Annotated in this window: 49 protein-coding genes, 4 tRNA genes and 1 pseudogene (2 of these 54 only partly in view); 39 read left to right on the top strand and 15 right to left on the bottom strand. The window is 64.9% G+C overall.

All coding sequences use genetic code 11. The features are described 5' to 3' along the window. Positions 1–938: the 3' portion of a prephenate dehydratase gene (pheA, locus tag ACNPAA_RS01520; RefSeq protein WP_010673312.1), read on the top strand. The gene continues 235 nt to the left of window position 1, outside the view; 938 of the gene's 1,173 nt are visible here — the last part of the coding sequence; its start codon lies off the left edge, out of view; the stop codon is at positions 936–938. Positions 939–1,521: 583 nt separating this feature from the next. Here the strand turns inward: pheA and ACNPAA_RS01515 are convergent. Together ACNPAA_RS01515 and ACNPAA_RS01510 are read right to left on the bottom strand one after the other, a co-directional pair. Then, positions 1,522–1,947 carry an LPP20 family lipoprotein gene (locus ACNPAA_RS01515; protein ID WP_010673311.1) on the bottom strand — a complete coding sequence of 142 codons (426 nt, stop codon included), beginning with the start codon at positions 1,945–1,947 and terminating at the stop codon, positions 1,522–1,524. Between the two features lie 88 nt (positions 1,948–2,035). Then, entirely contained in the window at positions 2,036–2,656 is a 621-nt protein-coding gene (locus ACNPAA_RS01510) for a FlgO family outer membrane protein (protein WP_010673310.1), read from the bottom strand. 265 nt (positions 2,657–2,921) lie between these two features. Between ACNPAA_RS01510 and ACNPAA_RS01505 the strand changes: the two genes are divergently transcribed. From ACNPAA_RS01505 to ppk2, 3 genes are all read left to right on the top strand, one after another. Continuing rightward, on the top strand, positions 2,922–4,076 hold the full coding sequence (locus ACNPAA_RS01505; protein WP_042074842.1) for a flagellar assembly protein FlgT: 1,155 nt from the start codon (positions 2,922–2,924) through the stop codon (positions 4,074–4,076). A 50-nt stretch (positions 4,077–4,126) separates the two neighbouring features. Further along, a tRNA-Arg gene (locus ACNPAA_RS01500) sits at positions 4,127–4,203 on the top strand. A gap of 271 nt (positions 4,204–4,474) precedes the next feature. Then, positions 4,475–5,299 carry a polyphosphate kinase 2 gene (gene ppk2, locus ACNPAA_RS01495; RefSeq protein ID WP_198497915.1) on the top strand — a complete coding sequence of 275 codons (825 nt, stop codon included), beginning with the start codon at positions 4,475–4,477 and terminating at the stop codon, positions 5,297–5,299. Here ppk2 and ACNPAA_RS01490 read toward each other — a convergent pair. Continuing rightward, on the bottom strand, positions 5,296–6,960 hold the full coding sequence (locus tag ACNPAA_RS01490; RefSeq protein WP_417891533.1) for a SulP family inorganic anion transporter: 1,665 nt from the start codon (positions 6,958–6,960) through the stop codon (positions 5,296–5,298). The genes ppk2 and ACNPAA_RS01490 overlap by 4 nt on opposite strands. A 168-nt stretch (positions 6,961–7,128) precedes the next feature. On the opposite strand from ACNPAA_RS01490, the gene ACNPAA_RS01485 reads away from it, so the two are divergent. Both ACNPAA_RS01485 and ACNPAA_RS01480 read left to right on the top strand, forming a co-directional pair. After that, on the top strand, positions 7,129–8,190 hold the full coding sequence (locus ACNPAA_RS01485; protein ID WP_417891532.1) for a PQQ-dependent sugar dehydrogenase: 1,062 nt from the start codon (positions 7,129–7,131) through the stop codon (positions 8,188–8,190). 16 nt (positions 8,191–8,206) lie between these two features. After that, entirely contained in the window at positions 8,207–8,362 is a 156-nt protein-coding gene (locus ACNPAA_RS01480) for an entericidin A/B family lipoprotein (protein ID WP_417891531.1), read from the top strand. A 41-nt stretch (positions 8,363–8,403) separates the two neighbouring features. Here the strand turns inward: ACNPAA_RS01480 and ACNPAA_RS01475 are convergent, their stop codons facing one another. Continuing rightward, positions 8,404–9,192: a DeoR family transcriptional regulator gene (locus ACNPAA_RS01475; RefSeq protein ID WP_417891530.1), complete on the bottom strand. Its 789-nt coding sequence runs from the start codon at positions 9,190–9,192 to the stop codon at positions 8,404–8,406. A gap of 256 nt (positions 9,193–9,448) precedes the next feature. On the opposite strand from ACNPAA_RS01475, the gene ltnD reads away from it, so the two are divergent. The 10 genes from ltnD (at position 9,449) to ACNPAA_RS01425 (ending at position 21,496) form a co-directional block, all read left to right on the top strand. Next, a complete protein-coding gene (gene ltnD / locus ACNPAA_RS01470; protein WP_417891529.1) occupies positions 9,449–10,357 on the top strand; it encodes an L-threonate dehydrogenase in 909 nt (302 codons plus the stop codon). Then, the gene (gene otnK, locus ACNPAA_RS01465) at positions 10,354–11,607 is read left to right on the top strand and encodes a 3-oxo-tetronate kinase (RefSeq protein WP_417891528.1); all 1,254 of its coding nucleotides are present in this window, start codon (positions 10,354–10,356) and stop codon (positions 11,605–11,607) included. The genes ltnD and otnK overlap by 4 nt, the downstream gene beginning before the upstream one ends. Next, positions 11,600–12,232 carry an aldolase gene (locus ACNPAA_RS01460; protein WP_417891527.1) on the top strand — a complete coding sequence of 211 codons (633 nt, stop codon included), beginning with the start codon at positions 11,600–11,602 and terminating at the stop codon, positions 12,230–12,232. The genes otnK and ACNPAA_RS01460 overlap by 8 nt, the downstream gene beginning before the upstream one ends. After that, positions 12,229–13,002, top strand: coding sequence for a 2-oxo-tetronate isomerase (gene otnI, locus ACNPAA_RS01455; protein ID WP_279956131.1), 774 nt, complete (start codon positions 12,229–12,231; stop codon positions 13,000–13,002). Before ACNPAA_RS01460 ends, otnI begins: the two co-directional genes overlap by 4 nt. A gap of 11 nt (positions 13,003–13,013) precedes the next feature. Beyond that, positions 13,014–13,988: a D-erythronate dehydrogenase gene (gene denD / locus ACNPAA_RS01450; protein WP_323942305.1), complete on the top strand. Its 975-nt coding sequence runs from the start codon at positions 13,014–13,016 to the stop codon at positions 13,986–13,988. Next, complete coding sequence (locus tag ACNPAA_RS01445; protein ID WP_010673294.1) at positions 13,985–15,490, top strand: GntP family permease; 1,506 nt, start codon at positions 13,985–13,987, stop codon at positions 15,488–15,490. Before denD ends, ACNPAA_RS01445 begins: the two co-directional genes overlap by 4 nt. Before the next feature lie 90 nt (positions 15,491–15,580). Further along, the gene (locus tag ACNPAA_RS01440; protein ID WP_039041063.1) at positions 15,581–16,471 is read left to right on the top strand and encodes a DMT family transporter; all 891 of its coding nucleotides are present in this window, start codon (positions 15,581–15,583) and stop codon (positions 16,469–16,471) included. Between the two features lie 59 nt (positions 16,472–16,530). Beyond that, positions 16,531–18,468, top strand: coding sequence for a methyl-accepting chemotaxis protein (locus ACNPAA_RS01435; RefSeq protein ID WP_201894505.1), 1,938 nt, complete (start codon positions 16,531–16,533; stop codon positions 18,466–18,468). Between the two features lie 682 nt (positions 18,469–19,150). Next, a complete protein-coding gene (locus ACNPAA_RS01430) occupies positions 19,151–20,551 on the top strand; it encodes an OprD family outer membrane porin (protein ID WP_113978558.1) in 1,401 nt (466 codons plus the stop codon). A gap of 114 nt (positions 20,552–20,665) precedes the next feature. Continuing rightward, positions 20,666–21,496 carry an SDR family oxidoreductase gene (locus tag ACNPAA_RS01425; RefSeq protein ID WP_125117484.1) on the top strand — a complete coding sequence of 277 codons (831 nt, stop codon included), beginning with the start codon at positions 20,666–20,668 and terminating at the stop codon, positions 21,494–21,496. Between the two features lie 59 nt (positions 21,497–21,555). On the opposite strand, the gene ACNPAA_RS01420 is transcribed toward ACNPAA_RS01425, so the two are convergent. Next, positions 21,556–21,888 carry a DUF1904 family protein gene (locus ACNPAA_RS01420; protein WP_041214640.1) on the bottom strand — a complete coding sequence of 111 codons (333 nt, stop codon included), beginning with the start codon at positions 21,886–21,888 and terminating at the stop codon, positions 21,556–21,558. A 70-nt stretch (positions 21,889–21,958) separates the two neighbouring features. Between ACNPAA_RS01420 and ACNPAA_RS01415 the strand changes: the two genes are divergently transcribed. The 6 genes from ACNPAA_RS01415 (at position 21,959) to ACNPAA_RS01390 (ending at position 27,677) form a co-directional block, all read left to right on the top strand. After that, entirely contained in the window at positions 21,959–22,846 is an 888-nt protein-coding gene (locus ACNPAA_RS01415; protein ID WP_041214639.1) for a TraB/GumN family protein, read from the top strand. A 155-nt stretch (positions 22,847–23,001) separates the two neighbouring features. Further along, the gene (locus ACNPAA_RS01410) at positions 23,002–23,151 is read left to right on the top strand and encodes a DUF3149 domain-containing protein (protein WP_010673287.1); all 150 of its coding nucleotides are present in this window, start codon (positions 23,002–23,004) and stop codon (positions 23,149–23,151) included. Positions 23,152–23,267: 116 nt separating this feature from the next. Further along, a complete protein-coding gene (gene smrA, locus ACNPAA_RS01405; protein ID WP_042074873.1) occupies positions 23,268–23,849 on the top strand; it encodes a DNA endonuclease SmrA in 582 nt (193 codons plus the stop codon). Between the two features lie 106 nt (positions 23,850–23,955). Then, a complete protein-coding gene (locus ACNPAA_RS01400; protein WP_010673285.1) occupies positions 23,956–25,434 on the top strand; it encodes a carboxypeptidase M32 in 1,479 nt (492 codons plus the stop codon). Positions 25,435–25,695: 261 nt separating this feature from the next. Beyond that, positions 25,696–27,204 carry an AlkA N-terminal domain-containing protein gene (locus ACNPAA_RS01395; RefSeq protein ID WP_198497903.1) on the top strand — a complete coding sequence of 503 codons (1,509 nt, stop codon included), beginning with the start codon at positions 25,696–25,698 and terminating at the stop codon, positions 27,202–27,204. After that, positions 27,201–27,677, top strand: a complete 477-nt coding sequence (locus ACNPAA_RS01390) for a methylated-DNA--[protein]-cysteine S-methyltransferase (protein ID WP_198497902.1) — start codon at positions 27,201–27,203, stop codon at positions 27,675–27,677. The genes ACNPAA_RS01395 and ACNPAA_RS01390 overlap by 4 nt, the downstream gene beginning before the upstream one ends. Before the next feature lie 22 nt (positions 27,678–27,699). Here the strand turns inward: ACNPAA_RS01390 and ACNPAA_RS01385 are convergent, their stop codons facing one another. The 6 genes from ACNPAA_RS01385 to ACNPAA_RS01360 all read right to left on the bottom strand — a co-directional run bounded on the left by ACNPAA_RS01385 (position 27,700) and on the right by ACNPAA_RS01360 (position 32,954). Beyond that, positions 27,700–28,365 (bottom strand): class I SAM-dependent methyltransferase, encoded by a 666-nt coding sequence (locus tag ACNPAA_RS01385; protein ID WP_198497901.1) that lies wholly within the window; start codon positions 28,363–28,365, stop codon positions 27,700–27,702. A 106-nt stretch (positions 28,366–28,471) separates the two neighbouring features. Beyond that, positions 28,472–28,729: a DUF1272 domain-containing protein gene (locus ACNPAA_RS01380; protein ID WP_010673281.1), complete on the bottom strand. Its 258-nt coding sequence runs from the start codon at positions 28,727–28,729 to the stop codon at positions 28,472–28,474. A gap of 43 nt (positions 28,730–28,772) precedes the next feature. Then, on the bottom strand, positions 28,773–29,102 hold the full coding sequence (locus ACNPAA_RS01375; RefSeq protein WP_042880515.1) for a DHCW motif cupin fold protein: 330 nt from the start codon (positions 29,100–29,102) through the stop codon (positions 28,773–28,775). Between the two features lie 117 nt (positions 29,103–29,219). Next, the gene (locus ACNPAA_RS01370) at positions 29,220–31,082 is read right to left on the bottom strand and encodes a peptidase U32 family protein (protein ID WP_198497900.1); all 1,863 of its coding nucleotides are present in this window, start codon (positions 31,080–31,082) and stop codon (positions 29,220–29,222) included. 178 nt (positions 31,083–31,260) lie between these two features. Further along, positions 31,261–31,872, bottom strand: coding sequence for a LysE family translocator (locus tag ACNPAA_RS01365; protein ID WP_198497899.1), 612 nt, complete (start codon positions 31,870–31,872; stop codon positions 31,261–31,263). Between the two features lie 128 nt (positions 31,873–32,000). Then, positions 32,001–32,954 carry a LysR family transcriptional regulator gene (locus ACNPAA_RS01360; RefSeq protein WP_417891526.1) on the bottom strand — a complete coding sequence of 318 codons (954 nt, stop codon included), beginning with the start codon at positions 32,952–32,954 and terminating at the stop codon, positions 32,001–32,003. Between the two features lie 200 nt (positions 32,955–33,154). Between ACNPAA_RS01360 and ACNPAA_RS01355 the strand changes: the two genes are divergently transcribed. From ACNPAA_RS01355 to fumC, 12 genes and pseudogenes are all read left to right on the top strand, one after another. Then, positions 33,155–34,243 carry a ketoacyl-ACP synthase III gene (locus tag ACNPAA_RS01355; protein WP_201984486.1) on the top strand — a complete coding sequence of 363 codons (1,089 nt, stop codon included), beginning with the start codon at positions 33,155–33,157 and terminating at the stop codon, positions 34,241–34,243. A gap of 222 nt (positions 34,244–34,465) precedes the next feature. Then, a tRNA-Tyr gene (locus ACNPAA_RS01350) sits at positions 34,466–34,550 on the top strand. 42 nt (positions 34,551–34,592) lie between these two features. Next, positions 34,593–34,677 (top strand) — tRNA-Tyr (locus tag ACNPAA_RS01345). A 31-nt stretch (positions 34,678–34,708) separates the two neighbouring features. Continuing rightward, positions 34,709–34,793, top strand: a tRNA-Tyr gene (locus ACNPAA_RS01340). A gap of 136 nt (positions 34,794–34,929) precedes the next feature. Then, the gene (locus ACNPAA_RS01335; RefSeq protein ID WP_161470726.1) at positions 34,930–35,202 is read left to right on the top strand and encodes a hypothetical protein; all 273 of its coding nucleotides are present in this window, start codon (positions 34,930–34,932) and stop codon (positions 35,200–35,202) included. Positions 35,203–35,303: 101 nt separating this feature from the next. Further along, on the top strand, positions 35,304–36,035 hold the full coding sequence (locus ACNPAA_RS01330) for an EAL domain-containing protein (RefSeq protein WP_069651796.1): 732 nt from the start codon (positions 35,304–35,306) through the stop codon (positions 36,033–36,035). 82 nt (positions 36,036–36,117) lie between these two features. After that, positions 36,118–37,423 (top strand): annotated as a pseudogene (locus ACNPAA_RS01325) (endonuclease/exonuclease/phosphatase family protein). Positions 37,424–37,576: 153 nt separating this feature from the next. After that, entirely contained in the window at positions 37,577–39,271 is a 1,695-nt protein-coding gene (locus ACNPAA_RS01320; protein ID WP_408809269.1) for a LytS/YhcK type 5TM receptor domain-containing protein, read from the top strand. Further along, a complete protein-coding gene (gene btsR, locus ACNPAA_RS01315) occupies positions 39,265–40,002 on the top strand; it encodes a two-component system response regulator BtsR (protein WP_408809271.1) in 738 nt (245 codons plus the stop codon). Before ACNPAA_RS01320 ends, btsR begins: the two co-directional genes overlap by 7 nt. Positions 40,003–40,187: 185 nt before the next feature. Then, positions 40,188–41,996 carry a carbon starvation protein A gene (locus ACNPAA_RS01310; protein WP_417891525.1) on the top strand — a complete coding sequence of 603 codons (1,809 nt, stop codon included), beginning with the start codon at positions 40,188–40,190 and terminating at the stop codon, positions 41,994–41,996. A gap of 216 nt (positions 41,997–42,212) precedes the next feature. Next, positions 42,213–42,977: a dipeptidase PepE gene (gene pepE, locus ACNPAA_RS01305; RefSeq protein WP_417891524.1), complete on the top strand. Its 765-nt coding sequence runs from the start codon at positions 42,213–42,215 to the stop codon at positions 42,975–42,977. Between the two features lie 79 nt (positions 42,978–43,056). Next, positions 43,057–44,448, top strand: a complete 1,392-nt coding sequence (fumC, locus tag ACNPAA_RS01300; RefSeq protein WP_417891523.1) for a class II fumarate hydratase — start codon at positions 43,057–43,059, stop codon at positions 44,446–44,448. A gap of 131 nt (positions 44,449–44,579) precedes the next feature. Here fumC and ACNPAA_RS01295 read toward each other — a convergent pair whose 3' ends face one another. Then, complete coding sequence (locus tag ACNPAA_RS01295; protein ID WP_200164527.1) at positions 44,580–45,017, bottom strand: VOC family protein; 438 nt, start codon at positions 45,015–45,017, stop codon at positions 44,580–44,582. Between the two features lie 398 nt (positions 45,018–45,415). On the opposite strand from ACNPAA_RS01295, the gene putA reads away from it, so the two are divergent. Continuing rightward, on the top strand, positions 45,416–49,363 hold the full coding sequence (gene putA / locus ACNPAA_RS01290; RefSeq protein WP_417891522.1) for a trifunctional transcriptional regulator/proline dehydrogenase/L-glutamate gamma-semialdehyde dehydrogenase: 3,948 nt from the start codon (positions 45,416–45,418) through the stop codon (positions 49,361–49,363). Between the two features lie 157 nt (positions 49,364–49,520). Here the strand turns inward: putA and alr are convergent, their stop codons facing one another. Next, positions 49,521–50,594, bottom strand: a complete 1,074-nt coding sequence (gene alr / locus ACNPAA_RS01285; protein WP_201871804.1) for an alanine racemase — start codon at positions 50,592–50,594, stop codon at positions 49,521–49,523. A gap of 138 nt (positions 50,595–50,732) precedes the next feature. Further along, complete coding sequence (gene dnaB, locus ACNPAA_RS01280) at positions 50,733–52,127, bottom strand: replicative DNA helicase (protein ID WP_039040054.1); 1,395 nt, start codon at positions 52,125–52,127, stop codon at positions 50,733–50,735. A 421-nt stretch (positions 52,128–52,548) separates the two neighbouring features. Between dnaB and ACNPAA_RS01275 the strand changes: the two genes are divergently transcribed. Beyond that, a complete protein-coding gene (locus ACNPAA_RS01275) occupies positions 52,549–53,403 on the top strand; it encodes a Tim44 domain-containing protein (RefSeq protein ID WP_010673257.1) in 855 nt (284 codons plus the stop codon). Positions 53,404–53,596: 193 nt separating this feature from the next. On the opposite strand, the gene ushA is transcribed toward ACNPAA_RS01275, so the two are convergent. Continuing rightward, positions 53,597–55,267, bottom strand: a complete 1,671-nt coding sequence (ushA, locus tag ACNPAA_RS01270) for a bifunctional UDP-sugar hydrolase/5'-nucleotidase UshA (protein WP_201871806.1) — start codon at positions 55,265–55,267, stop codon at positions 53,597–53,599. 248 nt (positions 55,268–55,515) lie between these two features. Between ushA and ACNPAA_RS01265 the strand changes: the two genes are divergently transcribed. From ACNPAA_RS01265 to ACNPAA_RS01255, 3 genes are all read left to right on the top strand, one after another. Beyond that, positions 55,516–55,854 (top strand): DUF2956 domain-containing protein, encoded by a 339-nt coding sequence (locus tag ACNPAA_RS01265; RefSeq protein WP_201871808.1) that lies wholly within the window; start codon positions 55,516–55,518, stop codon positions 55,852–55,854. A 116-nt stretch (positions 55,855–55,970) separates the two neighbouring features. Further along, positions 55,971–56,306 carry a hypothetical protein gene (locus ACNPAA_RS01260; RefSeq protein WP_010673254.1) on the top strand — a complete coding sequence of 112 codons (336 nt, stop codon included), beginning with the start codon at positions 55,971–55,973 and terminating at the stop codon, positions 56,304–56,306. Positions 56,307–56,403: 97 nt separating this feature from the next. Next, positions 56,404–56,652: the beginning of a tetratricopeptide repeat protein gene (locus ACNPAA_RS01255; protein ID WP_109111701.1), read on the top strand. It continues 618 nt past the right edge of the window; the window shows 249 of its 867 coding nt (coding positions 1–249); the start codon lies at positions 56,404–56,406; its stop codon lies beyond the right edge, outside the window.

Here is a 56,652-nt window from a genome sequence, read left to right as displayed (position 1 = left end):
AAGACTCCGTGCTCTCCCAGCAGGCCTACCTGCAGAGCCTGCTCAATCCCCAGCAGCAGGAGCCCATGACCAGCGTCGCCTACCTGGGACCGCGCGGCTCCTACTCGAGCCTGGCCGCCCGCAAGTACCTGGCCCGCTACAAGGATCAGGTGATCGAGGTGAACTGCCAGAACTTCCGCGAGGTGCTGGACACCGTGGAGTCGGGCCGCGCCGCCTTCGGGGTGCTGCCCATCGAGAACACCAGCTCGGGCTCCATCAACGAGGTGTATGACGTGATGCAGCACACCACCCTCTCCATCGTGGGTGAGCTCACCTATCCCATCGAGCACTGCATCCTCACCGCCGTGCCCACTGAGATCGAACGCATCAAGACCTTCTACGCCCATCCCCAGGTGTTCCAGCAGTGCTCCCATTACCTCAGCAAGCTGGAAGGGGCGCGCCACGAAATCTGCGACTCCTCCTCCAGCGCCATGATGAAGGTGAAGGAGCTGGCAAGCCCGGAGGCGGCGGCCATCGGCAGCGCCGCCGGCGGCGAGCTCTATGGCCTCGACGTGCTGGCCGAGCAGCTCGCCAACCAGAAGGAGAACTACAGCCGCTTCATCGTGGTGGCGCGCAAACCCATTGACGTTGCGCCCCAGATCCCGGCCAAGACCACCCTCATCATGTCCACCTCCCAGAAGCCGGGCTCCCTGGTGGAGGCGCTGCTGGTGCTGCGCAGCCACGAGATCAACATGACCAAGCTGGAATCCCGTCCGGTGCAGGGCAACCCCTGGGAGGAGATGTTCTACCTGGATGTCTCCGCCAACCTGCAGACCCCAGCCATGCAGGCCGCCCTGCTGGAGCTGACCAAGATCACCCGCTACATCAAGGTGCTGGGCTGCTACCCGAGCGAAGACGTCAAGCCGACCGCCGTGCCGCCCGTCTTGATGGGAAGCTGATGGGAAGCGGATCCCGCCCCTGCCACACAAAGGCGAGCCCCGGCTCGCCTTTGTGCTCTCTGCGCCCTCCCCGTGAGACACGCCCGATCCCGCCCTTCCCTTCCCTTCCGGCATTAAACCGCCCTCCACCCTCTTCCTCGTGGACCCGGGATCCTGGCGCTGCTGTCTTTCCACTCACTATCAGGCCATCTTCCTCCCGTTGCGGCCTCCTTTTGCCGCCTGCCGGGCCTTTCTATCGTTTGGCTTTATTTAACGACATGGTGATATCGTTAGATTTCCCTAAACAAAAAAGGCCGCCATTCCGGCGCCCGGGCACCTCTTGTTCGGCCTCAGCACCCTTTTTCCTCGCCACAGGCCGGATCCCGTCCGGCCCATCAAGTCCGTTTCTCCTGCCGAAGACCAGCTCCTCCCAAGACGCCAATCCCGGTTATCCTCCCCAGGCCAATGCAGTCCAACGCGCCAACCCCGGTTATTCCCCGCAGATCCGAGCCCCTTCCCGACCAAACAAAAAGGCGAGCCTGCGCTCGCCTTTGTCTGTGCCGTGATGATCGCCGTGCTCATGCCGGCGCCCCCCGGACCCGCCCTAGAACTGGCCCGCCATCAGCTGGTTCAGGTGATAGAGGTTGCGGGTGTCGAGCTCCAGCTCGGTGGCATAGGTGTTGCCACGGGGATAGGTCGCCACCACCCGGGCACCGCGCACCATGCCCGCCACCGACACATCCAGGGAGTTGGAGGTCTGGGTCAGGTCCTTGTAGCTGCTCTGGCCGCGCACCTGCTGGCCGTTGAGCTGCTCCGCCAGCTCCCGGTAGGCGTCCATCTTGGAGGCGCGGATCGCCTGCAACATCTTCTCGGACTGGGAGGGACCGGGCTGGATGTCGATCACCGCATAACCCACCGCCTTGAGCACCGGGAAGTCATCGGGCTTCTCGCCCACGTCATAGTTCACCACCCGGTTGCCACTGCACGCCGTCAGCAACATGGCCATCAGGCAACCCAACAAGATTTTCATCGCTGTTTCCCCGTTTTCCTGTTCACCATACCCGATGTTTCACGGCTCAATGTCAGCCAGCCCGCTTCACGCTTCATGACGCGCCACCTCAAGGGGTCAGGTTGACCAGATGGCCGGACGGGCTCTGGCCCCCCCGCATCAGGTAACCGCGATTGATGGAGGCCCGGCCAAAGGAGTTGCTGGCACCGGACAAATATTGTTTCGGGATCAGGCTCTGGGCCGTGGTCTCCACCATCTTGGTGCGCAGATCGATGATGCGGGCGTTGACCAGGATCCCCTGCTGATTGCGGCTGAAGGTGCCGGTCAGAATGCGGGAGATGGGCAGCCGGGACGAGAGATCCTTGTAGTTGCGGCTCATCACGAAGTCCCCCTGCGGGGTCACCTGGATGTTGCCCGTGGTCTTGAAGTCCACCACCACCTCACCGCGCCGGTTCAGCTCGTAGATGAAGCTCTCCTCGATCTGCTGCCCCATCCAGTTGGTGTCCTTCAGGGTGTCGAGATCGACAAAGGAGGCGACCGCAATGGGCTCGGTCAGGGTGGTGAGGGACTTGCGCTCCATCAGCTGATCCGTCATGCGGGCCACCAGCCAGTTGAGCTCCATCCCCTTCGCCGCCTGGCGAGGGTCTCCCAGCTCCCGATTGATGGGGTCGGCCGACCCGCAACCGACCAATGCCAGCGCCACCGCCAGCACCGTGATAACTCTCTTCATGGATACCTTTCCTGCATCTGCACCTGACCTGTTATCGGTCGCAAACGCCAACACTTGAGCCGGGAATGCACCCAGGATCCCCCGACGATCCGCACAGGGGCCGGCCACGCCGGACGGCACCAGCCGGCGCAACGAGGATCCCCGGCCCCGGGGACAAGGCATGGATCTTGCTTTTATTTGGCTGCCCGGTGTGGATCGGGTCAGTGTCCAGGCCCCTGGCCAGCCTTGCCGGCGGCCACGGGGTCACCCATTCAAGGTGTCCGTCATGAAAGTTTCGCTGCTGTTAACCCTGCTGCTGGCCAGCCTGTCGGCCCGGGCCGAACTTATCGAGGCCCAGGGCAGTGCCGCCATCCTGGGGGGTGACGAGGTCTATGCCCGCGAGCAGGCAACCCGGGATGCGCTGCGCCAGGCCCTGCTGGCCAGCGGGGCGTCCGTCTCCAGCATCCAGCGCCTGGAAAATGGCAGCCTGCGCTCGGAGCAGATCCAGATCCGTTCCGGCGGCGACATCCGTCAGTACCGCCTCAAGCGCGAAGAGGTGCGCAACGGCCGCATGTACATCACGCTGGTAGCCGACATCCAGGCCGAGCGCCAGATCTGCCAGACCCAGCACTACGCCAAGGATTTGACGCTGGTACGCCTGCGCATGCGCTACCCGGATCAGGCGAGCACCGGCGCCCTGGACGACATGCCCGCCGATCTCTCCCGCCGCCTGTTCGAGACCCTGGCGGCAGCCCCCCAGGGGGTGGTCGCCCGCCAGTGGCTGGACGAGAACCTGCGCATCGATCCGCTCCACCTGCAGCAGGGGGATCGCAGCGCCCTCGAGGAGATCAAGGCCCTGAGCCTGCGCACCGACAGCCAGTACCTGGTGCTCGGCAGCATCGACGATCTCTCCCTTGAGCCTCAGGGCAACGCCCTGACCAGCTGGTATGAGGATCCCGTGCGCAATTTTCGCATGCAGCTCTACCTGTTTGACGGCATCAACGGCACCCTGCTCGGTCGCAAGGAGTACCAGGGGCGCGCCAACTGGACCTTCTCCAAGCGGGAACAGGTGGGCAGCAGCGGCGGCCGGTTCTGGCAGTCGAGTTATGGCCAGGAGGTGGGCTACCAGTTGAAGGAGGCGGCCCAGGACATCGTCGCCGAGCTTGCCTGCGCCCCCGTCACCGCCCGGATCGTGGCCCAGCACGAGCGCGGTCCCCACATCAATCTGGGCCGTCGCAACGGCGTCAAGCTCGGGGATCAGTTCCGCGTCCAGCACAGCGCCGACTTCGTCGACCCCTACGGCAAGTCCAGGGTGATGCGCAATCCCGCCGACGGCCTGTTCGAGGTGGTGCAGGTGTTCGAGGACGGCGCTGTCATCAGCAGTCAGAACAAATATTCGCCATTCAATGTCCAAATCGGTGATTTGGCCGTATTGGAATAGGAATCAAGGGTTTAAAAGCACAATGCTTCTTGTATAATGCCCGCCACAAGGTTCCCGTAGCTCAGCAGGATAGAGCGGTCCCCTCCTAAGGGACAGGCCACTGGTTCGACTCCAGTCGGGAACGCCATACAAAACAAGGGGTTGGCATCGCAAGATGCCAACCCCTTGGTCGTTCTTGGCCCCTCCATCGTCCCCCGCCAGCGCTGTGCGCAGTGCGGCCCCAGCCCCGGGGGACGGTGACAACCGGGGCAAGGGCTCGCCGTCCACCTGCCCATCCATGATCCCGATCACCCTCTGCCCTCGCCGCCAATGGCGAGCCGGCGCCGTCATCTACGCTTGAAGGGCGCCGTCCGGGATGACGGCCACTCTCCATCCGTTTGAGACACAAGAAGGACATCATGGGCAGCAAAAAAAAATCCAGGGCTGAACAGCCGGTCGTGGTCGAGGAGCAGAAGCCCCTCGGCAACAAGGAGTACGAGAAGGAGCTGCGCCGCCTGCACGTGGAGCTGGTGAAGCTGCAGCAGTGGGTGGTGCACAAGGGGCTCAAGGTCTGCATCGTGTTCGAGGGGCGCGACGGGGCCGGCAAGGGGGGCACCATCAAGGCGATCACCGAGCGGGTCAGCCCCCGGGTCTTTCGCGTCGTCGCGCTGCCCGCCCCCACGGAGCGGGAGAAGAGCCAGCTCTACTTCCAGCGCTACATCCCCCACCTGCCGGCGGCGGGCGAGATCGTCATCTTCGATCGCAGCTGGTACAACAGGGCCGGCGTGGAGCGCGTCATGGGCTTTTGCAGCGAGGAGGCGAGCGACAAATTCCTGGCAGGCACCCCCATGGTGGAGAAGGCCATGGTCGATTCGGGCATCATACTGCTGAAGTACTGGCTGGAGGTGACCCCAGAGGAGCAGGAGCGGCGGCTGCGGGATCGCATCGACGACGGTCGCAAGATCTGGAAGCTCTCCCCCATGGACATCAAGTCCTTCAACCGCTGGGATGACTACACCCGGGCGCGGGATGCCATGTTCATCGCCACCGACACCGCCTGGGCCCCCTGGTTCGTGGCCCGCTCCGAGGACAAGAAGCGGGTGCGCCTCAACATCATCTCCCACCTGCTGTCGCACATCCCCTACGAGGCGCTGCCGGCCGAGCCGGTCAAGCTGCCCAGGCGCAAGATAGGCAAGGCCGCCCCCTCGGAACACCCGCTGCGCATCATTCCGGAGCGCTTCTAGGCAAGCGGGGTGAGCCCGGGCTCACCCCTGCCCTGCCGATACTGGCGGATGGCCGCCCTGGCATTGAACAGCATGCGGCCCTCCCCCAGCTGGCTGGCCAGCCCGCTGCGGCGCACGTTCTCGAGCACCCCGGGATTGAGCCCGGCCAGCCAGAGCGTGACCCCCTTGTCACGCACCTGCCGCTCCCCCTCCATCAGCATCATCAGGGCCGAGTATTCCACGTCCTGCACCCGGCTCATGTCCAGCACCACCACCTCGGGCTGGTGGGTCTCGGTCAGCTGCCGGACCTGGGCCGCCACGTGTTGCGCGTTGATGAAGAAGAGGCGCCCCTCCGGGCGCAGGATCAGCAGGCCCGGGATAGTCTCGTCATCGGGATGCTGCTCGCTGAGAGGGCGCAGCACATCCTCCCCGGGCTTGCGGCCGATCACATAGACCCTGGGGTGCGCCGTCTGGCTCGCCAGCCCCAGCAGGGAGGCGAGGATGGCGACCACTATGCCCTCCAGGGTGCCGAACAGCAGCACCCCCAGGCAGGCGATGACGGCCCAGCGAAACTCCATCATGCGGATCTGCCCTATCTTGCGAAACTCCCCCGGCTGGATGAGCCCCACCGAGTAGACGATGACCACCATCGCCAGGGTGGCGCTCGGCAGCCAGGAGAGCAGCGGGGCGAGGAAGATCATGGTGGCCAGCGCCATCGCGGCGGTGACGGCGGAGGCACGCTGGCTCAGGCCCCCGACGGAGCGCACCACCGCCGTCTGGGAGGTGCCGCCCCCCGCCGGCATGCTGCCGCAGAAGGCGCCCCCCAGATTGGCCAGCCCGGTGGCCACCAGTTCCCGGTTTGCATTGATCTCGGGCTCCTCCTTCCCCACGAAGGCCCGCCCGGCGGCTATGGTCTCGGTGAAGCTCATCAGCGCTATGCCCGCCGCCCCCGGCAGCAGCTGCAACACCAGGGTCGGATCCGGCATCGTCAGGCTGGGCAGGCCGGTGGGGATGGTCCCGACGATGGCGACGCCCGCCTCGTTCAGGCCGAGGCCCCACACCAGCGCGATACCGACCCCCACCCCCAGCAGGGGGGCGGGGGAGTGGGGAAAGCGCCACTCCATGAACACCAGCACCACCAGGGTGGCGAGGGCGACTCCCAGGGTCAGCCAGGAGGTCTGGGGCAGCGCCTGGCCGAGGTGGTAGAGATCCAGGAAGAAGTTCTCCTTCTGGAGGTGCACCCCGAACAGCTTGGGCAGCTGGTCGAGGATGATCACCAGCCCTATGCCGCTCTTGAACCCCACCAGCACCGGCAGGGAGATGAAGTTGGCGATGAAGCCGAGCCGCAGCGCGGCCGCCAGCATCAGCATGGCCCCCACCATCAGGGTCAGGGTGGCCGTCACCGTGAGCAGCCGGCCGGGGTCGCCGTCCGGTACCACCAGTCCGAGCTGGGTGGCTGTCAGGATAGCCAGGGTGCTGGTGGAGCTGACGCTGAGCACCCGGGAGGAGCCCAGCAAGGCGTAGATCACCATGGGCACGAACGCGGTGTAGAGACCGATCGCCACCGGCAACCCCGCCACCGTGGCATAGGCCATGGCCTTGGGCAGCACCACGGCCGCCGCGGTGACGCCGGCCAGCAGATCGGACAGGAGGCGCCCAGGCGCCGACGCAAGTGATGACATCTGAATCCTCCATTATCCCGGGCCCGGGCTGGCGCACTATTCGCCTTGATGACAGTGTGAAGTGTAGGCGGCGAAGTGATGCAATAGCTTGTTGTGTCTCACGTTTTCCAGCTCCCTTCCCCTATACTTCAGCGACGTTCAGGCCTGGCCCGAGAGAGGATATCCCCCATGTTGCGACTGCTTGCCCTGCTGCTTGTCTGCCTGGCGCTCCCGGTGCGGGCGCTGACCCTGACCCAAGTGGCGGGGGAGCTGCGCCACCCCTGGGGGCTCGCGTTTCTCCCCGATGGCGGCTACCTCGTCAGCGAGCGCCCGGGCCGTCTGCTGCGCATCGACGCCGGCGGCGATCGCCACCTTATCTCGGGCCTGCCCCCCCTCGCCGCCGCGGGTCAGGGGGGGCTGCTCGATCTCGCCCTGGACGGCGAGGGCTGGGTGTATCTCAGCTACAGCGAGCCGGGGGACGGCGGCGCCGGCACCGCCGTGGCCCGGGCCCGACTGCAAAAGGACGCCCTCGTCGACTGGCAACTGCTGTTTCGCCAGCAGCCCAAGGTCGCCGGCGGCGCCCACTTCGGCTCCCGCCTGGTACTGACCGAGGATGGCTATCTCTTCATCACCCTGGGCGATCGCTACAGCGAGCGGGAGCGGGCCCAGACGCTGGACAACCACCTCGGCAAGACGGTGCGCCTGCACAAGGATGGCCGGGTCCCCGCCGACAATCCCTTCGTCAAGACGGCGGGGGCCCTGCCGGAGATCTGGAGCCTGGGTCATCGCAACATGCAGGGGGCGGCGCTGCGCCCGGTTAGCCAGCAATTCTGGGCCCACGAGCACGGCCCCCAGGGCGGGGACGAGGTGAACCTCATCCTGCCCGGCCACAACTACGGCTGGCCCAGAGTGACCTTCGGCGAGGAGTACGGTGGCGGCAAGATTGGCGTGGGCCAGAGCGCGCCGGGCCTGACGGCGCCGCGCTGGATCTGGGTGCCCTCCATCGCCCCCTCGGGCATGACCTTTTATCAGGGGGAGCTGTTCAAGGAGTGGCGGGGGGATCTGCTGGTCGGCGCCCTGCGCGGTCAGGCCCTGTTGCGCCTGCGCCTCGACGGGGACACCATAGTGTCACAGGAGCGGTTGCTGACCGATCTGGGGGAGCGGATCCGTACCGTCAAGGAGGGCCCCGACGGCGCGCTCTATCTGCTGACGGACTCGGGTCAGGGACGCCTGCTCAAACTGACCCCATAGGATGCAAGGAGGAAGGATGAACGCAAATCGCATGCTGCTGGTGCTCTGTGCCAGCCTCTGGTTGCTGGGCTGCAACACCATCTACGGGATGGGGCGGGACATCGAGAAGGCGGGGGAGGTGATCCAGGGCTCCGCCAACCTGGCGGAGGAGCCGGCGGCAGGCAGCCGCTGACCCGGGGCCCGTCCCTGACCAGTCTCAGGGACCAGGCCCCCTCACTCGGCGCTGACCGCCAGGCTGGCCAGCGGTGCCATGGTCACCCTGACCCCGTGCTGGGCCAGCGCCTCGCGGGCGCTCTGGGGCAGCTGCTCGTCGGTGATCACCTGATCGATCGCATCCCAGCCCACCACGTTGAAAGTCCCCACCTTGCCATATTTGGACGAGTCGCAGATGAGGATGCGGGTCGCCGCCGATTCCACCACGGCCCGCTTCACCGGCACCTTCTGTTCGCTCGGGGTGGAGATCCCCTGGCCGTCCCAGGAGGAGGCTGACAGGAAGGCAACGTCCAGATGGAGGTTGCGCAGGAAGTGGGCGGTGGCCTCCCCGGCACAGGACTGGTTCTCGCGAATGACCTGGCCCCCGGTGTGATAGAGGCGGCAGCGGCCGTGCTCGATGAGGTAGGCGCACACCATGAAGTCGTTGGTCACTATCATCAGGTCTTCCCGCAGCGCCAGCTCCCGGGCCAGCTCCAGGGAGGTGGTACCGGCATCCAGATAGACGGTGCCGCCCTCGCTCACCTGGGCGGCGGCGAGCCGGGCGATGGCCAGCTTGGCCCCCTGCATCAGGCTGCGCTTGGCGGCGTGGGAGGGCTCGCTCTTGATCCGCTGGGAGAGGCTGACCCCGCCGGAGACGGAGAGTACCCGCCCCTGCTCCTCCAGCTTCTGGATGTCGCGCCTGATGGTCATGTGGGAGACCTGCAACCAGTCGGTCAGCTCCACTATGCTGACCACGCCGCGCTCTGCCAGCAGTTGCAGGATACGTTGCTGTCGCTCTACGGGAATCATCTTGCCTCGCGCCTCGGGGAAGGGAAGGCGCCATTCTACCCCAGCGACCTGGGAAAAAATGATAAATAACCTGCAACGGGCTCAAAAATCACATTTATTCACATGAATAACGCCATTTTTTGATTCAAAAGAATCTCAGCCCGCACAAATAACAAAAATTAACACCAATTAAGTTATTTTTTGTGACAGCTGCCTGATATTTCATCGCCGCAAGCCTCTACTATCGGCTCATCAGTCGTAATCGAGGAATCACGAGATGAGCACTCCCTATCATGTTGCGGTCATCGGCCTGGGCGCCATGGGCATGGGCGCAGCCCGCTCCTGCCTGCGGGCCGGGCTCACCACCTACGGCATCGATCTCAATGAAGAGGCGCGCAACCAGCTGCAGCAGGCCGGTGCCACCGCCGTCATGGCCGATGCCAGGCCCCTGGCGGAGACGCTCGATGCCGTGCTGTTGCTGGTGGTCAACGCCACCCAGGTGCGCCGCATCCTGCTCGGCGAAGCGGGGCTGGCTCGCCACCTCAAACCGGGCACCGCCATCATGGTCTCTTCCACCATCGCCGCCGAAGAGGCGAGCGCCCTGGCCGCCGAACTGGCGCAGCTGGGACTGCCGATGCTGGATGCGCCTGTCTCCGGTGGCGCCATCAAGGCCGATGCGGGGGAGATGACGGTGATGGCCGCAGGCGCCGACGCCGCCTTCGACAAGCTGGCCCCGGTGCTGGATGCGGTGGCCGGCAAGGTCTACCGGGTCGGCAGCGAGCCGGGCCAGGGCAGCACGGTCAAGATCATCCACCAGCTGCTGGCCGGGGTGCACATCGCGGTGGCCGCCGAGGCCATGGCGCTGGCCAGCCGGGCAGGGGTGTCCCTGGATCTCATGTATGACGTGGTGACCCATGCCGCCGGCAACTCCTGGATGTTTGAAAACCGCATGCCGAGGGTGCTGGCCGGTGACTACCAGGCCCGCTCCGCAGTGGACATCTTCGTCAAGGATCTCACCCTGGTGGCGGACACCGCCAAGGCGCTGCGCTTCCAGCTGCCGCTCGCGAGCACGGCGCTGAACATGTTCCTCGGCGCCAGCAACGCAGGGCACGGCCAGGAAGATGACAGCGCCGTCATCAAGATCTTCTCAGGCATCACCCTGCCGGGTCAGGAGGAACTGCTATGAAACTCGGTGTCATCGCAGACGACTTCACCGGCGCCACCGACATCGCCGGTTTCCTGGTGGAGAACGGCCTCTCCACCCTGCAACTCGCCGGCGTGCCGGAGCATGATGGGGATCTGCCCCCGGTCGATGCCGTGGTGATCAGCCTCAAGAGCCGTTCCTGCCCCGCGGGCGAAGCGGTGCGCGACTCCCTGGCGGCCCTCGACTGGCTCAAGGCCCACGGCTGCCCGCGCATCTACCAGAAGTACTGCTCCACCTTCGACAGCACGGCAGCGGGCAACATCGGCCCCGTCACCGACGCCCTGCTGGCGGCGCTTGGCCAGCACTTCACCCTGATCTGTCCGGCCCTGCCGGTGAACGGTCGCACCGTCTATCAGGGCAACCTCTTCGTCGGCGCCCAGCCGCTCGCCGAGTCCGGCATGCGCCATCACCCCATCACCCCCATGACCGACAGCAACCTGCTGCGGCTGATGGAGGGGCAAGCCCAGGGCCGCGCCGGTCTGGTGCCGTTCAATACCATCGCACAGGGTGCCGGCGCCATTGCCGACGCCTTTGAGCAGCTAACGCAAGCTGGCGTGCGCTACGCCGTGGTCGACACCCTGACCGAGCAGCACCTGCTGGACATCGCCACCGCCGCCCTCGACATGCCCCTGGTGACCGGCGGATCCGGCCTCGCCATCGGCCTGGCCCGTCAGCTTGGCAGCGGCGATCTGCAGGGTGCCCGCGAGGCGGGCTGGCCCAGAGGCACCCGAGCCGCGGTGCTGTCAGGCTCCTGCTCCGAGATGACCAACCGTCAGGTGGCCCGCTATCGCCAGCACGCCCCCGCCCTGGCGCTGCAGGTGGAAACCTGCCTCACCAACCCTGACTACCCGGCCGAGCTGGCGCGCTGGGTACTGGACCAGCCCCGAACCCCGGCGCCGCTCGTCTACGCCACCACCAGCCCGGTGGCGCTGGCCCGCATTCAGGAAACCCACGGCCAGCAGGCGGCCAGCGACGCGGTGGAGCACTGCTTCGCCCGCCTCGCCCAACTGCTGCAGGAGGCCGGGGTGGATCGCTTCATCATCGCCGGTGGCGAGACCTCGAGCCGGATCACCCAGGCCCTCGGCGTCAAGGCGTTCCACATTGGCCCGCAGATCGCCCCCGGCGTGCCCTGGGTGCGGGCCATCGACGTCCCCCTGTCGCTGGCCCTCAAGTCCGGCAATTTCGGGAGCGACGACTTCTTCGACAAGGCTCAGGAGTACTTCCATGACTGAACAGGCACTGCGCGACACCATGGTGATGCTGGGGGCCTCCCTCTTCCAGCGCGGATATGCCACCGGGGGCGCCGGCAACCTCTCCGCCCTGCTGCCGGACGGCACCCTGATCGCCACCCCGACCGGCTCCTGCCTGGGACGGCTCAGCGCCGACAGGCTCTCTCACGTCAACCTGCAGGGGGAGCACCTGGGAGGGGATCGCCCCTCCAAGGAGGTGGCCTTCCACCTCGCCATCTACCACAACAATCCGGACTGCCGGGCCGTGGTGCACCTGCACTGCACCCACCTGACCGCCCTCTCCTGCCTGGAGGCGCTGGATCCGGCCAACGTCATCCGCCCCTTCACCCCCTACTACGTGATGCGGGTCGGCCAGTTGCCGCTCATCCCCTACTACAAGCCGGGGGATGCCCGCATCGCCGAGGAGCTGGGGCGCCGCGCTCCCGAAGGCAACGCCTTCCTGCTTGCCAACCACGGCCCCGTGGTGACGGGCAAGGATCTGGTGGATGCGGTCAACAACATGGAAGAGCTGGAGGAGACGGCGCGCCTGGCACTGATGCTTCATGGCCACTCCATCCGCTACCTGAGCGAACCCGAAATTGATGAATTGAGGAGGATGAAACCATGAGCAAGTTTGCCGCCAATCTCACCATGCTGTTTACCGAGGTGCCGTTTCTGGAGCGCTTCGCCGCCGCCCGCGAGGCAGGTTTCGAAGCCGTGGAGTTCCTCTTCCCCTACGAGTGGCCGGCCGCAGAGCTGGGCCGCCGCTTGCGCGAGCAGGGGCTCTCCCAGGCCCTGTTCAACATGCCGCCGGGCAACTGGGGCGCGGGTGAGCGCGGCATGGCTGCCATCCCGGGGCGGGAAGCGGAGTTTCGCGGCCACCTGCCAAGCGTGCGTGACTATGCCCTGGCGCTCGGCTGCACCAAGGTACACGCCATGAGCGGCATCGTGGATCCTGCTCATAGCCTCTCGGCCCACCGCCAGACCCTGATCGACAACATCCGCTTCGCCGCCGACTTCCTGGCCGAAGACGGCATCAAGGTGCTGCTGGAGCCGCTCAACGATAGAGATGTGCCCGGCTACTTCCTGGCCCACCAGCTCGACGCCCTGGCCCTGGTGCAGGAGATAGACAGGCCCAACGTGGGGGTGCAGCTTGACCTCTACCACGCCCAGATCATGGACGGGGATCTCACCCGCCTCATCGGCAAGCTGGGTCCGGCCATCGGCCACGTCCAGATCGCCTCGGTGCCGGATCGCCACGAGCCGGACGAGGGGGAGATCGCCTACCCCCACCTGTTCAAGGCGCTGGCGCAGGCGGGCTACCACGACTGGATAGGCTGCGAATACAACCCCAGAGCCGGCACCCGGGAAGGGCTGGGCTGGCTGACACAACAATAACGACCCTGAACATGAACGAGTCTGAGGATAACAAGATGCAGATCATCATCACCGGCGGCGGTGGCTTCCTGGGCCAGAAACTGGCCCGGGCCCTGCTGCAAGGCCCCCACCCCTTCACCGAGCTGCTGCTGGTGGACATCCAGCAGCCGCAATCCCCCCTGCCGGACCCCAGGGTTCGCTGTTTGCGGGCCGACCTCACCGAACCCGGTGTCGCCGAGTCCCTCATCAGCGAGCGGACCGCCGTGGTCTACCACCTGGCCGCCATCGTCAGCAGCCACGCGGAGCAGGACTTCGATCTGGGCTGGCAGGTCAACCTGGACACCACCCGCACCCTGCTGGAGGCGTGCCGCCATGCCCGGCCGGGCATCCGCTTCGTCTTCACCAGCTCGCTCGCCGTCTATGGCGGCCCGCTGCCGGAGCTGGTGAATGACGGCACGGCGCTCACCCCCACCTCCTCCTACGGCGCCCAGAAGGCCATGGGGGAACTGCTGGTCAACGACTACAGCCGCAAGGGCTTCGTCGACGGTCTGGTATTGCGCCTGCCCACCATCTGCGTGCGGCCGGGCAAGCCGAACCGCGCCGCCTCCTCCTTTGTCAGCAGCATCATCCGCGAGCCGCTGCAAGGGGAGAGCGCCATCTGCCCGGTGAACCCGGATCTGCGCCTCTGGCTCTCCAGCCCCGCCACCGTGGTCGCGAACTTCCTGCTGGCGGCCAGGCTCCCCGCCACCGGTGACGCCCGCAGCATCAACCTGCCCGGCATCAGCGTGACCGTCGGCGAGATGCTGGAGGCCCTCGCACGGGCCGGTGGCCAGGCTGCCCGGGATCGGGTGCAGTTTGCCGCCGATCCGGCCATCGAGCGCATCGTGGCGAGCTGGCCGGGACGCATCGACAACCTGCGGGCCAGCACCCTCGGCTTCGCGGCAGACAGGACGTTTGCCGACATCATCGACAGTTTCATCACCCATGACATGCAGGAGGCATCATGAGCGACATCCCAACCCCCATCATCGGTCTCATCATCGCGGTCTTCGTGCTGGTGTTCCTGGTCATCCGTACCCGGGTGCACGCCCTGATCGCCATGCTGGCGGCGGCCTGCATCGCCGGGATCACCGGCGGCATGAGCATCGACAAGACCCTCACCGTGATCACCCAGGGCTTTGGCTCCACCCTCGGCAGCATCGGCATCGTCATTGGCCTCGGGGTCATGATGGGTCGCCTGCTTGAGGTGTCGGGCGCCGCCGAACAGATCGCCTACAGCTTCATCAAGTGGCTCGGCAAGCGCCGCGAGGAGTGGGCCCTGGCCATCACGGGCTACATCGTCAGCATCCCCATCTTCGTGGATTCCGCCTTCGTCATCCTCTATCCGGTGGCCAAGGCGCTGGCGAAAAGCGGCAAGCGCTCCCTGCTCACCCTGGGGGTGGCACTCGCGGGCGGCCTGGTGGTAACCCACCATACCGTGCCGCCGACCCCGGGCCCGCTGGGGGTTGCCGGCCTGTTTGGCGTGGACATCGGCGCCATGCTGCTGACCGGCATGGCCCTGGCCATCCCCTGCGTGCTCGGCATCGTCTTCTACGCCCAGTGGCTCGACAAGAAGTACCCCGAGTTCGGTGCCCAGGCCGCCCAGACCCCGGACGAGCTGCAAGCCACCTATGAGCAGTACCTCAAGGAGAAGGAGGGCAAGACCCTGCCGAGCCTGACCCTGTCGCTGCTGCCGATCCTGGTGCCCATCGTGCTCATCTTCGTCAAGGCCATCTTCACCACTCTGGCCACCCTGGAGGGCATGGACGGCCTGATGGCGAACCCCCTGGTGCAGGGCATCAACTTCATCGGCACCCCCATCATCGCGCTGGCCATCAGCGTGCTGCTGGCGGTCTACACCCTGGTCCCGCACATGGACAGGCACGCCACCGCCGCCCGCCTGGAAGAGGGGCTGCAATCCGCCGGCATCATCCTGCTGGTGACCGGTGCCGGCGGGGCGCTGGGGGCCGTGCTGCGCGACAGTGGCGCGGGTCAGCAACTGGCCGAGCAGATCGCCCAATTGCCCATCTCCCCCATCCTGATCCCCTTCATCGTGGCGACCCTGGTGCGCCTCATCCAGGGATCCGGCACCGTGGCCATGGTGACGGCGGCCTCCATCTCCGCCCCCATCCTGGCGCAGATCCCCGGGGTCAACATGCTGCTGGCCGCCCAGGCCGCCACCATGGGGTCGCTCTTCTTCGGTTACTTCAACGACAGCCTGTTCTGGGTGGTCAACCGCATGATGGGGATCTCCGACGTCAAGCAGCAGATGATCGTCTGGTCCATCCCGACCACCATCGCCTGGGCCATCGGCGGCACCGGCGTCGCCCTGCTGAACCTGCTGTTCGGCTCCGGCGGCACCTGGTTCGACCCCGTGCTGCCGCTGCTGGTGCTGGCCCTCATCGTCTGGTACGTCAAGGGGCAGTCCCTGGCTCCGGCGGCAGGGGCCGTCCCGAGCCGGGAGTCATAACTCGCGCCGTCACGGCACCGCTGTGTGACGAGGGCCAGTCTGCTAGACTGGCCCTCTTTTTCGTTCATTCATCTTGCAAAGGAGTGTTGGATGCCTGCGTCTTCCTGGTGGGACAAGTCCACCGGTTTTGCCCTGCTCACCATCTTGCTGTGGGCCTCCCTCGCCGCGCTCACCTCCCGGATCACCAGCGTCTCGCCGCTGGTGCTGGTGGGGCTGGTGCTGCTGTTCTGCGGGGCGGGCACCCTGCCATTCTGGCGCCAGTGGCGCGCCAGCCCCCTCACCTGGCTGGTGACCATCACCGCCCTGCTGCTCTATCACCTGCTGCTGTTCACAAGCTTTCGCCACGCCCCCGTGCTGGAGGCAAACCTCATCAACTACCTCTGGCCGCTGTGCATCATCCTGTTCACCCCCTTGCTGCTGCCGGGTCATCCCCTGAGCCTGCACCATCTGCTGGCCGGGGCCCTGGGTCTCGCGGGATCGGTGCTGGTGATGGTCGATGGTCACCTGCAGTTGCAACAGGCCCATCTGCCCGGCTACCTGCTGGCCCTCGGCGCCGCCATCGTCTGGGGCGCCTATTCCGTGCTCTCACGCCGCCTGCCTCCCGCTCCCGCCGTGGTCACGGCCGCCGCCTGCCTGCCCGCCGGGCTCCTGGCCCTGCTGCTGGCATGGATGCTGGAAGGCCCCTTGCCATTCGCCCGGATCCCCCAGGGGGACTGGCTGCTCATCGCCGGGCTCGCCCTCGGCCCCATGGGGGCGGCCTTCGTCACCTGGTATCTGGCGCTGCGGGACGGGGATCCGCGCCGCATCGGTGCGCTCGCCTACCTCACTCCCTTGCTGAGCACCCTGCTGCTGGTCTGGCTCAACGGCGAGGCGCTCACCCCGCGCCATCTGCTGGCGGGGGGACTCATCATGGGCGGCGCCCTGCTCGGCCTGCTGGTGAAGAGCCCAAGTCAACGGGAGCTGGCACGGCCACTGTCATAAAAACGCCATCAGACCTGATTAAGCTCGCGCCCATTGCGTGATTCAAGCAGGAATCTGATGTGAAAATTGCCCATTTTGCCTCCCTCTCTTCCCTCGTCTTGCTGCTGGTGGCCGGTGTCCAGGCCACCGCGCTCTATCATGGCTGGCAACAATTCAACCACTCGGCCCAGGCCCAGCGTCTGCAGGAGCGCCTGCAACAGCAACTGAGCGGTCCGCTGCAGGGGGCGCTTCGCGACTATCTCGGCAGCGGGGATCCCCTGCTGCTGGCCCAGGCCCAGGGAGTGCGCCAGCAGGCGCTGGCCCTGTTGTCCCGCCTGGAGGATCCCCAGACCCAGCCGCTAAACGCCCGGCTTGAGCAGATGAAAACCCGCATTGACGGCGACTATCTGGCGGCGGGCAAGCTCTCCGGCAACAGCCAGTGGTTGCTGCAAAATGCCGAGAACGAGTTGACCACCCAGGCCAAAGCCTTGCTCCGTTACGGCCAGCAGGGGGCTGCCGCCGGGCGGGATCCGGCCCTTGCCGAGCAGTATCGCCAGGGGGCGGCCGACATCCTGACCGCCCTCCCCTCCCTCGCCCACCAGCGCCAGAACTACATGGAGCAGGCGAGTGCCAAGCGTCTCGAAGGGCTGCAATTCGAGCTGGCTGCCCTGCAAAAGCAGGCCGACTCCCTGGCCGCCCTGCCGAGCCTGGCACTTTTCGAGGAGGCACCGGCCGACGAATTCACCCTGGGAGAGCCGATACGCAAGGAGCTCGGGGATCAGCCCAAAGCCGAGCTGACCTCCCTGCTCAAGCGCTATCCCCAGGAGCTGGAAAACAGCCGCAAGGCGCTGCAACAGCAGCAGGCCGCTCGTCAGATGGTGCAGCAGGACATCACCCAGCTGCTGCAAGCGGGGGAGCAATTGGGCGAACAACTCGCCGCCGCCCGTCAGACCATGAACCGGGAGCTGGCCACCGTGCTCGGCGTGCTGGCGCTCTGCCTGGTCGTGGTGGCCCTGCTGTTCGCCCTGGTGCAGCGTCGCTGGCTGGTCAGGCCCCTGCTGCAACTGCGGGCAGCCTTCCTGCAGCTCGACGCCACGGGTCAGGCCCAGCTGCTGACCCCGGGGCGCGAGCGCAACGAGCTGGCGGACATCGTCGCGAGCTACAACCGCCTGATACGGCGCCTGCAACAGGATCAGCAGCAGAAAGAGGGCCAGCTATCGGCGGTGTCGCAAAGTCTGCAAGGGATGGTCAACCAGGTGCAGGAGATCCATCACAGCACCCGCACCACGGAGCAGGCGGTGGACGAGAGCGACACCATGATGCAGGAGCTCAACCAGCTCGCCAGCGAGGTGCACCAGGTCGCCGCCGAAATCGCCCAGCACGCCCAGCACAATGAACACTCCATGAGCCAGAGCGAGCGGCTGGTCGGGGGCATGCTGACGGCTACCGCCCAGACCGGGCTCGCCATCGACGAGAGCAGCGGCGCCCTGGCCCAGCTGACCCGCTCGGTGGAGGACGTGACTGCCATCGTCGACGTCATCGGCCATATCTCCCAGCAGACCAACCTGCTGGCCCTCAACGCCGCCATCGAGGCGGCCAGGGCCGGGGAGCAGGGACGCGGCTTCGCGGTGGTAGCCGACGAGGTGCGCCACCTCTCCGCCGACACCCAGCGCTCCCTCGGCCAGATCACCGAGATCCTGGCCAGCCTCACCCAGGCGGGGGATCAGCTCGCCACCGTGCTGGCCCGCATCACCGCAGAGGCCGCCGAGCAGCGCCAGCAGGCGGAGCAGCTGCGCCAGACCACTCTGACGGTGCGGGAGATGGCGCGCAGCACCGCCGTCATCGCCCTGCAGGGGGCCGACAATGCCAAGAGCCAGGAGCACAGGCTGGCGAGCTTCGCCGCCCTCATCGGTCGCATCAGCCAGCACGCCCGCCAGGGCAGCCGCCTCTCGGTACAGGTCTCGGAGCACATACACCACCAGGCCCAGCAGATCCCCCGGATCCTGAGCCAGGCCTGATAACCCCCGGGTCTGGTTCGCACCAGACCCGGGGCGCGTTCCCTGTCTACCTGCCCGCAGTACGGCCTTGCCGCAACCCTTCCCCTGATGCTCCCGTCACGTCCTCACGGCCAATGACGGATTGCCTCATCCATTCAGTCACAGGCTCCCTTAGCCCTTTCACATCCCTGGTCCCCCTGTCTGTCGGGGGGGGACGGCTCACGCTCGTGACAGTGGGCATCCCGCCGGGCCCATCTTTTTTTGTGATACAAAATTATATGTTGCCACCGGGTTAACAAAGAAAGTTCTGCCTTGACGGCAAGATCTGCGCAGGAGAACGGTGAAATCACCATGAAAGCGCTGTCATTGCCGACATGAGTGGCCTGGGAGTGCCCACACCAAGAATCATGATTATTTGCACTCGGTCATATTTTTGAAACTTGCCGGGAACTTTACATTGATATTTCGCACCGCGAACGTACTCTTGGTGATGTCAGATCGCCAAGGATCGACAGCCAAAAAATAACGACTGTAACGATGCAGATAGCCCCGACCGATGCGCCAAGGCATCAGGCACAAGGGCTCGACAGAGAACCATTTTTTGCCCTTCGGGGTGTTGATTGCAATGCCAATACCGAGCGGCGGGTGCCTACCCGGCTGCCGGATAAAAAAGCTAAGTCCATAAAATCAGGAGCAATAACAAATGGAAAAAGTGATCTTCAAGCGCGCCGCGTTGAGTGCTGCCGTGGTCGCGGCACTGGTCGCCCCCGGCATGGCGTTCGCCGCTCAAGACATGATGAGCCCGGAATACGGCAAGTCCTACAGCGCCTTCATCGACGAAGGCAAGCTCACCGGTGGCCTGTTCTACTTCCAGCGTGAGCGTGATCGCGTCCAGGCCGGTCCGGGTCAGGATGGCAAATACCACTCCAACCTGAGCCATGCCACCACCCAGGCAGCCCTGAACTTCAACTCCGGCTATGCATGGGATGTGGTCGGCGTCGACGTGGGCGGCTTCGGTGCCTACGACCTGGCCGTTGACGAGAGCAATGGCGTCAACGAAGAGAACGAGTTCTCCTTCTGGGGCGACAAGTGGGGTTCAGGTGGTGACGGCGTTCCCGAGAACGGCTTCAGCCTCTCCAACGCCGCCCTGAAATTCAAGTTCGGTGACGCCGTCACCGCCAAGGGTGGTTACACCCAGCTCTATGTACCCGGCATCCTCGGCGTCAACTGGTCCTATCAACCCGGTACCTACCGTGGTGGCCAGATCGAAGGCACCTTCGGCGGCCTCTACCTGACCTACGCCATCGCCGACGAGTACAAGGCTCCCTGGTTCAAGAACACCACCGGCTTCTCCAAGAGCAGCCCCTATGCCAGCGATCCCTTCACCGATGCGAACAAGATCGACTACATCCACGGTCTGGCCGCTCGCTACACCTTCGAGAACGGCACTGCCGTCACCGCCGGCTTTGGTCAGTCCGAAGGCTACATGGACAGCTACCACTTCAAGCTGGCCCACAAGTTCGACGTACTGGGTGGCCTGAACACCAGCTACCAGTTCTACGGTTCCGACACCGAGAACAGCGACTATGACGGCCTGGCCTGGCAACAAGCCCTGACCGCCAGCTGGGCAGCCGGCCCCTATGGCTTCCGTCTGGAAGGCCTGTGGACCAAGGCTGAAGGGGATCTGGGCAACTACCTGCCCCGTCTGACCCGCGGCTACGGCAACTCCCAGGGCGCGAACGAAATCTGGTGGGATTCCCGCTCCGACTGGAACCACAACGACGAGAAGGCCCTGTTCTTCGGCGTGACTCGTTCCCTGGATGATCTGGTGGGTGCACCGGGCTGGGGCGTGGGTGTCTCCGGTGCCTACGGCTGGGATGCCAACAACGGCGACAAGTCCCTGGAAGGCGGCAAAGAGTGGGCAGCCAACTTCGACGTCATGTACACAGTGCAGGACGGCAAGCTGAAGGGCACCCTGTTCAAGCTGCACTACACCGACTACAACAACGAACAGGACGACAAGGGCAGCTGGTACTACCCGAACATGTTCAGCTCCGAGCATGACGTCAAGTTCCACATCATCATGCCGTTCACCATCATGTAATCAGGCATCTGACGTGACCGAAAACCGGGCCTCTGGCCCGGTTTTGTTTTTGGTGGCACCACGCTACCATGCCCGCTTCGGGCCACCTGCCGGCCGTCAATCAGGACCATGCTCATGCCCCATCCCTTCGTGCTCGTCACCGGCTGCTCCAGCGGCATCGGCCTAGCCGCCGCAAGAACGCTCGGCGCCCGGGGCTTCACCGTCATCGCTTCCGCCCGCAAGGCCGAGGATGTGGCCCTGCTGCAGCAGCAGGGTCTGTTGGCGGTGCAACTGGATCTGGCGGACAGCGCCAGCATAGAGCGAGGGGTGGCAGAGGCGCTGGCCCTGGCAGAAGGGCGCCTCTACGGCCTCTTCAACAACGGCGCCTACGGCCAGCCCGGTGCGCTGGAAGATCTGCCCACCGAGGCGCTGCGCGAGCAGTTCGAGACCAACCTCTTTGGCTGGCATCACCTCATTCGCCAGATATTGCCCCCCATGCTGGCGGCAGGCGAGGGGCGCATCGTACAGAACAGCTCGGTGCTTGGCCTAGTGGCCATGAAGTATCGTGGCGCCTACAACGCCAGCAAGTTCGCGCTGGAAGGCTATACCGACACCCTGCGCCTGGAACTCGCGGGCAGCGGCGTGCACATCAGCCTGATCGAACCCGGCCCCATCGACACCCGGTTTCGCGCCAATGCCCGGGAGGCCTTCCTGCGCCACATAGACCCCGCTACCAGCCGCCACCAGGACGCCTATGCCCAGACGCTGGCCAGGCTGGAGCGTGAAGGGGGTGCCCGGGGCTTTACCCTGCCAAGCGAGGCCTGCATCCCGCCGTTACTGCATGCGCTCACGAGCAAGCGTCCCAGGCACCGCTACCCGGTCACCTTCCCGACCAAATTGTTTACCGTGCTGCGCCGCCTGCTGCCAAGCCGCTGGCTTGACAAGCTGCTGATCAAATCCGCCTGATAAAGGGGCCCTCGGTGGCCCTCCTCTTGACATGCACCGGTCTCAGCAACGATGCCCGCTCAATAGTGCTGGCCGTTGCTGTAGTAGTGACTCTTGACGATGGGCAGCACCTGCACCACCACATAGGTCTGCTCCCCCAGCACCCCTTTCAGGTGGCGGGTGATGAGGGCGGCGGCGGCATCCTGCATCTCCTGCGGTCGCTCGAACCAGACCAGCTCCACGAAGGGGAAACCGGCTTCGGGCTGGCCATCTCGTACCCACTGGCTCGGCACGCACTCCAGGGTGACGAACTCCGGCTTGCCACCGGTCAGGGCGCAGAGATCCGCCATCAGGGGGGCGCTTATCCGCTGCAGGGTGTCGACAGAAACTGCCCGAAAACGAAGGTGGGGCATGGGAAACCTCTTGGCTGTGACAAATGAGGACTTATCATAGAGCACTCATCCCGCTCACATAAGGTGCCTCATGAGATTCCATCCCACGCTGCTCTCCTTCCTGCTCTGCCTGCTGCTGCCGCTCCATGCCATGGCCGATCCGGCCTTCTACCGCATCAACAAGGGCAACGAACAGCACTGGCTGCTGGGGTCCATCCACGCGGGCAAACCCTCTCTCTATCCCCTGCCGGACCCGGTGGAGCGCGCCTGGCAGCAGAGCCGCGCCCTGGTGATGGAGGTGGACATGACCCACATCAGCCAGGAGCAGTGGCAGGAGATGGGCGCCATCACCCGGCTCGTCGACGGCAAGACCCTCAAGGATCACCTGCCCATCGACCTCTACCGTCGCACCCTCATCGCTGCGGGCCAGAATGGTCTGAACGAGAGCATGCTGGCCCCGCTGCGTCCCTGGTTTGCGGCCATTACCCTGACCCAGGCGGCCCTGGAGCGCACCGGCTATCGCGGTGAATACGGTGTCGACCAGCACTTCGCCAAGCGGGCGAACGACGGCGGCAAGCCCATCGTCGGGCTGGAGACCCTGCTGGAGCAGCTCGGCTATCTCGCGAGCGTCGGCGACAACCAGACCCTGATGCTGGAGAGCACCCTGGACGAGCTGCCCGACATCCAGCAGGGGTTCGACGCCGTGATGACCGCCTGGCAGAACGGGGACGAGGCCACCCTCATCAATCTGCTCAGGGAGGAGATGGCGCCGCCCAAGCTGCAAGCCTGGCTGGAACAGACCCTGCTGGCGGAGCGCAACCGCAACTGGGTCAAGAAGTGGCCCAGCCTGCCGAACGAGAGCTTTATCGTGGTAGGGGCCCTGCATCTTTACGGCGAGCACGGGCTGCTCGCCCTGCTGGAGCAGCAGGGCTGGCGCATCACGCCCCTCACCGAACCGACCCTGGAGAAAGCAAAATAGCGTCCAGTCCGGCGACCTGACGCGCCGGATGCGCGTCGGCTCACAGAATTTGCTGCCGATTAAATAACCAGAGAGGGAGTTGATCGAGATCATCCCCTCCCTCCTGAAGAGGTATCTATCATGCCTGTCACCGCCCAGTGACAGGAGTGAACGAGATGGAATTCTGGATGAACCTGATGTTTGGCAACAGCGTGGGGCTGATGTCCATGCTGGTGATTTTCGGCACCTTCCTGCTCATCAGCGCCTATGCGGTCTATTTCATCTACAAGGTGATGCACGCAGAGCCGCCCAAAGAGGGGCAATAACCAGGCTCGCTCAGACCGCCTTACCCGGCAGGGGCCTGGGCCTGCGAGCGTTGCCATTCTAAGGCCCACCAAGGCCCGCTATACTGGCTCCCTCATTTTCATGCGGGGAGCCTGCCGTGTCTCATAACGACGAACTCTCACTGTTCCTGCAGGAAGTGGCCGACGTGCGGCCCCTTCGCAGCGACCATATCGCCCCCGTTGCGGGCAACAACCAGCCCACCGAGGCGCAACTCGCGCGCCGGGAAGCCGCCACCGCCGAACAACTCACCCTGGATCACCTCGGCACGGAAGCAGTCGAGATGCTGGACCCCCATGCCATCGTCGGCTTCAAGCGTGACGGCGTGCAGGAGGGGGTCTACAAGAAGCTGCGCCTTGGCAAATACGAGCTGCAAGGCTCCCTCGACCTGCACCACAAGACGCTCAACGAGGCCCGTATCGCCCTGGTGCAGTTCATTGCCGAATGCGAAGTGCGGGATATCCGCTGCCTGCTGATCCTGCACGGCAAGGGGGAGCGCAGCACCCCGCGTGCCCTGCTCAAGAGCCATGTCAGCGCCTGGCTGCCACAGTTGCCTTCGGTGATGGCCATGCACAGCGCCGAGCGCCGCCACGGCGGCAGCGGTGCGCTCTACGTATTGCTGCGCAAGAGCGAGCGCAAGAAGGCGGAAAACCGCGAACGGCACCAGAAGCGCCTCGGCTGACTGCCTGAGGGTGGCACCAGGATGGATGGCAGTGCTAGCATCGGGCGGCCCCGATCATGCCAGGTACGGGGTGCATACCATCAGGGACGATAACAAGGACAATCCCATGTCATACCAGAAACTCGAACAACATCAGCAACAACTGCACCGCCTCTCCCACCTCTCCGCCATCTGCGGCTGGGATCAGGCCGCCATGATGCCGGAGGGGGGCAACGAGGCCCGCGCCGAAGCAATGGCGGAGCTCGGCGTGCTGATCCACGGCAAGCGCACCGCCCCCGAGCTTGGGGAGTGGATTGCCAAGGCAGAGAGTGAACCGCTGGACGAGCACCAGCGTGCGAACCTGCGGGAGATCAAGCGCCAGTGGCAGGATGCAAGCCTGCTGCCGGGGGCGCTGGTGGAGGCGCTGTCGCTCGCCGGCAGCAAATGCGAGCACGCCTGGCGTCGCCAGCGCAAGGAGAACGACTGGGCAGGTTTTGCCCCGAACCTCGAGGAGGTGGTGCGCCTGTCGCGGGAGGTGGCGACCTTGCGCGCCGACGCGCTCGGGGTGCGCCCCTATGACGCCATGCTGGCGCTGTACGAGCCCGGCATGACGAGCGCGAGGCTGGATCAGATCTTCGGCGATCTGACGAGCTGGCTGCCCGGCCTCATCCAGACCGTGAGCGAGCGGCAGAAGAGCGACACCCTCCTCACCCCGCAAGGCCCGTTCCCGGTTGCGACGCAGCAGGCGCTCGGCCAGGAGGTGATGGGACTGCTCGGCTTTGATTTTGCTCACGGCAGGCTCGACGTGAGCAGCCACCCGTTCTGCGGCGGCGTGCCGACGGACGTGCGCATCACCACGCGCTACAACGAGCAGGAGTTCGTCTCCAGCCTGATGGGCATCGTCCACGAGACGGGCCACGCACGCTACGAGCAGGGCCTGCCGCGCGCACTGCTCGGCCAGCCGGTGGCCGAGGCGCGCTCCATGGGCATTCACGAGAGCCAGAGCCTGTTCTGCGAGATGCAACTCGGCCATCACCCCGCGTTCCTCACGCTGATTGCGCCGCGCATTCGCGCGCACTTCGGGGCAGAGGATGCGCTCGCACCCGCGAACCTCGAGAAGCTGTACAACAGGGTCGAGCCCGGCTTCATCCGCGTCGATGCGGACGAAGTCACCTACCCTGCTCACGTCATCCTGCGCTACGAGCTGGAGCGGGACCTGATGGAAGGGCGCATCGAGGTCGCGGACATCCCCGAGCTGTGGGACGCGAAGATGCAGCAGTGGCTCGGCTTGTCCACGAAGGGCAATTACCAGAACGGCTGCATGCAGGACATCCACTGGACGGACGGCTCGTTTGGCTACTTCCCGAGCTACACGCTCGGCGCCATGTACGCGGCGCAGCTGCGCTTCGCACTCGAGCGTGAGCTCGGCGACATGGGCACGCTCGTAGAGTCCGGCCGCCTGCCGGAGATCTTTGGCTGGCTCGGTCGCCATATCTGGTCCCAGGGCAGCCTGCACGGCACGGACGAGCTCATTCGCCGCGCGACCGGTGAGGCGCTCAATCCCCAGTGGCTGCGCAAACACCTCGAACAGCGCTATCTGAAATAAGCGAGGTTGAACCCCCTCCCAGCCTCCCCCTTCACAAGGGGGAGGAGCTAACCCCGCCCCCGTTCACAGAGGGGAGCTGTTTGTCCCCTCCCCTTACGAAGGGGAGGGTTAGGGTGGGGTCCTGCCCCCCTAACCTTACAAAGGGAGGACTGGGATTCCTCGGATCGCACTATTTTTGCTATTCCTGTCCGTTTTTGGCTAGTCACCCCTCTCGCCCCCGCTTAGTCTCTGGGGCATGCCCACAGCAACCCGAGCCATGCCATGACCACAGCGCCCCCGCATTCATCCCAACGGGACGAGATCATCCCGGGTCTCACCCGGGAGCAGTGCCACGCCGCACGCCTCGCGCGAGACGCGCGTTTCGATGGCCGCTTCTTCACCGGGGTGCTCTCCACCGGCATCTATTGCCGCCCCGTGTGTCCGGCGCGGGCACCGCATGAGCACAATGTGCGCTATTTTCGCTTCGCGGCGGCGGCAGAGCAGCACGGGCTGCGCCCCTGCCTGCGCTGTCGCCCCGAGCTCGCACCGGCCCAGAGCGGCGATCTGCCACCGCTCATCGCCCAGGTGCTGGTGCGCATCGAGCGCGGCGAGCTGGCGGAGCACAGCCTGGGCGAGCTCGCGGCGCAGGCCGGGATCACGGAGCGCACCCTGAGGCGCCAGTTCGAGCAACACCTCGGTGCCTCGCCGAAACAGGTGGAACAGACGCGCCGCCTGCTGCTTGCGAAACGGCTGCTGACGGAGACGCGCCTGCCCATCACGGACGTGGCGTTTGCCGCAGGCTTTGCGAGCATTCGTCGCTTCAACGACGCCTGGCTGCAGGCGTATGGGATGACACCGGGCGCCCTGCGCAAGCAGGAAGGGGGCGCGCCGCAGGAGACACCGCAATCTAGCCTGCAACTGCACCTGCTGTATCGCCCGCCGTTCGACGTCCAGGCCATGCTCGCGTTCTACCGGTTGCGCGCCATTCCGGGGCTGGAGCGGGTGGATGAGCACGGTTACGAACGCCGTCACCGGGTCGGCGAGCAGGAGGGGATCATCCGCATCGAGCCCGTCGAGGGGGAAAGGCTCAGACTCACGGTGCGGGATCTGCCGCCGGGTGCGCTGCCGGACATCCTGTACCGCGTGCGCCGCATGTGGGATCTCGACGCCGACATGGGCCGCATCGGCGAACACCTGGGGCAAGATCCGCTGCTCGCCGGCATCCAGGGACGATGGCCCGGGGTGCGGCTGCCGGGGGGGTGGGATGAATACGAGGTGATGCTGCGCGCCATCGTCGGCCAGCAGGTGTCGGTCAAGGGTGCCATCACCATCATGGGGCGCCTGGTGGCGCGCACCCTGGCGCAGTTCGGCACCGCGCAGCTGCCCACCCCGACCCAGCTGTGCGAGCTGGATCTCGACGGCATCGGCATGCCGGGCAGCCGCATCCGCACGCTGCAGGGGCTGGCCGCGGCGCTCGCAAGCGGCGCGCTCACCCTGGGCAGCGCGAGCGACGAGCAACTGCTCGCGCTGCCGGGCATAGGCCCCTGGACTGTCGCTTACTGGCGGCTGCGCTGCGGGCTCGACACGGATGCCTTCCCCGCCTCGGATCTCGTGCTGCAAAAGGCGCTGGGGGGCGGTGACAAGCTGCCGGTGAAAGAGGTGACAGCGCGCAGCGCCCCCTGGCAGCCGTGGCGCGCCTACGCCGCGAGCTGGCTGTGGCACGCCATGAGTGAACAACCGGCGCTGCTCACCCGGCCAACACAGGCACAAGACGAGGAGAAGACCCCATGATCCGCTATGACATGATGCCCACCGACCAGGGCGAACTGCTGGTCGCCATCGACGAACGCGGTCTGGTCCATGTGGACTTCCTGGCCGGACTGCGGCCGCTGCCCGACATGCAGGACTGGCAGCAGGACGGCGAGGCGCTCGCCCCCTTCCTCGCCGAGTTTCAGGGCTACTTCGCGGGCAGGTTGCAGCGCTTCACCCTGCCGCTCGCCCCCAGGGGCACGGCGTTTCAACAAGCGGTGTGGCAGGCGCTGTGCGACATCCCCTACGGGGAGACCCGCAGCTACGGCGACATCGCCCGCGCCATCGGCAAGCCAAACGCGGTGCGGGCGGTGGGTGCCGCGAACGGTCGCAATCCGCTCTCCATCATCATCCCCTGCCACCGGGTGATCGGCCAGAATGGCAGCCTCACCGGCTATGCGGGAGGCCTGCCCATCAAGCAGGCACTGCTGACGCTGGAGAGGGCCTCTCGTTGATCCGGCGCCACCCGGCCAGGGCTCACTGCCGCTGCGCCAGCCAGCCGTGAAACCCCAGCACCTGAAAGAAGCGGTGCGCCGCCGCGAAACCGGCCCCTTGCAAGAGGCGGCGGGTCTGTCCCTCGTCCAGGGAGGTGAAGTCCTCTCCGAGGCGGCGCACCATCTGCTCGCAGGCAGGAAGCGGCAAACCGGCGAGGGCCGCTTGCAACCCCATCGCCTTTCGCTCGAGCGGGTCCGTGGGCGCCATCAGATCCGCCAGCAGCAGGGGAGCACCAGGATTGAGCTGGCGATAAATATCACCCAATAGCGCGGCTTTGGCATCTTGCGCCAGAAAATGCAGAACCAGCAGACAGAGTGCACCATCGCAAGGCTTATCCACCACAGGCAATGCGCCCAGGTGCCAGCACACCCTCTCCCCCATGCCCGCCTGCTCGGCCCGCATCCTGGCATGGGCCAGCATGTCCGCCGAGACATCCTGGGCCACAAAGGTCCAGCGGGGGCAGAGACGGCCAAGCAGCAGCAACTCGCTGCCCGTGCCCACCCCCACCAGCAGCACACGGGCCTGCTGGCCCAGCGCGGCCATCAGCCGGGAGGCACAAAGCTGATGCAGCAGCTCGTAGCCTGGCACCAGCAGGGGGATGCGGCTGTCATAGGCCTTCGCCCCTTCTCCTTCGAATCGCTCCGTCATCTTTTGCTCCTTTGGTGTGAGCCCCCTTGATAGGGGCTGCCGCCGGGAGAAGGTCAAGAGCCACAGGGGCGAGCCAGTTGCCAGCCCTTCCCATGAAGGGAGGGCCCTAGCCCCCCTTGCCCAGCGCCGCTTTCAGAGCCGGATTGAAGACGCGCTGGAGGGAGGCGGGGTTGTTCACCAGCTTGGCCGCCGGGCGGCGCGGGCGCCTGACCAGCTCGCCGCCACAGTTGGGGCAGGTCAGGTGCAGATACTGATCGTTGCACTCGGCGCAGAAGGTGCACTCGAAGGAGCAGATGTAGGCCGTCGCCGTGTCGGCGGGCAGATCCCGGTCACAGCACTCGCAGTTGGGTCTGAGTTCAAGCATGGCAAGATCCTGATGCACAAGGGGAAGCGGGAAAGAGGGCTGCTCAGTCGACGATAAAGAGGCGAGCGCCCAGTTCGGTATAGGAGCGATGGGGTTCGGCGTTGTCCGCCACCTGGTAGCTCATGCCCGGCGTCAGGGTGAAGACGCGGCCATCCTGCAACTCGGTGTGCAGCTCCCCTTCGAGGCAGAGCAGCACATGGCCCTTGCTGCACCAGTGATCCGCCAGATACCCGGGGGAGTACTCCACCATTCGCACCCGCAGCTCCCCGAACTGCCGGGTGTGCCAGCGGGCGACGCCGCGCTCTCCCTTGTGTTCGGTCGGCGGGACCTCGGCCCAGTTCGTGGTGCAAAACGGCAGTGCATTGATGTTCATGACGGATCCTTTGTCAGAAGAAGGCTGGGGGAAGGTGCCTCACCACGGGATATCCGTGACAAGGCCGCGCCCCATACTGCCATCAAATCCGCTCCAGCCCCATGCCCACACGGGCAATCATCCCCTCTTCAAACTTCCCATCACCTGCATCTCGCAGCGATGGCAGTCAAAACGCAGGCGGAAACTCTCCTTGCCCATCTTGAGCTCCAGGGGCTCGGCCTTGAGACCGGGCACCTCCTTGGGGCAGAGCTGCTGGCTGTAGCGGATGCAGTGCTTCGTTGTCATCAGCACCACTTCCCGCTCCTCCTTGTTCGCCTCATACGCGGGGGCGATGCTCCCCACCCCGTGTTCGCGAAAGAACTGCTCCGCCGCGCTGTTCAGCACGTTGCCGAGGTAGGAGAGCCGATGTTGGGGATAAACGGCGCCTCGCAGGGGAATGCGCCGCTCGGGTCGCCGGTAGGCAGCCAGACGGGCCGCCTCCAGGGCGGCAATGCCGTCCCGGCGCAAGCCGTTAAGCTGTGAAGCCGCAATAAACAGCGGCCTCGTTATTGCCAACTCAATCTGGCGAGCCACAAACAGGGTGTTGCCGAGTTTGCCGAGCTGATCCCTGGCCTGCTGCAGCGCCCGTTCCGGGTTGTCGGCCAGCTGCTGGTCGCAGGGGAGCATGACGGCGGCGCCAATGCCCTGCTCGTCCACAAGTTCGAGCCGCAGTCCCTCGTCGCACTCCGATAGCCGCATATCGACCCGGATGCGGCGATCCGCGCTCCCCTTTTCGAGCTGCTTGCTGAAGGCCTGATCGTGGTTGCGAAAGATCTCGGTGCCCACCTTGAGACCGGGCATGGGTTCCGACAGGAGTAACCGCTTGCTCTGTGCCTTCTCTTCCACTTTATTGAGGCGCATGCCCACCAGCTCGCCCCCCGGCTTGAAGAAGCCGAGGCCATCGCCGTTGTTGAGGGCAACGGCCTGGCCGTCGATCTCGATGCCATCGCGGGTCACGCTGGTGACGCGCCCGAGCGGCTCCCCGACGTATTTCGGGCTGCGCGGCGAGTCGATGCCTGGCTGTCGGCCATGGAGGAAGTAGTCGGTGCTGCCCCGGTTGAAACTCTTCTTGGGATCCGGCGTAAAGGTGTAGCTGCAACGACCGGCGGAAGCGGCCACCAGATCGGGGCGGCGCTCCAGGATGGTGTCCAGCTTCTGGCGATACCAGGCGGTGACGTTCTTGACGTAGTCGAGCCCCTTGAGGCGCCCTTCAATCTTGAAGGAGCGGATCCCTGCGGCGATCAGCGCCTCCAGGTTGTCGGTCTGATCCATGTCTTTCAAGGAGAGCAGGTGGCTGTTTTCCACCAGCACCTCCCCCGCCGGCGTTTGCAGGGAACAGGGCAGTCGACAGAGCTGGGCGCACTCGCCGCGGTTCGCGCTGCGCCCGGTGCGGGCGTGGCTGATGTTGCACTGGCCGCTGTAGGAGACGCACAGGGCACCGTGGATGAAGAACTCCAGCTGCACGCTCGTGGCGGCGCTTATCTCGCGGATCTGCGCAAGGGAGAGCTCGCGGGCCAGCACCACCTGGGAGAAGCCCACGTCCTGCAGAAACTTTACCTTTTCCGGGGTGCGGTTGTCGGTCTGGGTACTGGCGTGCAGCGCGATGGGGGGCAAATCGAGCGCCAGCAGCCCCATGTCCTGCACGATCAGCGCATCGGCCCCTGCCTCGTAGATCTGATGGGTCAGGCGCCAGGCCTGCTCCAGCTCGTGGTCGTGCAGCAGGGTATTGAAGGCGACGAAGACCTGGGCGCCGAAGCGGTGGGCATGGCGCGCCAGCGCCTCGATGTCCTCGAGGCTGTTGCCTGCTGCGCTGCGGGCACCGAAGGCGGGGCCCCCCATGTAGACGGCGTCGGCGCCGTGGTTGATGGCCTCGATGCCATAGGCAAGGTTCTTGGCCGGGGCCAGCAACTCCAGGCGGTTGTGATGGTTCTGATCGCGCATAACGTCCGGTTCGAAGGGCTGCAAATGGCCGCCACTCTAGCCAGACTCCCCGCCCCCCGCCTTGATCCCGCTTAAGATCACCGCAGAATGCAGGATTGGCCCCCGTACAAGGACATCTGGCGGGCCCTCATCCCCCGGCCCTGACAGAATGCCGACTACGCTGGCACCCGACGCGGAGCTAGATCACGACCTTGAGGGCCAGCCCCAGCAGCACCAGGCCACTCACCTTGTCGATCACGGTGGATTTGGCCTTGAGCCAGGCGAGTACGGGCCCGCGAGAGAGCACCAGGGCCACCAGCACATACCAGAGCGCATCGATGCCGCCTGCGGTCAGCATCATGATGCCCCCCTCACGCCAGCCGGTGTCGGCGTGCACGAACTGGCTGAACAGGGCGATAAAGAAGATGGCGAGCTGGGGGTTCAAGAAGGCCACCATAAAGCCCTCGAACGCCCCTTGACGTCCCCGTGGCCGGTGTCCCTCCTCCTTGCCTGCCTCACCCCCTGCAGGCCTGGCCAGCAACGCCTTGATCCCGAGCCAGGCGAGAAACGCCGCGCCGCCGTAGCGGATGAGATCGAACAGCAGCGGGGTCTGGGTGATCAGGATGGCGAGGCCGAGGGCCGTGATCAGCGCATAGATGCCGACTCCCAGGCCATGTCCCAGCGCCGTGGCAACCCCGTGGCCCTGCCCTCCCTGCACCGTATTGCGGATGATCAGTGCCAGGCTCGGCCCCGGGCTGATGGCCCCCATTACGCAAATGGCGGCCAGCGCCAGCCAACTCGTCAGCTCCATACCTTCTCTTCCTTCGTGTCGATTGTTGTCACCCTGGATCAGGGTAGGGGGTGGCTCGCTATGCCAAAAGTGAAAGTTATGAATAGAGCCCATAGCCAGTGGCTATAGAGTGGCACAACCCGCTGCCATCAGCGGCTCGCCTGCGGCCCTCGGGCCAACTGCTTGCGACTCGCCCCCAAGGTGAATTGCAGGTGATCCCGCAGGAAGGGATAGGCCAGCTCGCGAAACCAGCGGTGAGCCGGATCCAGGTGGTGGCGCTGGTGCCACAGCAGATGATACTGCTGGACCCGGGTGGCGAAGGGGAGATCGCAAAAACTCAGGGCATGTTCCCGGGAGAGCTGCCAGGCGATATGGGCCGGGGTGGTCATCAGACAGTCTGTGCGCAGCAGCACCTCCACCGCGGCCTGGAAGAAGGGCACCCGGGCAAACCAGCGGCGGGAGAGCCCGCGGGGGGCCAGCACCTGCTCCACCGGGCTGTCCTTGTCCCCGCCCCCGCTCACCTGCAGGTGGGGCCAGGCGAGGTAATCCTCCAGGCTGAGCGCCATGCCAGAGAGCGGGTGATGGCGCCCCATCAGCACCACCAGCCTGTCCTCCCCCTGATGCAGGCCGCGGATCTGGTCCGGCACCAGCTCCGTGATGGTGGAGACCATGTCCAGCTCCGATTGCCAGAGCTGGGGCAACTGGCGCTTGTCCCACAGGCTGTACTCCAGCGCCGCCCGGGGGGCGGCCCTCGCCAGGGCCGCACAGATGTCCGGCAGGATGTGCTGGGCCACGTAGTCGGAGGAGGCGAGCCGAAACACCCGCTCGCAGCGCTCGGGGGCAAATTCCGGCGCCTCGTAGAGCCGCTCCAGGGCACCGAGGGAATCGGCAAGCTGGGCCGCCAGGGCCTCGGCCCGCGGGGTCAGCAGCCAGCGCTGCCCTTCCCGCACCAGCAGCTCGTCGCCAAACTCGCTGCGAAGCTGGCCGAGCTGCTTGCTGATGGAGGGCTGGCTCAGGTTCAGCAGCTCCGCCGCCCGGCTGATGTTGCGGGTCTCCAGCAGCACCTTGAGGGTGGGCAAGAGATTGAGATTCGCTTTGTGCACAGGAGTCACCTCGGGAAGGGGTCGCCGGGATCGGGCCTTCATCTTACGGCAAGGAGAAGCGGAAATTTAAGCAAAATCACGGTCTTGCTCCCCCCACTCCCCTTACACTGGAGGGGCCGCAGGATGACAGTGAACGCCCCGTGCGGCATAATTTCGCCACTTTCCGCCCCAGGGCGGCCATCACGACAAGCGACGACAAGATGACATACGCCACTATCACCGGGTGGGGAAAATGCCTGCCCCCCGCCTCGCTGACCAACGATGACCTCGGCACCATCATGGATACCTCGGACGAGTGGATCTACCCGCGCACCGGCATCAAGGCCCGCCGGGTCTCCCATGTCAGCACCCAGGCGCTCGCCACCCTGGCCGCCCGTCGCGCCCTGGCGTGCGCAGGCCTGGACGCCGCCGCCCTCGATGGCATCATCCTCGCGACCGCCACCCCGGGCACGCTGGTCCCCAATGGCGCCTCCGCCGTGCAGCAGGCCCTCGGCGCCCACAAGGCGGCGGTGTTCGACCTCAACGCCGCCTGCACCGGCTTTGTCTATGCCCTCTCGGTCGCCACCTCCCTGGTGCAGACCGGCATGATGCAAAGGGTGCTGGTGATCGGTGCCGAGCGATTGACCCAGTTGCTGGACTGGGCCAAGCGCGACACCGCCGTGCTGTTCGGAGATGGCGCCGGCGCCGTCATCATCGAGGCAAGCGAGCAGGAGAGCGGCCTGATTGCCAGCAAGCTCGGTTGTGACAGCGAAGCGCGGGAGATACTGCACGTGCCGAACTTCGGTACGGATCGGGTGCGTTTCGACGACATTGACGGCCTCTTCACCTTCAACTTCGAGGGGCAGGAGATCTTCAAGCGCGCCGTGCGCGGCATGGGCGAAGCCACCGGCACCGTACTGGCCCAGGCGGGCATCGCCCCCGAGCAGGTCGACCTCATCGTGCCGCACCAGGCGAACGTGCGCATCATCGAGACCCTGGCCAAGCGGATGAACGCCCCCATGGAGAAGGTGATGGTCAACATAGAGCAGTACGGCAACACCTCCGCCGCCACCGTGCCCATCGCCCTGTGCGAGGCGCTGGAGCAGGGTCGGGTCAAGCCGAACAGCTACCTGCTGACCGCCGCCTTCGGGGCCGGGCTGACCTGGGGCGCCGCCCTCATCAAATGGGGAGATCGCGTCACCCCGATCGCGAATTGCGACGAGGTGCTGCCCCCCTGCGAGCAGAGCGCCCTCGAACTCATCGCCCATGCGGTGCAGGGTTGCCAGCAGGCCCGCCCCGCCGACGCCTGAGCGAGCGCCCGCTCCCCATGATCCGCCAGGAGCCCCGGGGCTCCTGGCTGCCAGCCCCCTACGCCCCCTCGCCGTTTCGGCAGCGACATAAAAGTCATTGAAAAGTGTGAATTTTGAGCGAAACATATCAAAAAATGACCACTTGACATTTTTTTGTCGTCAGAATGCGGCCAAGGGGTTCACAACCTTGCCGGATCTGGTAGTATGCGGCCTCGCACTTGGGGAGGGGTTCCCGAGCGGCCAAAGGGATCAGACTGTAAATCTGACGGCTCTGCCTTCGAAGGTTCGAATCCTTCTCCCTCCACCATTCAAGTGCGTCAAGTAAGTAAAAATCAGGAAAATACCCCGTGGAGGGGTTCCCGAGCGGCCAAAGGGATCAGACTGTAAATCTGACGGCTCTGCCTTCGAAGGTTCGAATCCTTCTCCCTCCACCATCTTCCTGAACACAATATGCAATGCCCCTGTGGAGGGGTTCCCGAGCGGCCAAAGGGATCAGACTGTAAATCTGACGGCTCTGCCTTCGAAGGTTCGAATCCTTCTCCCTCCACCATTCTTCAGACAACCCGGCCTCGCGCCGGGTTTTCGCTTTTCTGGATAGAATCCACATGGCGCTGTCAGATCTGACAATTGCCCTTCCCGCACTTTTTAGAAACAGTGGAGCCTCATGTCGCAAGGAGTGCACACAGATGTTTGAAATCTGGGATGAAACGGGTCGCGAGCACGGGCTGACACTGCCCGAGCTGCAACTGCGGCTGCGGGATTATCAGGGAGACGTGATGGTGCGCTACCTCAACCGCCTCGGCCTGCCGAGCACCCTCTTCCTGACCATCCGTCAGGGATGCGCCTATCAGCGCTTCAAGGCGGGCTCCCCCATGCTCGACTGGTCCTTGCTTGCCCAGGCCATGCACGCAGCCCCCCTGGCTGGCGCCGCACCTGCACAGGGCCATGCCCTTCCCTGACCCCCTCCTTCCTGCCCACGCCCATTATCAGACTCTTCCTACAGCCTCCCTTTAGACCCTCCCTGTATGATGCGCAGCCATGTTCCCGTCAGGTGAGAGCCATGTTTGCGTTCAAAGAAGAGTATCCCGTGAGTGCCATGGTCAGCATGGCGGATATCGTCGTCCCCTTTTACCAGCCCATCATCGGCCAGGATCGTCAGGTCAAGGGGTATGAGGTGCTGGCCAGACGCTGGGATGCCGGCAGCCAGGGTTATCAGGGCATCGATTTTGCCGCCCTCGGCGAAGATGACGCTCTGCACCTGGATATCGTCATGCTCAGGGCCATCATGCGCGATCTGCCCGTGCTCGCCCAAAAAGGCCCCTATGCGCTCTCCATCAACCTCAATCCGGCGCTCTCCAGCCCCACCTACCGCAATCTGCTGTTGCTGGTGCTGCTCCAGGCCCGCAAGCTGGGGATCGCCATCTGGTTCGAGGTGCTGGAACACGTCAGGATCAAGCACCAGCACAGGGAGATGATCGAGGTGTTGCGAGCCCATGGCGCCCACATCGCCTGTGACGACTTCGGCTCCCTGGCATGCAACTTCCAGCGCCTGATGATGCTCCCCTACGAGATCGTGAAACTGGATCGTTCCCTGCTGCTCCAGGCTGTACGCAGCACCCATGCCCTCAACATGCTGACGGGGCTGGTGAAATACCTGCAACGACTCGGCATGGCCGTGGTGTGCGAGGGAGTGGAGACCCAGGCCCATATCGAGGTGGCGAACCGGCTGGGCTGCGACTACCAGCAGGGCTACGCCTACGCCATTCCCTCCCCTCTCTCCCGCTGGGCCTGAGCCGAGCGCTTGCGTGTCACGGGGGAAACCCGGGCACCTTTCCCATGAAATTCGGCAGGGTGCTGCCATTTTCCTGCCAAAGATGGCAGGCTGTCCCGGCCACACTGACGCCGAGGCCCGACATGGTTCGCTTTGCCACCTTCAATCTCGCCTTCGATCGCACTGCACCCGGCATGCTGGGGGAAGAGCTCGCCCTGACCCGCACCGAGCAGGATGCCCTGCTGGCCCGCCTCGCCGACGGCACCTTGAGCGGCGCCGAGAAGACCAAGGCCCTCGACGTGCAGCAGATCCGCAACATCGCCGAAATCATCCAGCGCACCCGGCCGGACGTGTTGCTGCTGAGCGAATTCGACAATGACGGCAAGGGCAGCGACACCACGGACCTCCACGCCTTCAACGACAACTACCTGGCCCATGCCCAGCACGACGAGGTGACCGCCATCAGCTATCCGGTGCTGCAGAACTTCGCCACCAACACCGGCCTGATGAGCGGCCATGACCTCAACCTGGATGGCCGAGTGAGCAGGCCGGACGACGCCTGGGGCTTTGGCAGCTATCACGGCCAGTACGCCTTCGCCGTGATGTCCCGGTATCCCATCGATACCAGGCAGATCCGCACCTTCCAGACCTTCAAGTGGAAGGAGATGCCGGGCGAAGCGAACCCCGTCATCGACGACTGCCACAACCCCAGGGCACCGATCCCGAGCGGCCGCCAGTGTGGCGATGCCTGGTATGACGACGCCGCCTGGCAGGCGCTCCCCCTCTCCTCAAAGAACCACGCCGACGTGCCGGTGCGCATCAGGCAGGGAGACAGGGAGGAGGTGCTCCACTTCCTTATCTCCCACCCGACCCCGCCCATCTTCGGCAACGCGGCGCGCCACAACGTCAAACGCAACCGTGCGGAGATAGCCTTCTGGCAGGACTATGTGGCAGGGGCAGGCTACATGGTGGATGACGCAGGCAAGGCGGGTGGCTTGGCCGAGGGCGCCAAGTTCGTCATCGCCGGGGATCTCAACGCCGATCCCCAGATTGGCGATGGGGATCTCACCGCCATTCAGGCGCTGCACAACCATGTGCTGGTCAATCAGGCCGTCACCAACGGCGCCCTGATCCCGGTCAGCCAGGGCGGCCCCGAGTGCCTCGCCAGCCAGCCGGATCAGTGCAAGCGCAACAACAACCGCCCCACCCCGGAGCGCATCACCAGCAGCAGCGGCCTGCAGCTCGACCACGTGCTGCCCTCCGCCAACCTGAACGCGGTCGCCTCCGGCGTGTTCTGGCCGGCCAGCTTCGAGCCGGGCCATCACTTGGTGCATGACGCCAAGCTGGGCATCGCCAAGGGAGTCAGCTCGGATCACCGCATGGTGTGGGTCGACGTCGCGCTCGATTGACCGGCAGCCAGGGCGAAGGGATGCCTTTGGCTCAGGGTGCCGGCAAATCTGTGCGCAGGCGCGCTATTCCGGTGCCCGCGGCTTGCGGCACAAATCGGGGTTTGCTAATACTCCGCGTCCATTGGATGAGCATCCCTTTCGAGATAGTGTGCCGTGGCTTTCGAACAATTCGCGCTCGTGATATCTCTCTTCCAGCAGCTGTGCGTCTATCTGGTGATCGCCTGGCTGCTCTCCAAGACGCCGCTCTTCATGCCGCTGACCCAGGTGACCCTGAGCTGGCCCCACAAGATCCTCTGCTACCTCATCTTCTCCGGCTTCTGCGTCATGGGTACCTACTTTGGCCTCAGGGTCGAGGACTCCATCGCCAATACCCGCGCCATCGGTGCCGTGCTGGGGGGCATCGTCGGTGGCCCTGTGGTGGGGCTGCTGGTGGGGCTCACCGGCGGCATCCATCGCTACTCGCTGGGGGGCTTTACCGCCCTGGCCTGCACCTTCTCCACCATCGCCGAGGGGCTGCTCGGCGGCCTGGTGCACCGCCACTTCGTCGCCCGCCACCGGCTCGACCTGCTGTTCAGTCCCTGGGTGGTGGGGTCGGTGGCCCTCATCGCCGAGCTGATGCAGATGGGCATCATCTTGCTGGTGGCCCGCCCGTATGACGACGCCGTCCACCTCATCGAGAACATCATCGCCCCCATGCTGGTGGCCAATACCCTGGGGGCCGCCATGTTCATGCGGATGATCCTCGATCACCGCGCCATGCTGGAGAAGTACTCGGTCGCCTTCTCCGCCCGCGCCCTCAAGATCGCCGAGCGGGCGATGCGGGTGCTGGACAAGGGCTTCACCCAGCAGGCGTGCCAGCAGATGGTGCGCATTCTCTACGAGGAGACCGGGGTGGGCGCGGTGGCCATCACCGATCGGGAGAAGCTGCTCGCCTTCATCGGCATCGGCGAGGATCACCACCTGCCGGGCACCGCCATCAACTCGGCCCACACCTTCAAGGCGATCCAGCACAACGAGGTGGTCTATGCCGACGGCAACCTCATCCCCTACAGCTGCAACCTGCATCCCCAGTGCCGGCTCGGCTCCTCGCTGGTCATTCCGCTGCGTGGGGAAGAGGGGTCGGTGGTGGGCACCATCAAGCTCTACGAGCCCAAGCGCAAGTTCTTCTCCTCCATCAACCGCACCCTGGGAGAGGGGATCGCCCGGCTGCTCTCCGGCCAGATCCTGGCCAGCAAGTACAACGAGCAGAAGCGGCTGCTGGCCCAGTCGGAGATCAAGCTGTTGCAGGCGCAGATCAACCCGCACTTCCTGTTCAACGCCCTCAACACCCTGGCGGCGGTGATCCGGCGCGACCCCGAGGATGCCCGCACCCTGGTGCACCACCTCTCCACCTTCTTTCGCAAAAACCTCAAGCGGCAGGGGGACGAGGTGACCCTGGCCGACGAGCTGGAGCACGTGAACGCCTACCTGCACATCGAGCAGGCCCGCTTCGCCGAGCACCTGAGCGTGCAGATCCATATTCCCGAACCGCTGCTGGAGTACCGGCTGCCCACCTTCTCCCTGCAGCCCATCGTCGAGAACGCCATCAAGCACGGCATCTCCCAGATGTTCGAGCCGGGCAAACTGACCCTGACGGCGCGGCAGGAGGGCGAGCAGCTGGAGCTGGAGGTCTGTGACAACGCCGGCCTCTATCAGGCCAACCGGGAAGAGAGCGGCCTTGGCATGAACATAGTGGACCGGCGCATCAAGGCCCGTTACGGCGCCGAGTACGGGGTCACCATTCACTGCGAGCCCCATCAATCCACCCGGGTGAGGATCACCCTTCCCCTGCAGGAGAGCCCATGCTGACCGCCCTGATCGTCGACGATGAACCCCTCGCCCGCGAGGAGCTGCGGCTGCTGCTGGAGCAGGCGGGCAACATCCGCCTGCTGGGGGAGTGCGCCAACGCCATGGAGGCGCTGCCCGCCATCCATCGCCTCAAGCCCGATCTGCTGTTTCTCGACATCCAGATGCCGCGCATCAACGGGCTGGAGCTGGTGAGCATGCTGGATCCGGACTTGCGCCCCCACATCGTCTTCATCACCGCCTACGACGACTTTGCCCTGCGCGCCTTCGAGGAGAATGCCCTCGACTACCTGCTCAAGCCGGTCACGGCAGAGCGGATGAACAAGGCGCTGGAGCGCATCCAGCGGCTGCTTTCGCCAAAGGGTGAGCTGGCGGACCAGCCGCTGCCGGACCCGACCCGCATCGCCCAGCCCCTGCGCAGCATCCCCTGCAGCGGCCACAACCGCATTCTGCTATTGCCCCTTGGCGAGGTGGAGTTCGTCCACAGCGATCTCACCGGAAACAAGGTGGTGAGCGCCCAGCAGCAGGGCACCACAGAGCTGACCCTGCGCACCCTGGAGGAGAAGACCGGCTTCGTGCGCTGTCACCGCCAATACCTGCTCAACCCCGGCCAGATCCGCGAGATCCTGCTGCTCGACGGCGGCCTGGCGGAGGTGGTGACTCAGGGCGGGCACAAGGTGCCGGTGAGTCGCCGCTACCTCAAGCCCCTCAAGGAGCTGCTGGAAATCCCCTGAGGGGCGAGCCGCTCACCCGCTTCCCGCGCCCGCCGGCTCATCCCTCAAACCGCTCGGGGCCGCTTTTCTGCCGCTCGCGGGCGGCCCTCTGCCACTGACCCTTTCTGCGCTCCCCTTTCCCTGCCGCCTGCGTAGAGTGCAGCCTGAGCCCGGCCAGATTGGCCGCAGGAAAAGGAAACTCCGTCATGCAACACGCAATCACCTTCGTCATTGCGGCCCTCTGCATCCTCGCCATCGCCTATCGCCTCTACGGCGTGTTCTTTGTGCGCAAGGTGCTGCGGGCCGACGACAAGCTGGTCACCCCCTCCCACGAGCTGGAAGATGGCAAGAACTATGTGCCGACCAACAAGTGGGTCAACTTCGGCCAGCACTTCGCGGCCATCGCCGCCGCCGGCCCCCTGGTAGGCCCGGTCCTGGCCGCCCAGTACGGCTACCTGCCGAGCTTCCTCTGGCTGCTGATCGGCTGCGTCATCGGCGGCGCGGTGCACGACACCGTGGTGCTGTTCGCCTCCATGAAGCATCAGGGCAAGTCCCTCTCCGAGGTGGCCAAGGCCGAACTCGGCCCCATCGCCGGCTGGTGCACGGGGCTCGCCATGCTGTTCATCATCACCATCACCATGGCGGGTCTCTCCATGGTGGTGGTACACGCGCTGGAGCGTAACGCCTGGGGCGTGTTCGCGGTCTTCATGACCATCCCCATCTCCATGGTGGTGGGGATCTGGCACAAGCTGACCGGCAACCTGCAAGCCGCCTCCTGGGTGGGCTTCATCGCCGTGCTGGCCTGCGTCTTCTTCGGCCCCTACGTGCAGGAGAGCGCCTTCGGTGCCTGGCTGACCCTGCGCGCCGAGACCATCAGTCTGGCGCTGCCGGTCTATGCCTTCTTCGCCACCGCGCTGCCGGTCTGGCTGCTGCTCACCCCGCGCGGCTACATCTCCAGCTTCATGAAGATCGGCGTGTTCGGCGCCCTGGTGATCGGCGTCATCTGCATCAACCCCGAGATCCAGTTCCCCGCCATGACCCAGTTCGTCCACGGCGGCGGCCCGGTACTGGGCGGCCCGGTCTGGCCCTTCATCTCCATCACCATCGCCTGTGGCGCCATCTCCGGCTTCCACGCCTTCATCGGCTCGGGCACCACCCCGAAACTGGTGGACAAGTGGAACGACATCCTGCCGGTCGCCTTCGGTGCCATGCTGGCCGAGTGCGTGGTGGGCGTGATGGCGCTGATCGCCGCCACCGCCCTGCACCCGGCGGACTACTTCGCCATCAACGCCACCCCGGAGGCCTTCGCCAAACTGGGGATGCAGGTGGTGGACCTGCCCTTCCTCTCCCAGGAGATCGGCATGGATCTGAACGGCCGCACCGGCGGCGCCGTCACCCTGGCGGTGGGCATGTCCTACATCTTCACCAAGGTGCCCTGGTTCAGTAACCTCGCCTCCTACTTCTTCCAGTTCGTGGTGATGTTCGAAGCGGTGTTCATCCTGACCGCCGTCGACTCCGGCACCCGGGTCTCCCGCTACCTCATTCAGGACTTCTTCGGCGAGTTCTACCCGCCCCTCAAGCGCATCGACTGGATGCCGGGCGCCATCGGGGCCAGCGTGCTCGCCTGCGTGATGTGGGGCTATCTGCTGATGTCCGGCGACATTGGCTCTGTGTGGGCGCTGTTCGGGGTATCGAACCAGCTGATGGCCTCGGTGGGCCTCATCATAGGCGCCACCGTCATCCTGCGCCTCGCCAGCAAGCGCCGCTACATGCTGACCTGCCTGATCCCGCTGGCCTACCTGTTCGTGACCGTCAACTACGCCGGTTACTGGATGATGCGCAACGTCTACTTCAACTCGGCCGCCAAGGGCTACAACCCGATGAACGGCGCCATCTCCCTCATCATGCTGGTGCTGGGGGCGCTGATCCTGATCTCCGCCCTGCGCAAGTGGAGCGAGCTGTGGAAGCTGCGCCAGCAGCCCGAGTTCCGGGTGGCCGAGGCGACCGCCTCCTGATCCGTCCAGCCCTCCTCGGACCCCGCCTCGGCGGGGTCTTTCATTGGCGCTGCGCATTCATCCATTGGCATTGACCCGCCCCTTCGCTGTGGTTGAATGGGTCCCCGGATCACAGAACCGCCCGGCCCGGGGTGCTAGCATGCCCCGACGGCCACTTGGCCGCACCGGCCCAAGTGATCCTCCCTCCTCCGCTTTCACCCTTTGAGGACAGCTTTCATGGAACTGCTTCTGCTCAGCAACGGCAAAACCACAGAACACCCCGGCCTGCTCGGCTGGGCCCGGGAGCGGGTACAAACCCTGCTCGCCCGCAAACAGGTCAAGCGCATCCTGCTCATCCCCTACGCGGTGATCCGCAGCGACTGGGACGCCCGCGCCTTCGAACTCAGCGAGAGCCTGGGGGTGAAGGCCATCAGCATCCACCACTTCGACGATCCGGTGGATGCCATCCAGCGGGCCGACGCCATCTTCATCAGCGGCGGCAACACCTGGCGCCTGAACCAGCTGCTGCACGAATACGGCCTGGTGGTGCCCATCCAGCGTGCCGTGCGCGAGCGGGGCGTGCCCTATGTGGGCTGGAGCGCCGGCTGCAACGTGGCTACCCCCAGCATCCGCACCACCAACGACATGCCGGTGTGCAGCGCCGCCGTGCTGCCGGCGCTGGGCCTGTTCCCCGTGCAGATCAACCCCCACTACCTGGATGCCGGCATCAGCGGCCACATGGGGGAGACCCGGGACGAACGGCTCGCCGAGTTCTGTGCCATCAACCCGAGCGAGTCCGTGGTGGCCCTGCGCGAAGGGAGCCTGCTTCAGGTAAGCGGCGAAAACGGCGGCGAGAGCATCGAATACTGGAGCGCCCGGGGCGAGGGCTTCAAGATCTTCAAGCACGGTGAGACCACTCAGGAGTTCATCACGGCCGCGCCCCTGGCCGGGCTGACGCCGTTTCACCCCCTGGCCGGGGCCATGACGACCGCGGCGACCTGAGCGTCCGCCCGCGGGATTTGCCATGCTGTGAGGGGCAAGGGATCTTCCCTCGCCCCTTTTCCTGCCGGCGGGAGGTACCATGACCACCAGGATTGAACACGACAGCCTCGGGGAGATCGCCGTCCCGGTCGATCGGCTCTGGGGCGCCCAGACCCAGCGCTCCCTGCACCACTTCAACATCTCGGGGGAGCGCCAGCCCATGGAGATCATCCATGCCCTGGCCCTCATCAAGTCCGCCTGCGCCCGGGTCAACCACACCCTGAGGCTACTCCCCGCCCGCAAGGCCCAGGCCATCATGGCCGCCGCCGACGAAATCCTGCGCGGCCTGCACGACGCCGAGTTTCCCCTGATGGTGTGGCAGACCGGCTCCGGCACCCAGACCAACATGAACCTCAACGAGGTGCTGGCAAACCGGGCCAGCGAACTGCTCGGCGGCCCCCGGGGGGAAGCGCGGCTGGTGCATCCCAACGACGAGGTAAACAAGAGCCAGTCCAGCAACGATGTCTTTCCGAGCGCCATGAACCTGGCGGCGGTCACCGCCATCACGCAGCGGTTGCTGCCAGCCCTCGCAGCCCTGAAGCAGACCCTGGCAGGCAAGGCCGCCGCCTTCGACCACATCGTCAAGATTGGCCGCACTCATTTGCAGGATGCCACTCCCCTCACCCTGGGCCAGGAGATCTCCGGCTGGGTCGCCCAGCTTGAACAGGGGGAGCGCCATCTACGGGCCGCCCTGCCCCATCTGTGCGAGCTGGCGCTCGGCGGCACCGCCGTAGGCACCGGCCTCAACTGTCCTCCCGGCTTTGCCGAGGCGGTGGCCAGGACCCTGGCCGAGCAGACCGGCCTGCCGCTCATCAGCGCCCCCAACAAGTTCGAGGCCCTGGCGGCGAGTGACGCCCAGGTTCACGCCCACGGTGCGCTCAAGACGCTGGCAGCCTCCCTCATGAAGATCGCCAACGACGTGCGCTGGCTGGCGAGCGGCCCCCGCAGCGGGCTGGGGGAGCTGCTCATCCCCGAGAACGAGCCTGGATCCTCCATCATGCCCGGCAAGGTCAACCCGACCCAGAGCGAGGCCCTCACCATGCTCTGCGCCCAGGTGATGGGCAACGATGTGGCCATCAACATCGGCGGTGCCAGCGGCAACTTCGAGCTCAACGTGTTCAGGCCCATGATCGCCTACAACGTCCTGCAGAGCGTGCGGCTGCTGGGGGATGGCATGCAGAGCTTCCACGACCACTGCGCCGTCGGCATCACCCCGAACCAGGCCAGGATCGACGATCTGCTCTCCCGCTCCCTGATGCTGGTGACGGCCCTTAACCCCCATATCGGCTATGACAAGGCGGCCGAGATCGCCAAGCGGGCGCACCATCAGGGACTGAGTCTGCGGGAGGCGGCCATTGCCTCGGGCCACCTCAGCGCGGAGCAGTTCGATGCCTGGGTGATCCCCGCTGACATGGTGGGTCGCACGTCATAAGGCAGCGCAGCGCACGGCAATCCCATGCCCGGGGCATACCAGCGCAGGTGGCAGGCGCAGCAAATAGGGACAGTGATGGGAAATAAAGATGAAAAGGGTGCCATGGCGCCCTTTTCATTGCAGATCTGCCGTCAGGTCTTGCTCTGGCAGTTGAACATCCAGTGGGTGCCGAACTTGTCCACCAGGGATCCGAAATAGTCACCCCAGAACATCTCCGCCAGCGGCATCTCCACCTGGCCTCCCTCAGCCAGGGCCGCGAACAGGCGATCGGTCTCGCCCCGGCTGTCCGGCTCCAGGTTGAGGTAGCTGTTGTTGCCCTGCACCAGGGTGAACCCCATGCTGGCCGGAGCATCAGTGCCCATCAGCACGTGACCCCCAAGGATGGGCAGGGCCACATGCATCACCAGCTCCCCGTCTTCCTCCGATAAAGGGGGCTGGCCCGGGCAACCCGGGGACTCCTTGAACCTGTGGATGGGGCTGCTGAAGTCACCGCCGAACACTTCGCGATAGAAGAGGAAGGCAGCCTCCGTCTCCCGGGCAAAATTGAGATAGGTGCTGACACGCGCCATGGGTTTCTCCTTGTCACCGATAGCTGGCCCCTGTGGCCAGCTAACAGCATAGAAGAGCACGGGGCTCTGTCAGGTGGCGCTCCGCCCCCTTCTGCGCACGGGGGAGCCGCGCTCACAGCCCAGGCTCGGTCGAACACGCAAAAGTGCAACCCGATTCACAGTGGGTTGCACTTCATATAGGCATTCATAAGATGCATTGCCAACCCATTAATAATGCTGTGAAAAGCGGACAAGCGGCGGGCTTGAAAGGATCCCGATGGAGACCGTATTCATGGAAGAATTCAACAATGTAACCAATACATTAAAATTTCTTGCTTGAAGGTTGCACCTGGTTGCACCATCATCGGCGAAATTTAACCGTCCGGTAATATTGTTACCTTCTAGACACAGGAAGTCCCATGGCCACTACCACCCTCGGCGTCAAACTCGATGAAGCGACCCGCGACCGCCTCAAACAGGCTGCGCAGACCCTGGATCGCACTCCTCACTGGCTGATCAAGCAAGCCATCTTCACCTATCTGGAGCAACTGGATCGCGGTCTGACCCCGCCCGAGCACTCCGGGCTGGCTGCCGCCGCCGGGGAAGAGGCCGTCGAGACCCTGACCGAGCAGGGCATCCAGGTCTTCCTCGAGTTTGCCGAGAGCATTTTGCCCCAGTCCGTGCTGCGGGCCGCCATCACGGGGGCTTATCGCCGCCCCGAGACCGAAGCCGTGCCCATGCTGCTGGAGCAGGCCCGTCTGCCCAAGGAGAAGGCTGACGCGACCCAGAAGCTGGCCATGGGCATCGCCGAGAAGCTGCGCAACCAGAAGAGCGCCAGCGGCCGTCAGGGCCTGGTGCAGGGGCTGCTTCAGGAGTTCTCCCTCTCCTCCCAGGAAGGGGTGGCCCTGATGTGCCTGGCGGAGGCGCTGCTGCGCATCCCCGACAAGGCGACCCGGGATGCCCTCATCCGCGACAAGATAAGCGGCGGCAACTGGAGCCAGCACCTGGGCCAGAGCACCTCATTGTTCGTCAACGCGGCCTCCTGGGGTCTGCTCATCACCGGCAAGCTGGTGGCCACCCACAACGAGGCGGGCATGAACAGCTCCCTCAAGGGACTCATCGGCAAGGGGGGTGAGCCGCTCATCCGCAAGGGCGTCGACATGGCGATGCGCCTGATGGGTGAACAGTTCGTCACCGGCGAGACCATCGCCGAGGCGCTGGCGAACGCAGGCGGCATGGAGAGCAAAGGGTTCCGCTACTCCTACGACATGCTGGGGGAAGCGGCCCTGACCGAGGAGGACGCCAAACGCTATCTGGCCTCCTACGAGCAGGCCATCCACGCCATCGGCAAGGCCTCCCACGGTCGCGGCATCTACGAGGGGCCGGGCATCTCCATCAAGCTCTCCGCCCTGCATCCGCGCTACAGCCGCGCCCAGTACGATCGCGTCATGGAGGAGCTCTACCCCACCTTGCTGGGCCTGACCCAGCTCGCCAGGCAGTATGACATCGGCATCAACATCGACGCCGAGGAGGCCGATCGGCTGGAGATCTCCCTCGATCTGCTGGAGAAGCTTTGCTTCGATCCGTCCCTCGCCGACTGGAACGGCATCGGCTTCGTCATCCAGGCCTACCAGAAGCGCTGCCCCTATGTGATCGACTACGTCATCGATCTCGCCAAGCGCAGCCGTCACCGCCTGATGATCCGTCTGGTGAAGGGCGCCTACTGGGACAGCGAGATCAAGCGCGCCCAGCAGGAAGGGCTGGAAGGCTACCCGGTCTATACTCGCAAGCCCTACACGGACGTCTCCTACCTCGCCTGCGCCCGCAAGCTGCTGGCGGTGCCCGAGGCCATCTATCCCCAGTTCGCCACCCACAACGCCCACTCCCTGTCTGCCATCTATCAGCTGGCGGGTCAGAACTACTACCCGGGTCAGTACGAGTTCCAGTGCCTGCACGGCATGGGTGAACCGCTCTACGAACAGGTGGTCGGCAAGGTGGCCGACGGCAAGCTGGGTCGCCCCTGCCGCATCTATGCCCCGGTGGGCAGCCACGAGACCCTGCTCGCCTACCTGGTGCGCCGCCTGCTGGAGAACGGGGCCAACACCTCCTTCGTCAACCGCATCGCGGACAACAACATCTCCCTCTCGGATCTGGTGCAGGATCCGGTGCAGCAGATCGAGCAGATGGCCGCCCGTGAAGGGGCCTTGGGTCTGCCCCATCCGCGCATCCCCCTGCCACGGGATCTCTACGGCGAGGCCCGCCCGAACTCCGCAGGTCTGGATCTCGCGAACGAGCACCGCCTGGGGTCACTCTCCGCCGCCCTGCTCGCCAGCACCAACACCGCCTATCAGGCCGTGCCCATGCTGGGTTGCGACACCGAGGCGCCGACCCAGTTCCAGCCCGTGCTCAACCCGGCGGATCACCGCGATGTCGTCGGTCAGGTGAGCGAAGCCACGGTAGCGCTGGTGGACAAGGCGCTCGCCTGCTCCCTCACGAGCGGCCAGATCTGGCAGTCCACCCCGCCAGCCGAGCGGGCCGCCGTGCTGGACAGGGCTGCCGATCTGTTGGAATCCGAACTGCAACCCCTGATGGGCCTGCTGGTTCGCGAATCCGGCAAGACCTTTGCCAACGCCATCGCCGAGGTGCGCGAAGCGGTGGACTTCCTGCGCTACTACGCCGCCCAGGCGCGCAACCACTTCGCCAACGACACCCACAGACCGCTCGGCCCAGTGGTCTGCATCAGCCCCTGGAACTTCCCGCTGGCCATCTTCAGCGGCCAGGTGTGTGCGGCCCTGGCCGCCGGCAATACGGTGCTGGCCAAGCCTGCCGAGCAGACCCCCCTCATCGCGGCACAAGCGGTGCGCATCCTGCTGGAAGCGGGGGTTCCCGCCGGTGCGGTGCAACTGCTGCCGGGCCGTGGTGAGATCGTGGGTGCGGCGCTCATCGCGGACGAACGGGTGCGCGGCGTCATGTTCACCGGCTCCACCGAGGTGGCGGGCATCATCTCCCGCAACCTGGCCGGTCGCCTCGACGCCCAGGGTCGCACCATTCCCCTCATCGCCGAGACCGGCGGCCAGAACGCCATGATCGTCGACTCTTCCGCCTTGACCGAACAGGTGGTGATGGATGTCATCTCCTCGGCGTTCGACAGCGCCGGTCAGCGCTGCTCCGCCCTGCGAGTGCTGTGCGTGCAGGATGACGTGGCGGATCGGGTGATCCGGATGCTCAAGGGCGCCATGGCCGAGTACAAGGTCGGCAGCCCCGAGCACCTTTCCACCGACATCGGTCCCGTCATCGACGCCGAGGCCAAGGCCAACATCGAGCGCCACATCAAGGCCATGGGCGACAAGGGGCGCAAAGTGCACCAGATCGCCCGCACCCAGGGGGATGCCTGCAGCCGCGGCACCTTCGTGCTGCCGACCCTGATCGAGCTCGACAGCCTGGACGAACTGGGACGCGAAGTGTTCGGCCCTGTGCTGCACCTGGTCCGCTACCCGCGCACCCGGCTCGGGGAGTTGCTCGAGCAGATCAACGGCAGCGGCTACGGCCTGACCCTGGGTGTTCATACCCGCATCGACGAGACCATCGCCCAGGTGGTGAACGTGGCCAAGGTGGGCAACCTCTACGTCAACCGCAACATCGTGGGCGCCGTGGTCGGGGTGCAACCCTTCGGTGGGGAAGGGCTTTCCGGCACCGGTCCCAAGGCCGGTGGCCCGCTCTACATGTATCGCCTGCTCGGCGCCCGTCCCCAGGAAGCGGTGGCCAACCAGCTGCACCAGGAGTCCGGTGCCCTGCATGCCGAGGCGAAAGCCCCCCTCGTGGCCCTGCGCGACTGGGCGAGCAAGCAGGATCCGGCCCTCGCCGCCCTGTGCGATCACTACGCCGCGCTCTCCCAGAGCGGCCGTACCCAGCTGCTGACCGGCCCCACCGGCGAGCGCAACAGCTACAGCCTGCTGCCCCGGGAACGGGTGCTCTGTCTTGCCCAGGAGAAGGCCGACCTGCTGGCCCAGCTGGCCGCCTGTCTGGCGGTCGGCAGCCAGGTGCTGCTGCCGGACGATGCCCAGACACGCGCCCTGCTCTCTTCCCTGCCGACCGAGGTGCGGGATCCCATTGCGCTGGTGGCGGACTGGGCCACGGGGGAGACGGATTTCGATGCCCTGCTGCACCACGGCGACTCGGATCAGTTGCGGGAGGTGAGCAAGCTCGCCGCCGCGCGCCAGGCAGCCCGTAACGGCGCCATCATCGGTGTGCACGGCCTGCATCGCGGCGAGACCGACATCCCGCTGGAGCGCCTGCTCATCGAGCACGCCCTCTCGGTCAACACCGCCGCCGCCGGTGGCAACGCCAGCCTGATGACCATAGGCTAAGCGCCACATAGTGACGGAGACTCAAGCCCCGCCGATGCGGGGCTTGTTCTTTCGTCTATGGGACACGCCCATGAAAAAGGCCGCCCCTGTCGGGGCGGCCTTTTTGTTCTCCCTTCTCCCCTCGCGGGAGAAGGGTGGGGGATGAGGGGCGGCTCGCCTACACGTACTCCATAAAGACGCGGGAGGTGAGCTTGGTGATGAGCTCATAGGGAATGGTGCCGATCTGGTCGGCCACCCGCTCTACCGGCAGCCCTTCCCCCCAGAGCACAGCCTCGTCGCCCGCCTTGTCGGTGGCGCCGGGACCGAGATCCACCGTCGTCATGTCCATGGAGACGCGGCCCACCAGGGGCACGATGCGGCCATTGACCAGCACTGGCGTGCCGTTGGGGGCCATGCGCGGATAACCGTCGCCATAGCCGATGGCAATCACCCCGAGCCGGGTATCGCGATCCGACACCCAGTTGGCGCCATAGCCTACCGGCTCGCCCGCCTTGTGATCGCGCACCGCGATGAGCTGGGTCTTGAGGGTCATCACCGGCTGCAGGTCGTAATCGGCCGCCACCGTATTGGGGAACGGCGAGACGCCGTAGAGGATGACGCCGGGGCGCACCCAGTCGCAGTGGGAATCCGGCCAGGCCAGGATGCCCGCCGAGTTGGCCATGGCGCGCTCGCCCTTGAGCGGCGCAGTCAGCTGGCTGAACAGGTCGATCTGTTCGCGGGTGGTGGGCTGTTCCAGCTCATCGGAGCGGCTGAAGTGGGTCATGACGTTGAACGGCTGCACCACGTTCTTGCACTTGGCGAGGCGCTCGATAAAGGTGGGCATCTCCTCGGCCCGTACCCCGAGGCGGTGCATGCCGGTATCGAGCTTGAGCCAGGCCACCACGGGGGCAGGCAGCTCCGCCTGCTCCAGCGCCTCGAGCTGCTCCCAGGTGTGCACCGCGGTCTGCAGGTTGTTGGCCGCCAGCACCGGCAGGTCGGCGGCGCTGAAGAAGCCCTCCAGCAGCACGATGGGCTTGACCACGGCGCAGGAGCGCAGCATCAGCGCCTCTTCGATGCGGGCCACCGCGTAGGCGTCCGCATCCACCAGGGTGCGGGCGACCGGCAGCAGACCGTGACCGTAGGCGTTGGCCTTGACCACGGCAATGATCTTGCATTGGGGGGCGTGGCGTTTCACCACGGCGAGGTTGTGGCGCAGGGCCGCTGTATTGATCTGGGCGATAGCCGCTTTCATCTGTTTTCCCTTACGAGGGCATGATAATCAGGCACCGGGTGGTGTCAGCCCTCAAATCTCATCGTCTAAGGCCGGACCGGCAGAATTGTCGAACCGGGAAAACTGTTTATGGATGCCGGGAGCAGGCTCCCAGCTTACTTAGTAGTCATCATCAAACGCCGGGCCCGCGTAGTTGTCAAAGCGCGAGAACTGCCCCTGGAAGGTGAGCCGCACTCGTCCTATGGGGCCGTTACGCTGCTTGCCGATGATGATCTCGGCGATCCCCTTGTCGGGACTGTCGTCGTGATAGACCTCGTCGCGGTAGATGAACATGATCAAGTCCGCATCCTGCTCGATGGAGCCGGATTCCCGCAGATCCGAGTTGACCGGGCGCTTGTCAGCCCGCTGTTCCAGGCTTCGGTTCAGCTGGGAGAGCGCCACCACGGGGCACTGCAACTCTTTCGCCAGCGCCTTGAGGGAGCGGGAGATTTCACCGATTTCCAGAGTACGGTTGTCAGACAGCGCCGGCACCCGCATCAGTTGCAGGTAGTCCACCATGATCATGCTGATGCCGCCGTTGTCCCGCGCCACCCGACGGGCACGGGAGCGCACTTCGGTCGGGGTCAGGCCGGAGGAGTCGTCGATGTACATCTTCCCCTTCTCCAGCAGCAGCCCCATGGTGGAGGAGAGCCGCGCCCAATCCTCGTCGTCGAGCTGGCCGGTCCGCACCTTGGTCTGGTCGATGCGCCCCACCGAGGCGAGCATACGCATGATGATCTGCTCGGAGGGCATCTCGAGGGAGAAGATCAGCACCGGCTTGTCGGCGGTGAGGGCCGCGTGCTCGCACAGGTTCATGGCAAAGGTGGTCTTGCCCATGGAGGGACGGGCGGCGACGATGACCAGATCCGAACGCTGCAGGCCGGCGGTCATCTTGTCCAGATCGTTGTAGCCGGACGACACGCCGGTCACCCCGTTGTGGGGGGTCTTGAACAGCTCTTCAATCTTGTCGACGGTCTGCTCGAGGATGAGCTTCAGGGGCTGGGGGCCCTCGTTGGCGCTGGTGCGCTGCTCGGCGATCTGGAACACCTTGCTCTCGGCAAGATCCAGCAGATCGTTGGAGGTACGGCCCTGGGGCTCGTAGCCCGCTTCGACTATCTCGTTGGCGACCGAGATCATCTCCCGCACCACCGCCCGCTCACGCACGATCTCGGCGTAGGCACTGATGTTGGCGGCACTCGGGGTGTTCTTGGCGATCTCCACCAGATAGGCGAAGCCACCGGCCTCTTCCAGTTGCTCGGAGCGCTCGAGCTCCTCCTGCAGAGTGATGAGGTCGATGGGGTTGCCCGCGTTGGAGAGGCGGGTCATGGCCTGGAAGATCAGGCGGTGCGGGCGGCTGTAGAAATCCTTGTCGATCACCCGTTCGGCGACCCGATCCCAGGCCTCGTTGTCCAGCATCAGACCGCCCAGTACGGACTGTTCGGCCTCAAAAGAGTGGGGAGGTACTTTCAGCTGTTGTGTCTTGGCGTCTTTTTTCGCCGTCACTTGCTCTGCCATACACATAAAAACCGCAGCGGGAAGGGGACGGGAATTTTACAAAAGAAACCCCGCCATCGCGAGCGCTAATACGTCCCGTCATCGCATCCGGCGACAAGACGGGACCCTGGCCTCGTCAGCGTCATCCACTTCTGCGCCGCAGACCTGCCTCACAGTACGAGAAAGGGCCAGACCAGGGTCTGATCTTTCGTTCTTGCTCTTTGCTTGTTGCGCAACCTGCGCACCGAGCGACTCGGCCGTCTGTGTCTCATGGGCGCCTCCCCTGTCGGACGACTCAATCTGTTCATGAATAATTCATGCCATCCGTGATAATCATACCCGCAAGCTGCAACACAAAAAGGGACTGGCAGCCTGCCATGCGCCTCGCTGAGCTTGCACAAGCAGAGCATGCCCCCACCTACATGAGAGTGAAAGAGTCAAAATGAAAAAGATGCTGACCCTGTTTGCCCTGATCCTGGCCATTGGCCTTGGGGCACCCATCGCCGAGGCCAAGAAACTTGGTGGCGGCAAATCCTTTGGCAAGAGCTACAAGACGGCTCCGGCCCAACCTGCGGCCAAGCCGGTCGACACCAAGAACCCGACCGTGGGCGCCCAGGCACCCAAGAAAGGCGGCATGATGGGCGGCCTGCTGGGTGGTCTGCTGGCCGGCGGCCTGTTCGCCTACCTGCTGGGCAGCGGCGCCTTCGAAGGTCTGCAAGGGATGGACTTCCTGCTGATCGCCCTGCTGGCACTGGGCGGTGTCTTCCTGTTCCGAGCCCTGCGCAGGAACAAGGCGGCAGCGGCCCAGCCACAGACGGCCTATGCGGGCTATCAACCGCCCCAGAGCGCGGCCCCCCAGCAGTTCGAGCAGAGCCACAGCGCCCCGCAGGCCACCGGTTTTGCCGACAGCGACGTGCCCTTCCGTCTGCCCCCGGGCTTTGACATGAACGGCTTCCTGGCCGGTGCCCGCGATCACTACCGCACCCTGCAAGAGGCCTGGAACAAGAACGACCTGGAGAAGATCCGCGAGTACGTGAGCCCCGAGCTGTTCGAGCACCTCAAGGCCGAACGCGCCGAGCTCTCCGGTGAGCAGCACACCGAGGTGATGTACGTGGACACCCAGCTGGTCCGTGCCGACTACGGCAGCGACTGGGCCCAGGTGAGCGTGCGCTTCAGCGGCCGCTACATGGACCGTCAGGAGCAGGTCGAGGAGGATATCAAGGAGGTGTGGCACCTCGAGCGTGATCTCGCCAAGGACAATGCCCCCTGGCATATCGTCGGCATCGAGCAGCTCTAAGGTTCAACCGACCCATTTCATCAAGGCGACCTCAGGGTCGCCTTTTTATTGCCATCGGATTGTGTCATGCCCTATTTCGGGGCAGCTTCCCGTGGCCGGATATATTTCCCGAGAGACACTGCTGATGACATTGAAAATAAAAAGAGAGGCAGCCATGGCTGCCTCTCTTTTTTATTGGCTCGGGGTGCAGGGATTATTTGCAACCCTCTACCGAGGTGGAGTTGATATAGCTGACCTCGCCGGCCGGCTGATAATCGGCGACCTGAATGATCTTCTTCGCTGCGATATAATCCTTCAGCACACCGGCATCCACCAGACCGGCATTGATGGTGTCGATCTTCGGATAACCGTCACCACCGGCCGCGCTGAAGCTCGGGATGGAGAAGCTGTAGGTTGCTGCCGGATCGAAGGCCTTCCCGCCGATGGTGGCGATGTCCACGCTCTTGGCCTGGCAATCCACCGTCATCTTGATGCCGCCGAACTGGGCATAGCCACCGGTATTGGCGGTCTTGGTCGCGACCTGACCCAGGTAGGTCAGCAGCTCGTTGCCGCTCATGGTCGCCTTGTTGACGGTGTTGCCGAACGGATGCACGGTCAGCACGTCACGGTAGCTGATGTCCCCTGCCGCGATGGAGGCACGCACCCCACCGGAGTTGACGATGCCAAAGTCGGTGCTCAGCTTCTCGGCGGTCGCGGTGGTGATGAGACGACCCAGGTTGGTCTGCTTGTTGCGCACGTTGGCGCGCTCACCGTCCAGTACGCCATCGGTGGCACCGATGACCACACCCAGCTCCTGCTGTCCCTTCTCCTGATAGGTGAGCAGGGTGTTGTAGAGCTCGGGATCCTTGACGATCTCTTCTTGGATGAAATCACCGTCCGCGTTCTTCAGGTTGACCGGGATCAGATCGTACTGGGTCAGGGTCAGCTTGCCATTCTGATAGTCAAACTGGGCACGACCTACATACTTGCCCCACTCGTGAGCCTGCATGATCCAGGTGCCGTTCTGCTGATCCGGCTGGCAGTCGTCGCCCGGCTTGAAGTCGGCGTACTTGTCAGGGGTGCCCGGCTCCATGCAGACCGGGTTCTGGGAGTGACCACCGATGATGGCGTCCAGAGTACCTGCCGGCAGCGCACGGGCCATCTCCACGTCACCCGGTGCGTTGCTGCCGTGCTGACCATTCTCGTAATGGCCCATGTGGGTGATGGCAAGAACCAGGTTCGCCTCTTTGTTGTCGCGGATTTGCTTGCCGAGATTGGCGGCTTCCGTGGTCGGATCGCGGAACTCGAGGGTCTGGACGTTGTTGGGATCCACCAGCTGGGCGGTGTCCTCTGTGGTCAGACCCAGCACGGCGACCTTGAGGCCGCTCTCCAGCTTGAACACCTTGTAGGGATCGAAGTAGCGCTTGCCGCTCGTCTTGTCATAGATGTTGGCGGAGATCATCGGGAACTGGGCCCACTGGCGCTGTTTCTCGAGGATGGTCAGGGGGTTGTCGAACTCGTGGTTGCCCACCGCCATGGCATCGTAACGGATGCTGTTCATGGCCATGAAGTCCGGCTCTGCATCCTGCAGATCCGACTCCGGCACCCCGGTGTTGACGTCACCGCCGGAGAGCACCAGCACTTCGCTGCCCGCCGCTTTCGCCTCGGCACGCAGCCGCTCGACCAGGGTCTTCTGGGCCGCCATGCCATATTCGCCCTTGTCGTTGTGCCAGAAACGACCGTGGGTATCATTGGTATGCAAAATGGTCAGCTTGCAGACATTTTCGGTGCAGGGGGCGACGCTGTCGTTGCTTGAGGTATTGCAGCCGCTCAATGCGGCAAACACTGCCAGTGCGATACTTCCTTTGACAAATTTATAATTCATTTCCATATCACCTTGTTATTTTGTTATTGGACGACCCTATCCAGGATCGGGCGGTAATATAACAAACAACATGTGACGGTTTTTCATCGGCGACTCACAAATTCCGCCAAATGTGATCATCCACGCAACCTGTTTCCCCTATTTGGAACAGAGGCACCCCACTCGCAGAGCAATTTCCCCCATGATGGCAGCCCGCCGGTAACGGTTATGGCATACTGCCCGCCAATCAATGCCAAGGAGTGCCTGGAATGGCCAAGTACGACAAAATTTCCCCCGAAACCCAGCAGGAGGCGATGAAGATCGCCCGTGCCAACCAGAAGCCGGGGCAGACCAAGGAGCAAACCCAGCTCATCGCCCAGGGGATCCAGAAGGGCATAGACGAATACAAGAAACAGATGAAGGCGAAGGCCCGCGAGGCCAGCCGCCAGAAGAAACTGCAAGCCAAAGCCAGGCACTCTTCCCAAGAGACACCGGAAGAGGAGAGCGAAGCCGAGGTCAGCGAGCTCACCCGCCAGCACCCGCTGCCCTGGATCCTGCTGGTGCTGAGCTGGCTGGTATTTGCCGTGCTCTGGTTCTGGTTCCGCTGATCCTGCCCAGGCAAACCTTTGCCCTGCGATCCGCTTCACAGCCCGGGCGCGGGGGACTGGTCATTCCCCACCCGGACTGCCTACACTCTGCCCCCCCTTGTCAGGAGACACTCATCATGAACCCGGCCCCGCTCTATCTGCTGGCTCCCCTCGCCCTCTTCCTCGTGACCCTGGTGCTCTATCGCATCTCGCCACTGCGGGCGGTTGCCGCCGGCCATGCCCGCTGGTTTATCCTGCCCGCCTTCACCCTCTTTATCCTGCTCATCGTCATCAATGGCGCTGCGGATCCCGCCCTGAGAAGCCCTGCTTTCCACTGGCTGATGCCGGGGTTCGGCTTTGCCCTGAGCCTGTTCCCTGCCCTGCCCAAGGCACTGGTACCGCGCCTGGCTATCAAGGAGGGAGCCTTTGCTGCCCTGGGTCTGATGCTGATGAGCCTTGCCATGGTCTACTGATCGGCAAGCGCTGGCGTCACGATGGCGCCAGCCCCCTTCTTGTACAAAGAATGGCCTTCAGGCATCTTGGTGGGCGGATAACCGGCATGGAGGCCAGATGAACAATCCGCCCGATTTCATGGCACTGTGGGATTATCAGGATCCCGTTGCCAGCGCCCAGCGTTTTCAAGCACTGCTGCCCGAGGCGCGTGCCGCCAACCTGCAATGGGAGCTGGAGCTCCTCACCCAGATAGCCCGCACCCATTCGCTGCAACGCCAGTTTGCACAGGCGCACCAGCTGCTCGACGAGATAGAACCCCGCCTCACCGAGGCGACTCCACGGGCCCGCCTGCGCGCCTTGCTGGAG

The sequence above is a fragment of the Aeromonas sp. PS2Canimalfood6 genome (genome assembly GCF_048276795.1).
GTDB classification, from domain to species: domain Bacteria; phylum Pseudomonadota; class Gammaproteobacteria; order Enterobacterales; family Aeromonadaceae; genus Aeromonas; species Aeromonas caviae.
This window is presented reverse-complemented; position numbering and strand designations above follow the sequence as displayed.

Coding starts and splice junctions, on each gene's coding strand:
- ACNPAA_RS01275 (WP_010673257.1), top strand. CDS start 52,549: ATGAAAAAGATGCTGACCCTGTTTGCCCTGATCCTGGCCATTGGCCTT.
- ACNPAA_RS01365 (WP_198497899.1), bottom strand. CDS start 31,872: ATGGAGCTGACGAGTTGGCTGGCGCTGGCCGCCATTTGCGTAATGGGG.
- ACNPAA_RS01460 (WP_417891527.1), top strand. CDS start 11,600: ATGACTGAACAGGCACTGCGCGACACCATGGTGATGCTGGGGGCCTCC.
- ACNPAA_RS01295 (WP_200164527.1), bottom strand. CDS start 45,017: ATGGCGCGTGTCAGCACCTATCTCAATTTTGCCCGGGAGACGGAGGCT.
- ACNPAA_RS01375 (WP_042880515.1), bottom strand. CDS start 29,102: ATGAACATCAATGCACTGCCGTTTTGCACCACGAACTGGGCCGAGGTC.
- ACNPAA_RS01505 (WP_042074842.1), top strand. CDS start 2,922: ATGAAAGTTTCGCTGCTGTTAACCCTGCTGCTGGCCAGCCTGTCGGCC.
- ACNPAA_RS01475 (WP_417891530.1), bottom strand. CDS start 9,192: ATGATTCCCGTAGAGCGACAGCAACGTATCCTGCAACTGCTGGCAGAG.
- ACNPAA_RS01330 (WP_069651796.1), top strand. CDS start 35,304: ATGTTTGCGTTCAAAGAAGAGTATCCCGTGAGTGCCATGGTCAGCATG.
- ACNPAA_RS01510 (WP_010673310.1), bottom strand. CDS start 2,656: ATGAAGAGAGTTATCACGGTGCTGGCGGTGGCGCTGGCATTGGTCGGT.
- ACNPAA_RS01485 (WP_417891532.1), top strand. CDS start 7,129: ATGTTGCGACTGCTTGCCCTGCTGCTTGTCTGCCTGGCGCTCCCGGTG.
- denD (WP_323942305.1), top strand. CDS start 13,014: ATGAACGAGTCTGAGGATAACAAGATGCAGATCATCATCACCGGCGGC.
- ltnD (WP_417891529.1), top strand. CDS start 9,449: ATGAGCACTCCCTATCATGTTGCGGTCATCGGCCTGGGCGCCATGGGC.
- ACNPAA_RS01380 (WP_010673281.1), bottom strand. CDS start 28,729: ATGCTTGAACTCAGACCCAACTGCGAGTGCTGTGACCGGGATCTGCCC.
- ACNPAA_RS01445 (WP_010673294.1), top strand. CDS start 13,985: ATGAGCGACATCCCAACCCCCATCATCGGTCTCATCATCGCGGTCTTC.
- dnaB (WP_039040054.1), bottom strand. CDS start 52,127: ATGGCAGAGCAAGTGACGGCGAAAAAAGACGCCAAGACACAACAGCTG.
- fumC (WP_417891523.1), top strand. CDS start 43,057: ATGACCACCAGGATTGAACACGACAGCCTCGGGGAGATCGCCGTCCCG.
- ACNPAA_RS01335 (WP_161470726.1), top strand. CDS start 34,930: ATGTTTGAAATCTGGGATGAAACGGGTCGCGAGCACGGGCTGACACTG.
- ACNPAA_RS01370 (WP_198497900.1), bottom strand. CDS start 31,082: ATGCGCGATCAGAACCATCACAACCGCCTGGAGTTGCTGGCCCCGGCC.
- ACNPAA_RS01310 (WP_417891525.1), top strand. CDS start 40,188: ATGCAACACGCAATCACCTTCGTCATTGCGGCCCTCTGCATCCTCGCC.
- ACNPAA_RS01440 (WP_039041063.1), top strand. CDS start 15,581: ATGCCTGCGTCTTCCTGGTGGGACAAGTCCACCGGTTTTGCCCTGCTC.
- ACNPAA_RS01420 (WP_041214640.1), bottom strand. CDS start 21,888: ATGCCCCACCTTCGTTTTCGGGCAGTTTCTGTCGACACCCTGCAGCGG.
- ppk2 (WP_198497915.1), top strand. CDS start 4,475: ATGGGCAGCAAAAAAAAATCCAGGGCTGAACAGCCGGTCGTGGTCGAG.
- ACNPAA_RS01355 (WP_201984486.1), top strand. CDS start 33,155: ATGACATACGCCACTATCACCGGGTGGGGAAAATGCCTGCCCCCCGCC.
- otnI (WP_279956131.1), top strand. CDS start 12,229: ATGAGCAAGTTTGCCGCCAATCTCACCATGCTGTTTACCGAGGTGCCG.
- ACNPAA_RS01385 (WP_198497901.1), bottom strand. CDS start 28,365: ATGACGGAGCGATTCGAAGGAGAAGGGGCGAAGGCCTATGACAGCCGC.
- ushA (WP_201871806.1), bottom strand. CDS start 55,267: ATGAATTATAAATTTGTCAAAGGAAGTATCGCACTGGCAGTGTTTGCC.
- ACNPAA_RS01265 (WP_201871808.1), top strand. CDS start 55,516: ATGGCCAAGTACGACAAAATTTCCCCCGAAACCCAGCAGGAGGCGATG.
- alr (WP_201871804.1), bottom strand. CDS start 50,594: ATGAAAGCGGCTATCGCCCAGATCAATACAGCGGCCCTGCGCCACAAC.
- ACNPAA_RS01390 (WP_198497902.1), top strand. CDS start 27,201: ATGATCCGCTATGACATGATGCCCACCGACCAGGGCGAACTGCTGGTC.
- btsR (WP_408809271.1), top strand. CDS start 39,265: ATGCTGACCGCCCTGATCGTCGACGATGAACCCCTCGCCCGCGAGGAG.
- ACNPAA_RS01260 (WP_010673254.1), top strand. CDS start 55,971: ATGAACCCGGCCCCGCTCTATCTGCTGGCTCCCCTCGCCCTCTTCCTC.
- ACNPAA_RS01430 (WP_113978558.1), top strand. CDS start 19,151: ATGGAAAAAGTGATCTTCAAGCGCGCCGCGTTGAGTGCTGCCGTGGTC.
- putA (WP_417891522.1), top strand. CDS start 45,416: ATGGCCACTACCACCCTCGGCGTCAAACTCGATGAAGCGACCCGCGAC.
- ACNPAA_RS01425 (WP_125117484.1), top strand. CDS start 20,666: ATGCCCCATCCCTTCGTGCTCGTCACCGGCTGCTCCAGCGGCATCGGC.
- ACNPAA_RS01480 (WP_417891531.1), top strand. CDS start 8,207: ATGAACGCAAATCGCATGCTGCTGGTGCTCTGTGCCAGCCTCTGGTTG.
- ACNPAA_RS01490 (WP_417891533.1), bottom strand. CDS start 6,960: ATGTCATCACTTGCGTCGGCGCCTGGGCGCCTCCTGTCCGATCTGCTG.
- ACNPAA_RS01400 (WP_010673285.1), top strand. CDS start 23,956: ATGTCATACCAGAAACTCGAACAACATCAGCAACAACTGCACCGCCTC.
- ACNPAA_RS01515 (WP_010673311.1), bottom strand. CDS start 1,947: ATGAAAATCTTGTTGGGTTGCCTGATGGCCATGTTGCTGACGGCGTGC.
- pepE (WP_417891524.1), top strand. CDS start 42,213: ATGGAACTGCTTCTGCTCAGCAACGGCAAAACCACAGAACACCCCGGC.
- ACNPAA_RS01410 (WP_010673287.1), top strand. CDS start 23,002: ATGGAATTCTGGATGAACCTGATGTTTGGCAACAGCGTGGGGCTGATG.
- ACNPAA_RS01415 (WP_041214639.1), top strand. CDS start 21,959: ATGAGATTCCATCCCACGCTGCTCTCCTTCCTGCTCTGCCTGCTGCTG.
- ACNPAA_RS01395 (WP_198497903.1), top strand. CDS start 25,696: ATGACCACAGCGCCCCCGCATTCATCCCAACGGGACGAGATCATCCCG.
- otnK (WP_417891528.1), top strand. CDS start 10,354: ATGAAACTCGGTGTCATCGCAGACGACTTCACCGGCGCCACCGACATC.